Origin of the sequence: Secundilactobacillus collinoides DSM 20515 = JCM 1123 (assembly GCF_001435975.1) — a bacterium.
GTDB lineage: Bacteria > Bacillota > Bacilli > Lactobacillales > Lactobacillaceae > Secundilactobacillus > Secundilactobacillus collinoides.
The window spans coordinates 10,685-65,681 of sequence record NZ_AYYR01000112.1 but is presented as its reverse complement, the minus strand read 5'-3'; the positions used below and the strand labels follow the sequence as shown (position 1 = coordinate 65,681).

The window sequence follows — 54,997 nt, the reverse complement described above, 5'->3', positions numbered from 1 at the left end:
CACGCCAAGAGTAGTTGGGGGATCGCCCCCTGCGAGGGTAGGACGTTGCCACGCGAAGATGAACCGCTGACTGAGGTCAGCGGTTTTTTAATGCTCAAATTTCCAGAAGCGGTGACAGACACTCAATAGAAAGCCGAAACAGTGTGCAAATTATCAAAATGCCTAAAATGGTCATCACGAAGCAAACTAGTGACCACAATCAAAATGAAACGTTGCTGTTGATCCGCAAATAGAGACATTACTGGCGTCAAACAATCGTTTTGAACACTTTATTTATGTCAACGTCTTTCACTGGGTAATCTAACTTGGTATAATTGGAGTTGCCGTTTTAGCTCAGCAGGTAGAGCACTTCCATGGTAAGGAAGAGGTCATCGGTTCAAATCCGATAAACGGCTCTTCTAAATGGCGTTCAATGGGTCTGATACATACCTGAAGTGAATGACCAATTTCAGGTAAAAATATTGCTGTTTTAATTCAAAAAAGGGTAGTAAAACCCTACTCGCCGTAGTATACTTATTAAGTTGTCTGTTGCAAACAACCGTTTTCGGGAAGTAGCTCAGCTTGGTAGAGCACCTGGTTTGGGACCAGGGGGTCGCAGGTTCGAATCCTGTCTTCCCGATTGATTATTATGCCGGAGTGGCGGAACTGGCAGACGCGCTGGACTCAAAATCCAGTGTCCGTTGAGGACGTGTGGGTTCGAACCCCACCTCCGGTATCATACAAAAAACGATGAAGTCTACTGGACTTCATCGTTTTTTTGTTTCATGATTTCACTTGAGAAACATCTGGTAATAGGCGGCTGCGGCCAGCCCCTGAGCAGTATTGATCTTGCCCGTTTTTAGCCAGTCTAAGAATTGGTCAAAGGAAACAAGCTCAGCAGTGACAAACTCATCAGCATCGAAGTGGCGCTTTTTTTTCGTCGTCTGATCAAAACGAATCAGCATCAGCGCTGCTGTTTGGTCCATAAATCCCTCAGAAGAGGTCACAGTAGTCATTTGTGTTACAGATTCAGCAACAAAGCCCGTTTCCTCTTGGAATTCTCGTGCGGCAGCCTGTTCAGCGGTCTCCCCCGGATTGACAATGCCCGCTGGTAAGGAGACAGAGTCAGCGTTGATGCCCACCCGATATTCGCTTGTCAAAACGACGTGTTCATCGTGCGTCAGCGCCAGAATGGTCACCGTTGGATCCGTATGAATTAAATCACGTTCGACAGTCAGGGCATCCGGCGTTTTTATATGAAGCTGGTGAACGCTGAATACTGGTCCCTGATAAACTTTTGTGCGGTCAGTGATTTCACCTTGTTGATGCCACGTGCTAAACATAACAAAACCTCTTTTTCTTTTAGTTCTTAGGTGCATTGTAACACGCGTTGACAATTAACAGGAACCGGCGTTAAACTGACCTTAATAAACATTAAAAAATAATGAGAAAATATAAAAAATACGCTATAATTTTGGGAATTATGACAAAGAGGGGCGACGTGCATGGCATTTATTGGGGCATTGTGTTTAATACTTGTTTTAACAACACTGGCGGGACATTTTTGCAATCGAATGGGTATTCCAGCCGTAATCGGGCAGATTCTGGTTGGCATTGTGATTGGGCCGGCGATGCTAGGATTGATCCATAACACCAATTTAGTACAAACGTTTGCCAATATTGGCGTTATCATGTTGATGTTCATTGGGGGACTGGAAAGTAACCTTACGCTACTGAGACGATTCCTGAAACCAGCAATCATCGTGGCAATGTGCGGTGTTATCATGCCCGTGGTATTAATGGGCGCAACGGCCGCGTTGGCATTTCATTATGGGACGTTTGAGGCCATTTATATTGGTGTTATTTTTAGTGCGACCTCGGTGTCGATCTCAGTTGCCGTATTAAGAGACTATCACGCATTGGATACCTCTGAGGGGGCAACCATTCTGGGATCAGCCGTTGCTGACGATATTATTGGTGTGATTTTACTGTCAATTATGATTAGTTTGATGGGTACCCAGGGTAGTCGTACGCAAACAAATTCACTGGGATTGGGCTGGATTCTTTTGGAACAAATTGCCTTTTTTGGTGGTACCTACCTCGTTGTCCGCTGGATTGCACCTTACCTGATGGCTTTAAGTGAAAAACTTGTCATGAATGCCAGCGTGACAATAATGTCGATGGTCATTTGTCTAGGCATGGCCTACCTTGCTGATGTTGTTGGATTAAGTGGCGCGGTCGGTGCATTTTTTGCCGGTATCGCTGTCGCGCACACCCCTTATCGCGAAGTTGTCGAAGCGCACACCGAACCCATTGGGTACGCAGTTTTTATTCCACTATTTTTTGTCGGGATCGGTCTGAGTATGTCCTTTACTTATCTGACACAGGCTATTGGGCTCATTGTGACAATGACGGTGCTGGCCTGCATTAGTAAATTTATCGGGTGCGGTTTTGGGGCAGCACTGACCGGATTTAATCGTCAGAGTAGTTTTGTGATTGGCGCCGGGATGATTTCTCGCGGTGAAATGGGCATGATCACGGCACAAATTGGTTATCAGGCCGGTGTTTTATCGCGGGCCAGCTATTCGGAGTTCGTAGTCGTCATTATTTTAGCAACCATGGTGGCACCGTTGGCATTAAAACAGGCACTGAAATTATTACCTAAGGATAGTCGCCAAGGCGAACGGTCCTTTACTGTGGATGCCAGCAAGTAGGCTGGCATCAATGATTAGAAATAGACGCGTAAAATGAGCCAACTTGGCAAATTTTCGCGTTTTTTGTATCAGCCCACATTTTCGGTTGGGATTTTATGGCGTTAATGTTTGTTGGGAAGGTTAAAAAAATATAAACTCAACTCGCATTTTGAACTTACGTGGACGCTTTTATTGACACCAGCCCAAAATCCCTCTAAAATTGTCCAAGCTATTAAAAATGAAAGAGGCGGTTTTTTGACATCGCAGGAACAGGCAAAAGAACAGCGACGCGTTGATTCGGTGGTTCATCAAATTACTGCCAGAATTAAAGACGTGACGACCGATTACGCAAAGGCGCGCGCGGAAATGAAACTGGTGCAGGAAAACTATTCTGCCAACACTTCTGTGAACTACGTTGAGCTGGATGACCGAATTGATACGTCGGCCGATTTACAGCAACAGCGGGCCTTAGCGTCACGATTAATTGAAAATGAACAAATTATTAAGGGCCAGTTGGACACCTTTAAGGACCTTGAGGCATCACCTTATTTCGGGCGAATCGACATTACAGATCCCGGTGAAACTGGTTCAGAAAAGCTTTATATTGGGACCGCTTCGTTTACAAACGAGGATCAGGATTTTCTGGTCTACGACTGGCGGGCACCCATTTCATCAGTGTACTATAACGGAACCCTGGGGGATGTCGCCTACGATACCCCGGGGGGCCAGCAGTTGACGACGCTCAAGAAAAAGCGCCAGTTTCTGATTGCTAAGGGACAGATCGAAAGCATGTTTGATACCAATGAAACCGTTGGTGATGAGATGCTGCAACACGTGCTGGGCGAACAAAATGATGAAACGATGCAGAACATTGTGGCCACTATTCAGCGCGAACAAAATGACATCATTCGCGATACCCGAAGCGATTTGTTAGTGGTTCAAGGTGTCGCCGGTTCCGGCAAGACCTCAGCTATCCTGCAACGGATCGCGTTTCTGCTGTACCACAGTCGCAAGGAATTGGAAGCTGACCAAATCGTGCTGTTTTCACCTAATCGATTGTTCAGCCACTATATTTCAGACGTGCTGCCGAGCTTAGGTGAACGTAATATGCGGCAGGTTACACTGGCTGAATTTTTGACGCAGCGGCTGCAGGGGTTAGACGTTGAGACCTTATTTGACCGTTATGAAGATGAAGACACAGTGTCTCAAAAGGTTCGAGATACGCGCGATTTCAAAGAGTCTGCCAATTACATGCATCAGGTGGCGGAATATTGCCAGCATCTGACACCTGACCATTTTAAATTTAATCACATTTATTTTGACGGACAGATTTTCTTTAATAAATCAGAAATTGAATCGATTTATAACAATTTGCCTTCATTGCAGCCTGCGGACCGGTTTTTACGAACGAAGAATACGTTGATCAAACGATTAAAATATCGCATTGGTGAAGAAGCGAAATCAAAGTGGGTCAACGAAGAAATTGACCAGCTTTCAGATGAGCAGTATCACGATCTGTTAGGGTCGAAGCGACTTCATGAATTCCAAGAATTAGATGCTGAAGTAGCCTTTATTGCCCGCAAAATTGTGACGAAGCGGTTACGTGTGGTTTACGATGCCATCTATAATAACTATTTTTTGGACACGTATAGCCAGTACGCTGATTTTATGGATCAGGCCGACTTGCCGGCCGATGTTGATGCATCAATTTTTCGGGCTAGCCGAGATGATTTTCTTCAAGCCATTGAATACCACAAATGTCCTTTGGTGGATACCGCACCGTTGTTGTATCTGCGTGATATCTTGACGGGGGGCGGGCAGAATCATGCGATGAAACACCTCTTCGTGGATGAGATGCAGGATTATACGATTGCGCAGCTTCAGTATTTGCACCACGCCTTCCCAAAGGCCAATATGACGTTTTTGGGTGATAGTGAGCAGGCACTGTTTCGTGATGTTGAATCGCCGGAAGCGTTACTCAAAAAGCTGCGCGCTGCCTTTCACGTTCACCGGCCACGATTGTTGAAACTCAATCGGTCGTACCGGTCGACACTGCCCATCACGACGTTTGCCAAAGCACTGTTACCGGATGGTGATGAGATAGAAGCGTTCAACCGTCCCGGTGACCTGCCCAAAGTGATCATGCGCTACGATTTTGATAGTGCCGTCGACGCGTTGGAACATCAATTAAAGACACTACAGGCAACTAATGGCATGGTCGCTGTGTTAACAAAAAATTTGGCCCAAGCCCACGAGGTTTATCAAAAACTGCATCGCAATCACGTTGATGTCAGTCTGCTGACGGATGCTGACCGTTCCTTGCCGAAGGGCATTCTAGTGCTGCCAATTTACTTAGCAAAGGGACTGGAGTTTGATGCCGTTGTCGGCTGGGATGTTTCCGCAACTAACTTCGCTGATCAACGGATGACGGGGACGCTGTATACCATCATTACCCGGGCTATGCACCAACTCGTTTTGATCAGTATCGGGCCGGTCTCCCCACTGATTGCTTCCGAGAGAATGCCAAAAAATGTGATGGAAATCGAGCACGAGTTGACCTAGTGCACCGGTTCGATGCTGGGTGTTATTGTGACCGGGTGATTTTGACATCCCCGCGTGAAACCAGTAAAATAAGAGCTATTAATAAACTAAAAATTCGCTGGTGCATCATCACCTTCACAAACAGAGATATTGCCGCGGCTGAAAGCAATAACGAGGGTGACATTGGAGCCGGCTTAAACGGAATTTGGGGTGCCTCCTTATCGGCGACGAGTGGTGACTGATTGTCACAATTTAGGTGGTACCGCGGTTGACGTCCTATTGCAATAGCAATAGGGCGTTTTTTGAAAGGATGGAAAAAAATGAGCGACAAGAAAATTATTTTAACGGGTGATCGGCCAACAGGCAAGTTGCATATCGGGCATTATGTGGGGTCATTGAAGAACCGGGTCAAGCTGCAAAACTCCGGTGAATTTGAAACCTTTATCATGATTGCTGATATGCAGGCGCTGACAGATAACGCCCGTGATCCAGAAAAAATTCGCCACAGCCTGCTTCAAGTAGCATTGGACTACTTGGCCGTGGGAATTGATCCCGCTAAATCAAACATTCTCGTTCAGTCGCAGATTCCCGCACTGACAGAATTAACTGAATTTTATTTAAACTTGGTCACGGTTTCCCGACTGGAACGGAACCCAACCGTTAAAACTGAAATCAAACAAAAGAAGTTTGGCCAAAGCGTGCCCGCTGGTTTCTTCACATACCCAGTCAGCCAAGCTGCTGATATCACTGCATTTAAGGCAACGACTGTTCCAGTTGGCGAAGACCAAGAACCCATGCTTGAACAAACCCGTGAAATTGTACGGAGCTTCAACAACATCTACGGCGATATTTTGGTCGAACCCGAAGGCTACTTCCCTGAAGAAGGGCAGGGTCGAATTCCTGGTTTGGACGGCAACGCCAAGATGAGCAAATCGTTGGATAACGCCATTTACCTGTCTGATGATGCGGATACCATCCAAAAGAAGGTCATGTCGATGTACACTGACCCGACCCATATTCACGTGGAAGACCCGGGACACATTGAAGGTAACACTGTGTTTACTTATCTGGATATCTTTGGTGAAGATACTGATAAAATTGCTGATTTGAAGGCACAATATCAACATGGCGGTCTTGGAGATGTTAAAATTAAACGGTACCTTAACGACGTACTGCAGGCAACGTTGAAGCCGATTCGCGAACGTCGCGAAACCTTCGAAAAGGACCCAGCAGGCGTGTACCAAATTCTGAAAGATGGCAGTGCCCAAGCCAACGTTGTGGCCAATCAAACACTGACTGAAGTGCGGAATGCCATTGGGGTCAACTACTTCGACTAAGTAACGGAAGGGAAGTCCGCGTATGGATAACTTGGTGATTGTCGATTTAGGGTCAAATTCGGTTCGGATGACGATTAATGAGGTTCATCCGGACAAAACATTTCATGAACTGGTACGTTATAAGGAAGATTCCCGTTTGTCAGAAGGCATGGGGCCGGAAAAACGACTTCAGGATGCGGCTGTCAAACGGACCATTGAAGCCCTAAAAGAATTCCGGGCGCGGTATGAAAATCTGCCTAACCTCACTGTTAAGGCAATTACGACCGCTGCTGTCAGACAGGCCATTAACCAGGAAGAATTCTTGGAACGGGTCAAGCGTGAGGTCGGACTGACCTTTGACGTGTTATCTGGCGACGACGAGGCCTACTATGACTACCTCGGAGTGATGAATCGGCTGCGGGTCGAGGATGCACTGATGATCGATATCGGCGGAGCCAGCATGGAAATGGTCAATATTCGCTCAGGAAAAGAGAGCAATTTGATCAGTATTCCATTTGGCGCCGTGAACTTATCCGAACAGTTTCATTTAAATAATCAAATTAAGGCAGCAGATTTCTTCGATGCTAACGTGTTTTTGCGTCGACGTTTGAAAGATATCTGGTGGCTGGATGAAGCCCGGACAAAGCCCTTTATTCTGCTTGGCGGTGCCAACCGATCGCTGGCAAGAATGAGCCGCCGGCAGCAACAGGTGCTGCACGTGGAGGCCATTCACGGCTATCAGTTGAGTACGAACGAGGTCTTTCAACTCTACACGAGTTTGCTGCGAAAAAACTTGAATCAAAGAAGACAGATATCGGGCCTGGAACCAGACAGAGCAGACATCATTGTAGGTGGCATCATGCCGTTAGTACTCTTGTTGCAGATGCTGGATTCGGACCGGGTGATCTTCTCTGAAAGCGGCGTCCGTGAAGGGGTTATTCATGCGTGGTTAGAGAAGTAGAGAGTGAAGCAAGGCATTTCGGCACGGACGCCAAAAACACGATTGTCAAAAACAACCTAGACAAATATTCCCGAAAAATCTGGCTCTGACTTTTTTGGGTTAGAGCTGCTTCTGCAGGATCCCTTGACTTGCGAAATTCGTTTCGGCAATGAGGCCAGAATACACATTGAAAGCACTACAAAGGCGAGAACTTCGAAAAAAATCGGCGTTCGATTTCTTGGCTCAAATTAACGAAGTGGAGCCCATCGGCATTGCAGGCTGTAGTGTCGGTGTTAGTAAGCGAGGGCTTTTTCCTCGCTTACTAACACGGGAGACGTAGGAGATCCACTTTTGCTTGCAAAAGTTAGCTCCGGAGCCCCCCACTTCAGCCTGCAGGGCCGATCGGTGGAACGGAGTGACATTTTTAGATGATGTTATTCACCTGAACATGACGGCTTTCGTTTTGAAATAGGTTAAAAAAAAATCGTAATCCAAATCAATGATTTACAACTACTCGTGACTAGGCCAAGCACCAAAGCCAGTCTCGAATGAACAAGAAGGATCGAAGAACATGGCAAGTTCATTTTCACATTTCTATAAACGAGACACTGAGGAACGCCGACAAATCGTTGCTGACTGGGCCGGCTTATCGGCGGCTCAACGCACTGAATTGACTGCTCGCGCTGAACAGGGTGACGCCAAGGACCTGATTGAAAACTATTTGACGGCTTTTCAACTACCCGAGGGTGTTGCCGTTAATTTTAAAGTTAACGACCACGATTACGTGGTGCCGATGGTGACGGAAGAACCGTCTGTGGTGGCCGCGGCCAGCAATGGCGCCAAAACCATTGCGGATGCAGGTGGTATTCACGCCGAGGTCAAGTCGCGTCTGCTGATGGGTCAAATCGTGCTTAGCGATGTGAAGGTGTTTGCATCAATTGACGACTGGGTGGCACTGCACACGGACGAGCTGTTGGACGCTGCACGTAAAGCGCACCCGACAATTGTCTCACGGGGTGGCGGCCCACGGTCGTTACGCACTCGTGATTTGGGTGAGGGCTATGTTTCAATTGATCTGTATGCCGATGTGAAGGCAGCGATGGGCGCAAACATGCTCAATACGATGCTAGAAGCCATGGCCGAAGTGATTCAGACGAAACTGCACCACACCACGTTGTTTAGCATTTTGTCGAATACAGCTGATCAAAGTCTGGCAACAGCGACGTGCAGCATCCCAGTTGGTTTGTTGGACACTGCTGATCAATCGGGCGCTGACGTGGCTGACCGCATTGCTGCAGCCAGTCGCGTTGCCCAGTTGGATCCTTACCGGGCGGTGACCCATAACAAGGGCATCATGAACGGTGTCGATGCAGTGGTCATTGCCATGGGCAATGACTGGCGGGCAATCGAGGCAGCTGCGCACGCGTTTGCGGTGGTTGACGGTCAGTACCGGGGGCTCAGCACCTGGGAAGTGCAGGATGGTCAACTGGTTGGCGAGCTAACTTTACCACTGCCGGTCGGGACTGTTGGCGGGGCCACGAAGGTCTTGCCAGTGGTGAAAATCAATCAGCAAATTGCCGAGATCAAGCAGCCGGAAGATTTAATGAACTTGATTGCGGCTGTGGGGCTTGCACAAAACTTCGCTGCTGTCAGGGCACTAGTGACTGACGGCATTCAAAAGGGCCACATGAAAATGCAGTTGCGTTCGCTAGCCTTGAGTGCAGGAGCAACCGGCAACGAACTAAGACCGATGGTGGCTTATCTGAAGACCCTTAATGATCCGACTGCCGCTGCCGCGGAAACCAAATTAAAAGAACTCAGAACACAAATAAAGGATGACAACGATGCAAAACATTGAAATTAACGACCAGGTTCAATCCCTGCTAGATGCAACCAACGCTATTTTTCCAGGGAAGGTTGAACTCCAATTTATTGGCCAATTACAAGTCGGTTACGTGCGGCATGACCAAGCACAAACAGTGCAGGATAAAGACCACATCATGGTGCAGGTCAGTGATTTAACCGCACCAAACTACACAGCGTCTCATGAGCTATTACACCTGTTGATGACCTTACGTGGATTTCCACAGATTTATTTTGCCGTATCAAGAGGCAACGATACGTTAGATGAGCAGCTGATGATGCTGGCCACTGAATTGTACGATATCGTGTCTCATCAAGTCGTTGTATCTGAGCAGCGCAAACATGGGCTGATTGATGATACGATTGAAGCCGAATATCTGAAAGGTGTTCAAGCAACCATCAAGCCGGAGCCCAACCCCGTTGACGATGAAATGACATTGCGGTTAATGACCGTTTTAGACGCGTTGGTCTTCTTTGGTGACAACGCCGATATCAAGGCGCAGTTTGCGAAGGATTATCCAGTTACGCTGCCGGCCGCGCAGAAATTATATGACGTCATTACAGAAAAACCGGTTGATTCACCATTTACGCTTCGGCGCAACGTGGTGAAGTTATTCAAGGCTTTTGACGCGCAGTTGCAGACCTGGGGCTTCCCGCCGTTGAACAATCAAGAATTCACAACGTTGTCCAGTGTGTTGTCCGAACGTCAGCTGCGTTTGGAAGTACGGCAATTGTTTGAACTCTTCCATTCCGACATGGTTGATATTAAAACCCAACGGCGAGCATACGTCGGCATCAATCGGGCGGATGGCCAAAACTCGTTTGTTATTTCTGCACCTAAGCCAGAAGATGATACACCTGACTACTATAAAGATATTTATGGCATGACGGTTGCTGATCTGTTTAAAAAGATGGAAATGCCGTACATTATTCGTTAGGAGGAAATGCGTTAATGGATGTTGATGTTCAAGCACAATTTGATAATGCCCAACATATCGTTTTCTTAACGGGAGCCGGGGTCTCAACGCCCTCGGGGATCCCCGACTATCGGTCAAATAACGGGTTGTATACGGCCCACAAAAACGCTGAGTACTATCTCAGCCATACCTGTTTGGCTAAGGAACCCGATGTGTTCTATAAGTATGTGACGGAAAACCTCTACAAGCCAGACGCCAAGCCTAACGTGATCCACGAAAAACAAGCCGCCCTGACGCAGCAGGACCGGGCAACCGTCATTACCCAGAACATTGATAATTTATACCGGGTGGCTGACACGAAGCATCTGGTTGAATTTCACGGCAATTTGTACAGTGTGTACTGTCAAAAATGCGGCCAATCAGTGGACTGGCATGACTACCTGAAAGATCCGATCCATGCAGGCTGCGGCGGCACTTTGCGGCCCGACATCGTCTTGTATGAGGAGGGTTTGAACGAAGCTAACATTCAAAACTCGGTCGATGCACTCCAGCAGGCTGACCTGGTTGTCATCACTGGGACGTCCATGCGGGTGTATCCGTTTGCAGGATTGCTGGACTATCGTAATCCGAAAGCACCAGTGATCGTGGTGAATAATGAGAAATTATCGTTCGCTTTTCCATACGAAATGGTTCAGATGGACGCGGCTGATTTTTATGCGCAGCTGAATGTGTGATTCCACTGACCATCGTCTGTGTCTCCCTTTAGCAATTACGGTATAATTAATGGTGAGACAGACCGGAATTAAGTTGAAATGAGCGCAAGTTGGTCCGGTATGTGATTACTGGGCCAACTTTAGTTTTCTGGTCAGAAGACATCTTAACGGAGGTGCGCGTGATGTCTGAAGATGAAATTATAACTGAGTTAAAACGATTGCTTAGTCATATGCGGCTGATGTCCGTGTTTCAAGTTACAGCGGACACGTTCATGCTGTATGGGCTGATTGTGACGTTGCTGGCAAAATCTGGTACCGTGGCCTTTCTTGGTGCGGTATTGACTCAGTCCCATGCCATTGCAGTGGTGGTGCTATTGGGTCTGATCGACCTGTGTTTCACGGGCATCCGTTACAATGATCGTCGAACGGGCGCAGGGTTGATTGAAGAGCTTGGTGATTCGCTTTCCGATGAGGCTGAGGCAATCGTGGCGCAGTTCAAACGATACAAGTGAGGTAACGTAATGATAACGATTGGGTTAACGACCTGGAAGGAACACCCCGCCCTTATTAATGATGAGCAGCGGGATGTCAGTTTAACTGAATACGCGGCGGTTTTACCCACGGTCGAAGTCGACACACCGTTTTATGGGATTCCGCGTGCCAGCACCGTGACCAAGTGGCAGCAAATGGTACCGCCAGAATTCCAATTCATTTTGAAGGCCAATAAACTGATGACCAAACATGATTATGGAACGGATGAAGTGGACGATGACGCACGCAAAACGGCCTTTGCTGAATACAAAGAAATGATCAAACCACTTGTCCGCAAGCACCAATTGAAGACGATCCTGTTTCAGTTTCCGCCATTTTTTAGGCGGTCGGCGGAGAATCTTCAGTGGTTATTTGAAGTCCGCGACATGATGGGGGATCTGCCGATCGCGGTGGAGTTTCGCAACCCAAGCTGGTACGAAAAGAGCCTGATTCCCGACCTGATGGATTACCTCACCCGCCTGCAGATGACCCACGTCATTGCGGATGAACCACACCGATTAAACGACGGTGTGCCGTTTGTTCCCGAAACTACGACACCTTCATTAGCAGTCTTGCGGCTGCATGGACGCAATGAGAAGGGCTGGTTCAATCAGAGCAAAGACTGGCGCGGCCAGCGAACGTTATATCGCTACTCTGCGGATGAACTGAACCAGTTTGCGGACGTCATTAATCACCTGACGCCGAAAGTCAAAGAGGTCTGCGTTATTTTCAACAACAACTCGAATCGCGACGCAGCACCGAACGCTTTGGAATTGCAGCAATTGATGGGCATTTCTTGGGATGGACTGGGACCCCAGCAGTTGAGTTTGTTTTGATAACCGGGGCGATTTCGGGTGATCAATAAGGTTCAGTTTGCCGGGCTCTTCGTCCGCGTGTCAGGTGCGTTAAAGCGGGCAGGGGTGCTGTTAAATTGCCTTGCCGCTTCTTGTTGCCGCGTAAGGTTGCATTAACTAATAAGCAGCACAGGCTGCAGCCGAGTGTGCATTGCACCATGACCGATTATTTTCGCGATTTGCGTCATTTAATAGCCGTCACCAGAGCGTTTATCGACTTAAGCTTATAGACAATGCTAAAACGGCAAGAAAAATTGTCCTCAAAGGGGCCTTTTTCCCATAGTCTCGTTTGATAGGGCTGAAATTATGCTATACTATTGGAGACTTTGTTCATTAAACATTAAATAAAAAAAGCACCACTTTTCGAAAGGGGCCAAATTAAAACATGGCAGAAACTAAACCTACGTATTACATAACCACGCCGATTTACTATCCGTCTGGCAAGTTACACATTGGGAACTCATACACCACCATTGCGTGTGATACCTTAGCACGTTACAAGCGTTCAACAGGGTATGATGTTTTCTTCTTAACTGGGACTGATGAACACGGACAGAAAATTGAGGAAAAGGCTGAAAAATTAGGGACTGACCCTAAGAGCTATGTGGACGAGATGGCCGCTGGTATTAAGGATCTTTGGAAAACATTGGAAATTTCTAACACAAAGTTTATCCGAACTACTGACGACTACCACGAAGCTGCCGTTCAAAAAATCTTCCAGCAATTGCTCGATCAGGGCGATATTTACCTTGGTGAGTATGAAGGCTGGTATTCAGTTGACGACGAAGAATACTTCACTGAGACACAACTTGCTGAAGTTTACCATGATGACAACGGTAAGGTAATTGGTGGGAAGGCACCCAGTGGTCATGAAGTTGAACTCGTTAAAGAGAAATCGTACTTCTTCAAGATGAGTAAGTATGCGGACTGGCTGTTGAACTACTACAAGACCCATCCTGACTTTATTCAGCCAGAAGCGCGGATGAACGAAATGATCAACAACTTCATCAAGCCTGGTTTGGAAGACTTAGCGGTTTCCCGAACCACGTTTACTTGGGGTGTGCCGGTAAAGTCTGACCCAGAACACGTTGTCTACGTGTGGATCGATGCCCTGACCAACTATATCACGGCTTTGGGTTACGGCTCTGACGATGATGGACTGTTCAAAAAGTACTGGCCGGCTGATGTGCAGATGGTTGGGAAGGAAATCGTTCGTTTCCACACAATTTACTGGCCAATCATTTTACACGCACTCGGTCTTGAACTGCCAAAGCAAGTCTTTGGCCACGGCTGGTTGCTGATGAAGGACGGCAAGATGTCGAAGTCTAAGGGGAATGTGATTTACCCCGAAACGTTAGCCAACCGTTACGGCTTGGATTCTCTTCGCTACTACCTGATGCGCGCAATGCCATACGGTAATGACGGTTCCTTTACGCCGGAGGACTTTGTGGATCGGTTGAACTACGATCTCGCAAACGACCTGGGGAACTTGTTAAACCGAACTGTTGCCATGATCAACAAGTACGAAGATGGTGTGTTACCAACCTATGAAGCCGGTGTGACCGACTTTGATGCTGATTTAGAGGCCGTAGCAGAAACGACATTAAGCAACTTCCACGATTTAATGGACAAGCTGCACTTTGCGGATGCCTTAGCTGAAATCTGGAAGTTAATTGCCCGGACAAACAAGTACATTGACGAGACGGCACCTTGGGTCTTAGCAAAGAGTGATGACGCCGCCGACAAGGCAAAGCTGGACGCTGCGATGGCGCACCTCGCTGCTAGTTTGCGGATGATTGCTTACCTGATCAGCCCGGTCATGACCCACGCACCAAAGGAAATTTTGGCGCAGTTGGGAATTGCTTACGATGCTGAAACGAACCTGAATGACCTGAAGTTAGCAGATTTGCCAGCTGGTAAAAAGGTCGTCGCTAAGGGGACACCAATCTTCCCACGGCGCGATGCTGACGAAGAAATTCAGTTCATCGCTAACCAAATGACGAAGTCCGACAAGAAAAAGGGCCGGGCTGCCATGGAAGAAGCTAAGAAACAAGCGAACGTCACGGGCAGCGGCGTTTGGAATCCTGAAGAGACTGAATTACAATCGGCCAAGAAGGAAGTCCGTTTTGACGCTTTTGAAAAGATTGAGTTGAAGGTTGCTGAAATCATCGACGTGCAACGAGTTGCTGGCGCTGACAAACTGCTGCAATTCCGGTTAGATGCCGGTGATAGCGACGACCGTCAGATCCTGTCTGGCATTGCTGAATTCTACCCGGAGCCAAAGGATCTTCTCGGTAAGAAGGTCATCATTGTGGCCAACTTGAAGCCCCGCAAAATGCGTGGTCAAGTGAGCCAAGGGATGCTGTTATCTTCTGAAGACGCCAATGGCCGGGTTCAACTGGTGACCGTATCAGAAAGCATTCAAAACGGGTCAACCGTTGAATAATCGTGATTAAACGTCACAATCGTTACGAGACTAATAAAGATTCACTGTAACAAGTTCGCAGAAAGGAGGGACATGCCAAGGCCGCTTGATGACCGAGTATGGCCCTTTTTTCTTGCCGATGGATCGGAGGAGTATCATGCAAATATTTGATTCACACACGCATCTCAATAGTCCGGAGTTTATTAACGACGTGCCCAAATTTTTAAAGCAGGCGGCGGACCTGGATGTAGTAAAAATGGTCAATGATGGGTCAAACACTGAAATGAATCAACAGGCTATTGCGCTGGCGCACCAGTACCCGCAACTTTACGCCGCGGTTGGCTGGCACCCGGAAGATTCCAAGTTCTACGATCAGGATGCAGAAAAGGTCCTGGAACAGCAATTGACGGACGATAAAGTCGTTGCGCTGGGTGAAATTGGGCTGGATTACCACTGGGACAGCAGTCCAAAAGATGTGCAGCAACGCGTTTTTAAACGTCAAATTGAGATTGCTAAAGCAGTTAGGAAACCAATCGTTGTGCACAACCGTGACGCATTTGAGGATACCTATGACATCATTAAAAGCGTCGGTATCCAAGATATTGGCGGTGAAATGCACAGTTTTAACGGTGACCCCGAATGGCTGAAAAAATTTCTTGATTTAGGGATGACGATTTCATACAGTGGTGTTGCCAGTTTCAAAAATGCACACGACGTCCACGATTCAGTGCGGGCGACGCCGCTTGACCGGATGATGGTTGAAACGGATGCACCATATTTGACACCTGAACCGCACCGTGGCGAACAGAACCAGCCTGGTTTTACCCGCTATACGGTTGAAGCCATCGCCAAAGAACGCGACACCACCCCAGAGACTATCGCGGCAGCTACTTGGACCAACGCCCACCGTTTCTTCGGGATTAAGGAGAGCTAGTGAAAAAAATAGAGGAAGTCATTGTCGTTGAAGGCAAGGATGATACGAAGGCGATTAACCGGGCCGTGAATGCCGACACCATTGAAACACGCGGATCAGCTGTTCCGGAAGAGATCCTTGACCTTATTGAAGAGGTTGCCAAGCAACGCGGTATCATTATTTTTACGGACCCGGATTTTTCCGGTGAAAAGATTCGTAAGATCGTTTCGGAAGTGGTGCCTAACGCGAAACACGCGTTTCTGCCAAAAAAAGAGGGCATCCCTGAAAAAACAGGGGGGTCTCTCGGCGTTGAACACGCGACACCGGAAGCCATTCGTGAAGCACTGGCTAACGTTTACACCGAAACAGACGCGGCACCGCAGACCATTACCCGTGCCGACCTTGTCAAAGCGCGGTTGATCGGCGTGCCTGAATCAAAAGCGCGGCGTGAAGCGTTAGGTGAGGCGCTGCGCATCGGCTACGTCAACGGCAAACAACTTTTGAAGCGCCTGCAAATGTTCCAAATTACCGACACTGCATTCTGGCAGGCGGTCGGTCAGCTTGATCAGGGGGAGGAATAATATGAAAACACCACTCATTGCCAGTCCAGCTCGAACCCAAGCTATTATTAACCGCTACCGGTTACCTATTAAAAAGAGTTTGGGTCAAAATTTTTTAACTGACATTAACATTCTGGAACACATTGTTCAGGCCGCTGATTTGACCGAAAAGGACAACGTGATTGAAATCGGGCCCGGCATCGGTGCTCTGACTGAATTTTTAGCGCAGAGTGCGCATCAAGTGATGGCCTTTGAAATCGATGACCAACTCATTCCAGTATTGGATGATACGTTATCGCCCTATGAGAATGTCACAATCGTCAATCAGGACATTTTAAAGGCCAATTTGCCACAGTTGATCAAAGACAACTTTGACGCTGATCGACCGTTAAAACTGGTGGCGAACCTACCGTACTACATCACAACGCCAATTTTGCTGTCGGTGCTGCAATCTAGCATGCACTTTGATAACATCACGGTGATGATGCAAAAGGAGGTTGCCGACAGGTTAGTGGCCGTTCCAGGTACAAAAGCATACGGTTCCTTGTCGATTGCGGTTCAGTACCGGTCAATACCCGAGGTGGCCTTCACGGTACCGCGGACAGCGTTTATCCCGCAACCGAACGTTGATTCCGCCATTATCACAATGACGGATAGGGCTGACTTTGATCCGGCACCGTTCGATGAAAAAGTGTTCTTCAAATTTGTGAAGGGCTGTTTTATGCATCGGCGTAAGAGTTTTTGGAATAACTTACTGTCAATTTTTGGGAAGGACGCAGACGTGAAAGTACAACTGACCGATGTGTTAGAAAAAGTACACGTTTCACCTCAAATTCGTTCTGAGAAATTGCCCATTGAGACGTTCATTATGCTGACAAATACCTTACACGACGAGGGTTTACTATAGGTTAGTAAAAAAACTTGTTGAAAATAAATGATTGTGGTAAAATATTGACTTTTTTGTGAAACGGGCGTAAAATGTTTCACGAGGGGTGAGATCATGCCAACAAGTTTAGCAGACATTAAGGACCGACTCGATCATCGTATCGGGGAGGAACTTATGGTTATTTCCCAGGCGGGCCGTAAGAAGACCACGGAACGTCATGGTACGTTGAAGGAAACCTATCCAGCCGTCTTTGTCGTTGATCTGGATCAGGACGAAAACTCCTTCGAACGTGTTTCGTACAGCTATACGGATATTCTTACAAAGAACATCCAAGTCGATTTCGACAAAGCTGCCAACGAATAAGGCAAATAAAAAGGTGATTCTACTGTAATGTGGATCACCTTTTTATTTTGCTTTTTTTAAAATATGGCGCTACCGCATTCTGTTGGATTTTTGTTGTCGTTTAGTACCTATACGCTGAGGCTGCCACCTTATTAGGTTGTCGAATTCAGTAAATAAAGCATCGTGAAGAATCGGCAATGAATCGTTTTGTAATAGCCTACCATCAAGGTTATTCCTAAATTATCGCTGAAGTTGCCAGCAAGTTTTGTCATTTAACGCCGGTTTCGAGTATAATATCAGTAATTACTATGAAGGTGTCCCAGTACGACACATGACAATAAGGGGCGACCTTTTCGAGAATTTAGGTGAGAGCACTCATGAAAATAGTGGAAAAAGCAGCAGCCAAGGTCAACCTTGGGCTGGATACCACGTTTCGCCATGATGATGGCATGCCAGAATGGAATATGGTGATGACTTCAATCGATTTGGCTGATTATGTGGAGGTCCTTGATACCGGCAGTCAGAACATTAAAGTGACGTCTGATTCGGGATTTCTTCCAAGCGACCAGCGCAACCTGGCGTATCAGGCAGCGACACTGCTGCAACGAACGTGTCACGTGAAGCGTGGCGCGGCAATTAGAATCAAGAAAAATATTCCCGTCGCGGCGGGATTAGGGGGTGGCTCATCAGATGCGGCAGCAGTGCTGCGCGCGTTAAACAAACTATGGGCACTTGGGCTATCGCGCCAACAGTTGGCAACAATTGGTCTGCGAGTTGATTCAGACGTTCCGTACTGCGTGTACAGTCAAACGGCTCACGTGACCGGATATGGTGAACAGATTCGTGTTTTAGAGCCGACTTTGGACCCGATGTGGTTAGTGTTGGCTAAACCCAACGTCAGCGTTTCGACCCCAAGTATTCTGCGTCAAATCGAGTACGAATCGCTGGAACACCCCGACATTGAAGGGCTACTAAATGCCATTGATGCGGGCAGCTACCAACAACTGGTGGCGACTGTGGGCAACGCCCTTGAACCAATTTCGGCAGGGCGTTACCCGGAGATCAGACAAATCAAATCCCGGATGAAGGCTTATGGTGCGCCGTGTGCGCTTATGAGCGGAACCGGTCCGACAGTATTTTCAATTTTTAACAAACAATCACGAGCAAACCGCGTCTTTAATAGTATTCGGGGTTTTTGTTCCGAGGCGTACTTGGTTCGCTCGTTATAAGGAAGTGCAAGATGACAGCAAAATGGTTAAAAGTGACGGCAGCAGCAGTTGCCGGTAGTGCAGTCAGCATGATCGGAGCAAGTTGGTTGGCCTATGAGCAGGCAACCCATGTGACCAATCGGCAAAAGGAAAAATGCAAGGAACTCGCAATTGCAGAAAACACGCCGGAAGATAATGTGTGGTATGTGAAGCAACCGCTCGTTGAATGGCGGTTGAATTCCGCGGATGGTCTTTTGTTACGGGCAAGCTTTATTCCCGCAAAATCCGATCACCGCAAGATTGTGATCCTCGCACACGGAATCAACCACGCTCGGGAACAAATGATTCCGTATGCGCGTTGGTTCCACGAACATGATTACCATGTTTTAATGCCAGATGCCCGGGCACAGGGTGAATCAGGCGGTCACACTATCGGGTTTGGTTGGACAGACCGGCTAGATTATCAAGCTTGGATCAATCAAGTCATCACGACCCTTGGTAACGATGTTGAAATTGTTTTGATGGGTATCAGCATGGGGGCTGCGACTGTGATGGCCGCGACTGGAGAAGGGTTACCAGACAATGTCAAAGCAGTCGTTGCTGACTCTGGTTTCCAATCGGTCTATCAAATGGCAAAACACATCGTTCGAACACAGTATCATCTGCCAACATTCCCATTGGTTCAAATTGCTGACCGGATTTCCCAACTCAAAACAGGGACTCGGTGGGTGGAAGAAAACATTGGCGAACAACTGCAGAAATCGGATATTCCTGTTTTACTCATTCACGGCGAGAAGGATGAGGTCGTCCCGGTTAAAGATGTTGATGTTTTATATCGCGCTTTGCAGGGACCGAAACAACGTTACGTTGATCCAACGGCAAATCACGTCCAGGCCTATAGCAATGATAGTGATCGCTATTGGCAGACGGTCAGCGATTTCTTGGATGAACATGTGTAAGAAAAAGAAAACTGGTGTGGTAATGTTTCCACGATCCACGTGCTAATGTGGAAGCAACTTTTGCAACTTATCCTTAAGTAGGATTCTTTGAGTTATCTGGTTTATGCGGGTTTGCGATGTGGCCTTTTCGCTAGGTATATTTGCTTTTGCAATGTTTGCAACGTGGTTTTAAGCTACTGTGCTGAAACGCGTTCCGCAAGGCAGAGGGCTGCTGCGGAAGCAACTCTGGGCACAAAATCCAGGCCCGGGCTTTTCTGCCCAGAGTTGCTTCTGCTCCGCCCTCTAATCGCCTTGTTCCACGCTCTTTAGAAAACCCTTGACAATTTTCACACTTGCTTTAAAATAAAATAGTAATCATTACGATTAAACAATTAAATAGCATTTCGGCGCTATTTTTTTATTGCTTAATTTTAACTGAAGGGGGCCATCTGGAAATGGCTGATACCATTTTGAAACTGAACGACTTATCGTTTTCGTTTCCTGATAAACCAGTGTTTTCACACTTGAACTATAACCTGACAACCGGCACCTTTTTAAGTATTGTTGGTGAAAACGGCGTGGGCAAGACCACGCTGATGCGCATGGTGCTGCAGGAACTTAAACCGACATCCGGCAGCGTTGAATTCCTGCCCAACCGACAGGCGGTTAATGTAGGGTATGTGCCGCAGTTTCGCAACATCGACATGGAATACCCGCTCTCCATTGAAGACTTTGTCAGTCTGAATCAAGCTGGTTTTAAATTACCGTGGCGTTCTCGTGAAGAGAAGCGCCGGGTCCGTCAGATTCTTGCCGAAACAGGTCTTGTAGATGTTTGTAAGCGACCGTTGGGAGAGGCTTCTGGCGGTGAAAAGCAAAAGGCTTACCTTGCCCAGGCGTTATTAGATGAACCCAACTTGCTGATTCTTGATGAGTCGACGGCAAGTCTGGATCCAATTGCGAAAAATGAACTGCTGACACTGGTCAAACAGATCAACCAGGAACAGAAACTCACGGTGATCTTCATCACTCATGATATTCCACTGGCACGCCAGTATGCTGATAGTTACTTGTTTTTAAAACCCAACCACTACGAGTCGGGATTAATTACGGATTTAACAGATGAAAAGGTGGGGAAAATGAACAATGTTTAGTTACCCGTTTATGCAAAACGCCTACATGGCAGGGACGTTAATTGCAATTATTTCCGGTATCATGGGCGTTTTCGTGATTGCCAGAAACATGTCTTTCCTAACCCATACACTATCCGAGATTGGCTTTGCCGGTGCTGCGTTTGGTATCTTCATGGGCTGGCAGGCACTGAATGGCATGCTGCTGTTCACAACGATCAGTTCGATTGGCGTCGGTGAACTGGGCGCTAAGTCTTCTCGTCGTGAGAATTCGATAACAGCTATCTCTGCGTTGGCAATTGGGCTGGGCATTTTGTTCTTGTCGCTGGCGAACAGCAATGCCAGTTATGCGACCGGAATTTTGTTTGGGAGTGTTATCGGTATCAGTCGCCAAAATGTGATTCAGATGTCGTTACTTTCGGCGGGGGTGCTGATTTGTCTGCTGGTGATCTACCGCTTCTTGAAATTTGATTCATTTGACCCAATTGGTGCCCGTGTAGAAGGATTATGGACACGCACGCTATCCGTTATCTTTTTAGTTCTGCTGGCCTTTTCAGTCAGTGTCGCAGCACAAATCGTCGGCTCACTGCTGATTTTTATTTTGCTGACGTTGCCAGCTGCTGCAGCAAAATATTTTGTCCACTCGGTAGGCGCAATGGCGGGTCTGGCTGTGGTATTTGCGCTGCTGGGGGTCTGGTTAGGACTGTACCTCAGTTACGTGACCAATTGGCCGGTTAGTTTCTTTATCAGCGTTATCGAAGTGATCTGCTACTTCAGCGCACTGATGTACAACCGGGTCCGAAGTTAATGGCCTGATAAAATCTCCTAGGACTGAACGCATTTTGCGCTGAGTCCTTTTTGTTTCTCACATAATGTGCATCAAGGTATGATAGTTGTGTTTAGCGGACAGGCTGGTTAATTGGGGCGGCGATCATTGGAAAAATCGGCCTGCGGAACTGATTCTTAGCTGAACGCCGCCGTTCTTTCAACTGGTTTTGGGAGTGTTATGGCACCCGTGACCGGCTTCATGGACAGTGTGAGGTGACTTGCAGAATAATCAAAAAGTGAGGTTCACAGCGCCAACTTGACACCAATACGGCACCTAAAGCCGGATTTAGAAAAAAATCCGGTGATAAAATCATGAGATTAGCGGATTAGTAGCGTAAAACACGAACGTTTATGCTAAAATGGATAAGAGTTTAAATCCAACGTATTGTATTATGGGAGGAAACAAAGTGAAAGTCAGAAGAAGCGACCGGCTAATTGATATGACCCGGTACCTATTAGAACGGCCACATCAGTTAGTTTCGTTGACCTTTTTTTCGGAACGTTATGAGTCAGCTAAGTCTTCAATCAGTGAAGATTTAACCATTTTAAAACGGACATTCCGCACGCGCGGGACAGGGTTATTAGAAACTGTTCCTGGTGCTGCGGGTGGCGCACGGTTCATTCCGTACATCACCAAGAATGAAGCCAACCAGTTTGTCAATGAGATGATCACCGCCTTATCTGAGGAGAGTCGTTTCCTGCCAGGCGGCTATGTGTACATGTCTGACCTGCTGGGTCGGCCAAATGTTTTAAGACAGGTCGGTCGCATTGTCGCTACCCAGTATCTCCACGAAACGGTGGATGCTGTTATGACGGTAGCCACCAAGGGGATTCCAATTGCCCAGGGCGTTGCAGAATCGTTGAACGTACCGTTTGTGATCGTCCGGCACGATTCACAAATTACCGAAGGCTCGACCGTGAGTGTCAACTATGTCTCAGGGTCCAGCCAACGCATTGAAAAGATGGCCTTGTCGACTCGGAGTCTAAAACCGGGTTCACGGGTCTTGATCGTAGATGACTTTATGAAGGGCGGCGGCACCATCGGTGGGATGCAGTCCCTTGTTAAAGAATTCAACTCCACAGTTGTTGGGGTTGCCGTCTTTGCTGAAGGAGCCTTTGAAGGTAAATCAAAGGTGCCGGATTATACGTCAATATTGAAGATTGACGCTACAACTGACCACGTTGAAGTCACCCCAGGGAACTTTGGTGATCAGATTTTCACGACTGACCGCATGAGTGAATTAAAAAAATAAGGAGACTTAATTGGTAAAATGAGCACGAGAAATACAATTATTTTAGCTGCTGGTAAGGGTACCCGGATGAAGTCCAAACTGTACAAAGTTCTTCACAAAGTTTGTGGTCGTTCCATGGTGGATCACGTGTTGACCCAGGTTGAAAAAACCAACATGGATCGAATCGTGACCGTTGTCGGTTATGGTGCCGAAAAAGTCGAAGACACGTTGCATGACCGCACCGAGTATGTTTTACAAAAAGAACAGCTTGGAACAGGCCATGCCGTTTTACAGACAGAACCGTTGCTGAAGAATCAGGATGGCACCACGTTAGTTGTCAGTGGCGACACGCCGCTTTTTCAAGCCCAGACCTTTGAAAATCTCTTTAAATATCACGAAGCAAAAAAAGCGATGGCCACGGTCTTGACGTCTAAGGCGCCAGACCCGACTGGTTACGGTCGAATCGTGCGCAACGAGGTTGGCATCGTTGAAAAAATCGTTGAACAAAAGGACGCCAGTGAAAAGGAACAAGAAATTGACGAGATCAACACTGGTGTTTACGTTTTTGATAACAAGGCACTGTTCGCAGCCTTGCACGAAATTAAAAATGATAACGCTCAGGGTGAATACTACCTCACCGATGTGATCGAAATTTTGAAGAACCGGGGCGACATTGTGGCCGCATACCGGATGAACGATTTTGAGGAATCGATGGGCGTTAACGACCGGGTGGCATTGTCCAAGGCTACCAAGGTCATGCAGCGTCGAATCAACGAAGCACACATGCGCAATGGCGTGACGTTGATCAACCCTGAGGACACCTATATCGACGTGGACGTTAAAATTGGTGCTGACACGATTATCGAACCCGGCGTTTTGCTGAAGGGCAAGACGGTGATTGGGGATGACTGTTTTATCGGCGCCCACTCAGAAATCCATGATTCGACCATTCATAACAACGTGACCGTCACCTCTTCTTACATTGAGGATTCCGAAATGGACGAGGGCAGCAACATTGGCCCAATGAGCCACTTGCGCCCTGAATCAAAGATTGGACCGAAAGTGCACCTTGGCAACTTTGTTGAAGTAAAGAAGGCCACGATTGACGAGGGCACCAAGGTCGGCCACTTGACCTATGTTGGCAACGCCCACCTGGGTAAACGGATCAACGTTGGCTGCGGGGTGGTCTTTGTAAACTACGACGGGGCCCACAAGCACGATACTACTGTTGGGGATGACGCCTTTATCGGCAGTAATTCCAATTTGGTGGCACCACTCACCGTTGCAGACCATTCCTTTATCGCTGCTGGTTCAACGATCACGGACGAGGTCGAACAGTATGATATGGCCATCGCACGTGCCCGTCAAACGAACAAACCGGGCTACTTTAAGAAGCTGCCGTACGACCCAGAAAACGAATAAGTAATAAAAACTTGCCATGACGATTGTAAATAGCATAAAATGAAGTTAGAAATAAGCCATTTGGAGGATCCCATGTCAGAAAAATATAATGACCCAAAGTTGAAAATCTTTGCGTTAAATTCCAATAAGCCGCTCGCCCAACGCATTGCCGATGAAGTTGGCGTGGACTTAGGAAAAACATCAGTTGACCGGTTTAGTGATGGTGAAATTCGGATTAACATTGAGGAAAGTATTCGTGGTTGTCACGTCTATGTCATCCAATCCACATCAGCTCCCGTTAACGATAATTTAATGGAACTGCTGATTATGGTTGATGCGTTGCGTCGGGCAAGTGCGGAAACCATTAATGTGGTCATTCCGTACTACGGTTACGCACGTCAGGACAGAAAGGCACGCTCACGCGAACCAATTACTGCAAAATTGGTCGCAAATATGTTGGAAACAGCCGGCATTACGCGAGTCGTCGCACTGGACTTGCACGCTGCGCAGATTCAAGGATTTTTCGATGTGCCTGTTGACCATTTGATGGGTGCACCGCTATTGGCGGATTACTTCATTAACCATGGCATAGATAAAGATGCCGTTGTGGTTTCTCCTGACCATGGTGGTGTGACGCGGGCCCGGGCCTTAGCTGAATTCTTGAAGGCACCGATTGCAATCATTGATAAGCGGCGTCCAAGAGCAAACGTGGCCGAGATTATGAACATTATTGGTGATGTAAAGGGCAAACGTTGCATCATGATCGATGACATGATCGACACTGCCGGCACCATTACGTTAGGTGCGCAGGCCTTGATGGATGCGGGTGCTTCTGAAGTGTATGCAAGCTGTACCCACCCAGTTCTATCAGGTCCAGCAATCGAAAGAATCGCTAACTCACCAATCAAACAATTGGTGGTCACCGACTCTATTCAGTTACCAAAAGAAAAACAAATCGATAAGCTAAAACAGATCTCTGTAGGACCGCTGATTGGCGATGCCATCAAGCGCATCTATGAGAATAAGCCAGTGAGCCCATTGTTTCATAATAGGTTTCATGGAGCAGAGTAGAGTGTGGAAGAAGGCGCTTTGAGGGCGGAGCATAAGCAACTCTGTCCCGAAAATCCCGGGCTTGGATTTTTGGGACAGAGTTGCTTATGCAGTAGCCCTCAGCCTTCTGGAACACGTTTCGGCTAGATAAAAGAGAACCATAATATAAGGAAAAGCGGCATGCGTCAGCATGCTGCTTTTTAGGTTCTTGACCCAGAGTGTGGAAGAAGGGCGTTTAGGGTGCTTATGTGGTAGCACCCTGCCACTTCTGGAACACGGTTCGGCTAGATAAAAGAGAATCACAATATAAGGAAAAACGGCATGCATCAGCATGCTACTTTTTAGGTTCTTGACCCAGAGTGTGGAAGAAGGGCGTTTAGGTTGCGTTAGCACCCTACCACTTCTGGAACACGTTTCGGCTAGTTAAAAGAGAACCACAATATAAGGAAAAGCGGCATGCGTCAGCATGTCGCTTTTTATGTGTTTGAATCGAATCTAGAAGTTGACTTTACGCTCTAAGTAGATCCAAAATCGTACTACCCAAAGATCCAAACGCATACTTATCCTCGAGCCGAAACGCCTTGTTCCACGCCCTGCCTTGTGCTACACTTTTACCATTCAATCAAAGAACGGATGAGCATAAATTGTCAAAACTCAAACAAAATAGATGGGCCTTAACGACCTTAGCTGCCATTCTCGTCATTGGACTGGTAGCCGTACCCTTTACATCACTGGTTAAAGTAGCCAATTTTTGGTTTATGATTGGGCTTGTTTTCCTCATTGGTGCAGCCTTTTTCATCATTGAAAAAGGACACATGTTTGCTGGTTGGCGTCGACGCCGACACAAGAACGAAGATCCGCTGCCAGAAGAAAAAATTTCAGTTCGTAACGTTGCAACAGTTAAAAATGGGCCAATTGTCGTGAATAAATACGCGCGCTTCTGTCTCATTGTCAGTATTACGTTGATTGTGCTGGGGATTGTTGTCACCCTATAAAGCGAGCGTTCTGGTCTCAGTTTCTTAGATTTCGTTTGTTTATAAGAAATAGTGTGTTTATAAGAAATCGTGACAATTAAAAGCCTGAATGGCTGTCTTTTAGACGCATTTCATTCAGTTGCTAAGAGCATGTGTTTTTGAATTTCTGGTGGTTTGACCTAATTGTAGACAAGAGACCCCAACTAAAACCCTGCATGGGTTTTAGTTGGGGTCTCTTTATAGTCAGAAGCAGCCGTTTGATAAATCGGCACCACTCAAGTAAAAGTATCGGGCCGGTTTGTGGATAATATGGATATTGTCACAGGGCTTTTGGCTTAAGTGTGATTACAGCGCGAATTTCTCAATGGCAAAGGCCACGCCGTCTTCATCGTTTGTCTTTGTAATAAACTGGGCGTTAGCTTTTACATCATCAATTGCGTTGCCCATAGCCACACCGGTTCCGGCGTATTTTACCATGGTCAGGTCATTGCCTTGGTCACCGATGGCCATTACTTCATCTTGCGCGATGCCGAGCTTTTCAGCTAATTCTTTGATGGCGTTGCCCTTGCTGGCTTTTTTGTTCATGGCTTCAAAGAAGTAGGGTTCACTTTGAACAACGTAGAATCGGTCCTTATAAGATTGCGGGAAGTCAGCAACGAACTTAGAAAGAATTTCTGGCGTATCAACAAACATCCCCTTAGCAATGGTCAGTTCGTCAGTGATTTCTTCAGGCGTCCGATAACGAATCGGCATGCGCACTAGGAAACTTTCGGCAATGGTGTAGCCGCTGATGTCGCGGTTAGCCGTGTAGATGAAGTTTTTGGTTTCCATATGGAAATGAACGTTCATTTTACGCGCAAGACTTTCAAGATCGATGTAGTCCTCGGTACTGATGTTGTGATTGACAAGAATGTTACCGGATACCGACTGCGCTAAACTCCCATTGAAGGTCACGACGTATTGGTCATCGCCCTCAATGTGCAACGGTTCCAGGTATTGGTGCACGCCGGTAAGCGGGCGTCCGGTACATAATACAATTTTGATGCCTGCTTCACGGGCTTTTGTGATGGTGTCAATCGTGGTTTGGTGCAGTGCTTTTTGTGAATCAACCAAGGTGCCGTCAATGTCGATTGCAATCAATTTAATAGTCATGAAATTCTCCTTTATGATCAGATCAAAGTGTCGTTGTGGATGTGTTGTTGAAAAGCTTGATAAATCGGATTAAACAGGTCCGTATCAGCGGCATTATTTTGCAGCATTTCACGTGGGAAGAAGAAACGCTGATCACCAGAAAATTTACCGGTGATCGCATTAACTAGGGCGCTTACTGACGACAGTTCGACTAGATTGCCATCCTCTTGCATGAGTTCAATTTGCGTGAGCGGCTTTTTCATCTTTGGATCATAGGCGTCGTAGGGCAGGTCATAGCTGTTGTTCGTTGCCGTGTAATACTTGGCATTAAAGCCGGCCTTTTCAATGAGGTCGCGAAGGGCTGGCAGTTCGTGTTCTGTTTGCTTTGTGTAGATGACGGATTTCAGCGGTTTACGGTCCAAAAAGCGGTGTGACAAGTCGCTTAAAATGGAATCGTTTGATTGACGCCAGTGTGCAAAGTAGGTGGTTAAGGTACCGTCGTCGAGCAGCAGATAATCGTCTAAATTAAACTGGTGTTTAAAAAACGGAAATAGTAAGTATGGGGCCGCAATTTCATTGGCATTGTCGGCAGTTGCATAGTACTCGCGTGCGCGCAGCAGCAGGTGATTCAGAATCACTTCCATTGACCGGGAAGTTGGGTGAAAGTAAATTTGTTGATACATTTGGAAACGACTCATGATGTAGTCTTCTACCGCGTGCATGCCGCTGATCTGAAAGGCGATGCCATCACGATAAGGGCGCATGACCCGCAGAATCCGGGTGAGGTCAAACGTGCCATACTTGGTGCCGGTGTGGTAGGCGTCCCGCAATAGGTAGTCCATCCGGTCGGCATCGATTTGGCTGGAGATCATTTGGACGACTTGGGGATTCGGGTAAGTCTTTTTGATGACGGAGGCCACTTGTTCAGGAAATTCTGGACTAACAGCGCGAAGTACCTGATTGACTTCGGTTTCGGGTGAAGTCAGAATTTCAGCTGTGATGGCTTCATGGTCGGTGCCGAAGATGTGCTCAAATGTATGGCTATAGGGGCCGTGGCCAATGTCGTGCAATAACGCCGCGCAGAGGGCGACCAGCCGTTCTTTATCATCATCCCACAACCCGTCGCCCTCGGTTTGGGTCGGGTAGTTGCGCTTAAAATTATCGCAGATTTGTCGGGTGATTTCGTAAACGCCCAGTGAATGGGTAAAACGGGTGTGTTCGGCACCGTGGAACACCATTGAAGCGGTACCCAGCTGCTTGATTCGGCGCAGACGCTGAAACTCGCGGGTGTTGATCAAGTCTAAAATGACCTGGTGCTGGACGTAAATATAGTTATGAACTGGATCCCGAAAAACTTTTTCTCGGGGGAGCCGTTCGTCTCGATAGGCCAATACAAGGCCTCCTTTGTTGAAAATGATTAAATGCCGACTTGGCGCTTGTTTATTTTTGCTAGTTCCTTGGTGTACTGCGTTTGAAAGTCAGACGTTGTCAAGCGTTGTGGCAAGGATGTCGTGTCAATGTCAAAGTGATCTTGTTGCAGAGCGTTGACCATCGCGCTTTTGACTTCAGCGACAGTCAGTGGCTGGTGCATGGCATCAGCAACATTGATCATTGATGCTGGGTCAACGTCTGGAAAATCCCAGTCGTTTGGCTGATCTGCTAGTCCGGTCTCGTAGAAATCGCGTACCATGCGACCCCGGAACTGTTGGTCGCCAGTGACACTGATGTACGCCATAACGACCAGTGCGTTAGCGTTTCGACGCTGTGAAATACCGGCAATCTTTTTCCCGTCAACACTGAGATCATAGTCGCCGGGACAGTAGGATCGGGTGATTTCATAGCTCTCAATAGTGAGGGTTGGAAAAGTGAGGTGAATCAGGGACTTCATGAGTTCATACCCCTCATCGACGGAAAATCGCTTCGTCGTTTGCGGTACAAACAGTGAGACGTTTAAGATCCCACCGTCACTAACTACGGCAAGGCCGCCGGAATTTCGCAAAAAATGATCGTAACCGCTTTGCGTGACCTTTGCTAAACCCGCCGGAAGATCGAATAAATGCCGGTCTTTCAAGCCTAAAATGAGGGTCGGCGGCAACGTCCAAAAATGGATCAAGGGGACGTTAATATCTGACGTGACGTTTAGCAAGGTGTTTGTTAGCCCAAATGACGCCAACTTCTGCTCAGTGGTCAAGGGTGTATCTAAAAGTTGAATCGTTGAAAATGGTAATTGTGCTTTCATGATGGATACCTCGTCTCGAAGAATACCAAACTACTACCATTATAGCGGAATCAGGCAACCGCGTCACTGGTGGACTGGACCAAATTTCCACCACCCAGCAGGACGGTAAAAGAACGGCGCCAAATTTGTTTAGGGCAGCGGGTGGCTGTCACCAGGACATATTTGCATGGCACTAACAGTGAGCGGCGCCATCTGGAGGTGAGTGTTGCAATTCAGTCCATAATTCCTATCGGCGAAATTGCACGCGATTATTTAAGCGGCAGCGACTAAAGCTGACGCAAATTATTTAGTCAGTCTGAAATCTTTTAACTGTTGCCGTCAAAATTCGCTTGAGACGAGGTTATAGGATGTCTGCAAAAACAAACGCGCATTTACGCAATCTCAAATTCGTGCGAAAATCATAAAAAAACGTTATAATGAAGTAATGTTGTGAATGAAGGGAAGGGTTAGTATGGATGATTTGTCAACCAGTATCCCAGTTGGCATTCACTTGGAGACCCACACGGTTCAAAACGGTGAATCGTCAGACTATGTCATTGACGTTGCGGGTCAAATTGTGCAGATCGGTGACACAATATATTTACGATACGCCGAACCTCAAGAAGATGGCCAGGGCGCAGATGTCCCTGTAACCATTAAATTTATGGGTGATGGTGACGTATCGTTGACGCGACGCGGCGAGAATCGCGTTCGCTTGCATTTTAGTGCCGGTAAACGTATCTCGGCGCAATATCGCACACCGTATGGGATCATCCCAATTGAAACGGTTACGCCACAGTTGAAGGCTGACTTCACGCAGCGCCCATTTGGCGGCAATGCGTCAATCGACTATCAGTTGTACGCTGGCCAAGAATTATTAGGAAATTACGAGATTAGATTGCAATTTACCGTTTAGTCTAGTATAGTTGTTCGTAGACTGTGGAAGGGACGTGCGCCAGTTTGGAATTAAAAGTCTTAGAAGGCCAAAACAAAAGCGAATTATCGATGATTGAAGTAGCTCACGCTATTCTCGCACAACGCGGGGATGTTATGCCGTTTGCAGATTTAGCTAACGAGGTTCAAAAGTACCTCGGCGATTCTGATAAAGAAATTCGGGAACGACTTTCTCAATTTTACACGGACTTGAACATTGATGGTAGTTTCATTTCGTTAGGTGATAACCTCTGGGGTTTACGGACCTGGTATCCATTTGAATCGATCGATGAAGCAACGATCGGTGCTGAGGATGACGAGGATCACCCAAAGGCAAAGAAACGCCGGAAGGTTAACGCCTTCTTGGCAGATTCTTCAGACGATGATGACGTGATCGATTACGACGACGATGATCCTGAAGATCAAGACGATGTCGATGTTGATGACGAAGATCTCGACTCTGATTACGATGACGATGAAGACGATAGCGAAGCAGACGAGGACACCAAGGAACTTGGCAAGTACAAGTCAGACTTAGCTGATATCGATGACGGTAGTGACGACGGTGATGATTCCGAAGATAGTATGCCAGACGGTATCGAAGGTCAGTTGTCTGAATTTGATGAAGACGATGACGACTTCAATGATGAAGATGACGATGAAGAAAATAAGTAATTCGAACTTTTGCCTTGACGAATTTCTGGAAAACAGGTAATATATCGTTTGGGCGCTTCACAAGGAATTGTGGAGCCATTGTTCGGAATAATAGAAGCTCCCTATTCAACCAACGACGAATAGGGAGTTTTTTCGTTATTGAAAACACCCAGTACCCCAAATTAATCTTACGAGGAGTTATACAATGACCAAATATATTTTTGTAACCGGCGGCGTGGTTTCTTCACTTGGTAAGGGAATCGTGGCAGCTTCACTTGGACGTTTGCTGAAAAACCGTGGGTTAAACGTGACAATCCAAAAATTCGATCCGTATATCAACGTTGACCCCGGCACGATGAGCCCATATCAACACGGGGAAGTTTTCGTTACCAACGATGGGACCGAAACTGATTTGGATTTAGGCCATTATGAACGGTTTATTGACAATGATTTGAACAAATATTCTAACGTCACGACCGGTAAGATTTATTCGGAAGTATTGGAAAAAGAGCGCCACGGCGATTACCTAGGCGCCACCGTCCAAGTTATTCCTCACATTACTGGCATGATCAAGGAAAAAATCATGCGGGCCGGTAAGACTTTAAATGCCGACTTTGTGATCACTGAAATTGGCGGGACTGTTGGCGATATTGAATCACAACCATTCCTCGAAGCCATTCGTCAAATGAAGGCTGAAGTGGGCGACGAAAATGTGGTTTACATCCATACCACCCTGGTGCCTTATTTGCACGCAGCTGGCGAAATGAAAACTAAGCCAACACAACACTCTGTTCGTGAACTGCGTGGCTTAGGAATCCAACCAAACATCTTGGTTGTTCGGACAGAAGCACCAATCACGGATGCCATGCGAAAGAAAATTGCCCTGTTCTGTGATGTGACGCCAAACGCCGTTATTGAATCACGTGATGTCGACACCATTTATGAGATTCCATTGCGTTTAAAGGCACAGGGTATGGATTCGCTCGTGTTGGATCATCTGCACGTCACTGCACCGGAGGCCGATATGACCGAATGGCAACAGCTTGTTAACAAGGTCAACAATTTGAAAAAGACCATCAATATTTCATTGGTTGGTAAGTATGTCAGTCTGCAAGACGCCTACATTTCGGTTGCTGAAGCTTTGAAACACGCTGGTTATCCGGTTGATGCAGATATCAATCTAAGTATGATTGATTCTGAGAAGGTCAACGAAGACAACGTTGCTGAAATCTTGAAGGATGCTGATGGTATCCTCGTTCCCGGTGGCTTCGGTGACCGTGGGATCGAAGGGATGATCACAGCCATTAAGTACGCTCGTGAAAACGATGTGCCATTCTTGGGTATCTGCCTTGGGATGCAGATGGCAAGTGTTGAATTTGCCCGCGATGTCCTTGGGTACAAAGATGCCAACTCTACAGAAATGAATCCGAACACGAAACATAATGTGATTGATTTAATGGCTGACCAGGCTGATATTTCTGACATGGGTGGGACTCAACGCTTAGGCGCCTATCCATGCAAGCTGAAGACAGGCACTGTGACTGCTGAAGCCTACGAGAACCAAGATGTTATTCAGGAACGTCACCGTCACCGTTATGAATTCAACAACGCTTACCGTGAAGAAATGGAAGCTAAAGGTTTAGTCTTTGCTGGGACGTCTCCTGACAATCACTTGGTCGAAGTTATCGAAATTCCTGACAAGAAGTTCTTCGTGGGTGCCCAATATCACCCAGAATTCTTGTCACGGCCAAACCGACCTGAAGGCTTGTTCAAAGCCTTTGTGGCAGCAGCAAACGATGTTCATGACGCCAAATAATTAAGGCACTTTGAGACTGGAACAGAGGGCTATATTTTCCGATAAACATGCCTGCACCTGTTGGTTTGTGATTTTGGTTTATCTAGCCTAAACGTATAAAACACGGTGTGTCCGGCAATAAAAAAGGCGCCAACTAAAAACCCAATTTGGACTTTTAGTTGGCGTCTTTTATTTACTGGTCTTTAACCGCATTTTGTCACAGCCTTTTTTGCGGAGTGTTATTTATCTCAATAACAACTTGCGCATAATTGAACCTAAATTAAAAGAATTCGATTAAAAATACTGCCAATTTCTAACAATAGGTAGCTTTTAAATATTACAAATTAACGAGATGGCGTTAAACTATTGTAATTTTGCCGGACATTATTTATCATTAAATAATGATTACTCGAAGTATGATTTTGAATAGTGAAGGAAACTTACGTAATGAAAAAAATGATAATCCACGGTGGCAATCGCCTGTCCGGCAGTGTGACCATCGGCGGTGCTAAAAACAGTACAGTTGCTTTAATTCCGGCGGCTATTTTAGCTGATACGCCAGTGAAGTTTGACATGGTTCCCGACATTTTAGATGTACACAATTTAATGCTGATTTTAAAATCAATGAACGTCCATTCGGATTTTGCGGATGGCGTCTTAAAAATTGACCCAACAGAAATTATTGAAGCACCAATGCCAAGTCAGGCAATCAAGAGCTTGCGGGCTTCATACTACTTTATGGGGGCTTTACTCGGCCGTTTTGGCCGGGCAACCGTGACGTTCCCAGGAGGAGACAACATCGGCCCACGACCAATTGACCAGCACATTAAGGCCTTCAAAGCGTTGGGTGCAGAAGTTGTTGAAAATGAGGGCACCGTTCACATTACTACTAGTGGTGATGGTCTGCATGGTGCTCGAATCTTTTTAGATCTCGTTTCAGTTGGTGCTACTATCAACACGATTCTTGCAGCTGTTAAGGCTCAGGGGTCAACCGTGATTGAAAATGCCGCTAAAGAACCTGAAATTATTGATATTGCAACTTTCTTGAATAACATGGGCGCCCATATTCGTGGTGCTGGGACTGATGTGATCCGAATCGAGGGTGTCTCGACTTTGAAGGCGACCAATGTGCATACAATCATTCCTGACCGAATCGAAGCTGGAACGTTCCTATCCCTTGCTGCTGCAATGGGTGACGGGATTCGAATCAAGAATATTATCCCTGAACACTTGGAGTCGTTTACGGCGAAATTGGTGGAAATGGGTGTGCAACTGCAGGTTGATGAAGATGAAGCATACGTGGCTAAATCCGATGACCTTAACGCTATTCAGGTTAAAACGATGCCATTCCCAGGGTTTGCAACCGATCTGCAACAACCCATTACACCTTTGTTACTGAAGGCACAGGGAAGCAGTATTATTGTTGACACGATCTACCCGCAGCGGGTCAAACACATTTCCCAGTTACAAAAAATGGGGGCAAAAGTGCGTAGCGAAAACGATATGATTATCGTTGAGCACACTGACGCACTTACCGGGGCAACCGTTGAAGCGGGGGAAATCCGTGCTGGTGCCTCGTTAATGATTGCAGCGCTAATGGCTGAAGGAGAAACACAGATTCTTAACGCGGATAATATTTTGCGTGGTTACGGCAGTATCGTTGAAAAATTAACAGCTCTAAACGCGGATGTTTCGATTGAGGATACCGCCGAGATTGCTGAGTAAAATTCAGTTTAGCATTGAAAACCCTATGTGTTCATGATATAGTGTTAGGGTTGACGACATAAATCAATCTCTGGTTCAGTGAATGATCCAGGGCAAAGGAGCGTATTATTATGAAGCAAGGTATTCATCCAGATTACCACGAAGTAGTCTTCCAAGACTCAAGTACTGGTTTCAAGTTCTTATCAGGTTCAACTGCAACTTCAGACGAAACTGTTGAATGGGAAGATGGCAACACTTATCCATTGATTCGTGTTGAAATTTCTTCTGATTCTCACCCATTCTACACCGGTAAGCAAAAGTTCAACAAAGCCGATGGTGCTGTGGATCGTTTCAACAAGAAGTACGGTTTATCAAACAACTAAACGTGCGATTAAAAAAGCCACGCTCTTCGGAGGGTGGTTTTTTATTTGAACTAACCCATTTATTTCCAGAGTTAAACATTAATGCAATCCACTTTTAAATCACACAAAAACCGTGTAGACTATACCTATCATAGAAATGGGATTCGTAAAATGGGAAAGTGATGGGGTGCAAACATGGATCAAGAACCAAAGAAACAACCAAAAAAACGAGGGCGACGGTGGCTATACCGGACGTTGTTTGCGGTCCTAATTGTCATTTCATTGGGGCTAATTTTTAACGAACAAATTAAGAATTGGATGGTGACGTCTTACCAGCCAAAGGTCACTGCCAAGTCCGTTAAGAAAAATGAAAAGAAAAAAGCCAATTTTGACTTTAGAAGTGCAAAATCACTGAACTTTCAAACCGTTGCTAAGGCGCGGATGAACTCAAAGAAGATTCATGTTGTTGGTGAGATACTGGTGCCCAAGTCGGGGATTCATTTGACAATCGGTAAGGGCGTTTCAAACACGACCTTGGCACTTGCTGCTGGTACGTTGCGCGCCAATCAGAAGATGGGGCACGGTAACTATCCGTTAGCTGGGCATCATATGATCAAGAAGAATGTGCTGTTCAGCCCGCTTTACTACAAAACGAAGGTCGGCGACAATATCTACCTGACCAACATGAAGAAAATATACCGATACAAAGTGTATAGACGTACGTTCATCGCGGCCACGCGGGTGGATGTAGTGAATCAGACCAAAGCAAATATTGTTACACTGGTGACCTGTGATGCTACGGGTGCTGGTCGGCTGATGATTCGTGGTAAGCTCACAAAAACGATGACGTATGCGAAGGCACCTAAAGCCATCCAAAAAGGCTTTGCTGCGAAGTTTAACAACCATAATGTTTTTGAAGGTTATTAAAAAGGGTGACCAGGCCATATACTCCCCGGACGTTTTTTCCAGATCAGGTGTCTAAGAAAGACTTATGAAAATCAATTGCTTAACTAAGCACAGCCCAAACAAGGACTAAAGTCGGTTTTGCTCCCAAATGTAAGGCACCCTAGACTAAAATTCCGAATTGGAATTTTGGTTTAGGGTGCCTTATTTAGTCGCAAGCAGTCATTTGTGACAGGTTTAGACTATACAAGCTGGGAGGTGCTTAGATCCTTTTTTTTGACTATTTAGAGTGATTAGATAATCTTAACTCCGGCTCAGAATCATACAGCGTGCGTTTGAAATGCTGTGAGCCACTTGGGAAGCGTACTGGCAAGTGCTTGGTAAGTTGATTCGAATCGGTGGGTATACCATGGATCGGGAATCTCTTCGCCAGTATGGTCGGGCAGAATATCCATGCAAAGATGAATTTTGTCTCGGTCGGCTTGTGATGGTGCCATTCGTTGCAAATTAAACATGTTTTGCGAATCCATAGTGATAATGTAGTCAGCCCAATCAAAGCCAGCCGCTGAAATGGGTTCAGAGTGCATGCCGGCATACGATAGGCCGTGGGCTTTCATTGTTTTACGAGCCCCAGGATGCGGTGGGTTGCCCTGTTCTTCGCTGCTTGTTGCGCGAGACTCAATGCTGAATTGGTCGTTTAGTCCGCGGTCGGCAACGAGTTTTTTAAAGAGCGCTTCTGCCATTGGGGAACGACAAATGTTTCCCAGACAAACAAATAAAACGTTGGTCATTGTGATTTTCCTTTCGCGATGCTGATATTAACAACATAGTAGGGAATGTCGGGAGATTCGTCAAGTGAACTGCTGGCCTGTACTTTGGATAGCTGATTCGTCACAGTGAGACTATTGTGCACACTTCAGATTGGGCGAGCACAATTAGAGTAACTCCTAACTGCGAATGTTTTACTGGATGATATTAGACTTTTTATACCACCAATGACGATTTTTTGGGTTTATTTAGTGCTCCCCAATTATCTAGTCGAAACGAGTTACAGAAAGCAGAGACCGGCCATGTAAGGGCAGATAGCGACAAATCCAAATTCGGGATTTCCCGCTATCTGCCCTTACATTCTGGTCTCTAACCGCTTTCTTCCACTCTCTGAGTTATTTCAAATTCTGCAAAGACCCGATTTCATTTTGTGCTTCCCAATTACATAGTCGAAACGAGTTACAGAAAGCGAGACCGGCCATGTAAGGGCAGATAGCGACAAATCCAAATTCGGGATTTCCCGCTATCTGCCCTTACATTCTGGTCTCTAACCGCTTTCTTCCACTCTCTTGCATTTACCTAATTCTTTTCCCACCATTTCGTAGTACAATTAAGATGTTTAATACGTTAGAGAGTGTGAGTAAAAGTGATGCGAGGTAATTTTATTTACATTAATTGGGAGCAGGTCAACAATCTGGTGATTTCTTACGGGATTACGGCTGCTGATTTCGTGAACGGAATCCCCAATGTACCACAGAGAATTGTACTGATCGATGGTGTGAATGAGGGCACTCAGGTGAACGGGCATACCCGTTTTCAAACGGTGACTGGTCAAAATAGCGTCCGGGAGTTCTTAATTGGGAAAGCGAACGGACCTAAGATGTGGCTGGACTACCATGAGGCTGACGACTTGGATCTTTTGATGCCAAGTGAGATTGCAGAGTTGCTCTACATGGCCCATATGATGACGCATTTTCATTTGCCGTTGTATTCAAAATTGCGCAATGACTATGCTTTTTTGACGACGCCCGAAGATTTCCAGAAGATTTATTATCGGAATCTGCGGACTTTTAACCATATCCTTGATATTTCATTGAAGCGCCATTTGCGGTTGCTTCATAGCAGTCGATGGGTCGTTTTCAACCGGCCTTTTTCTGTGAGTGATGTGCCAAGTGATGTCTTTAACCAGCTGATGGCAGTATTTAGTGAGGGTGTCATCTTTGCTTTTGACCAAACCATTGAGCGTAAACGACATTATTTGATTCCATTACTAGTTCAGGAACACCCGGAACGTCAAAATTGGTGGCATGAACAAGAAGATGTTTACGCCACTGCCCGCCGCGTAGCCACGTTGATTTACGATGTTGACCAAAAGCATTGGGAACTCGATATCATAGATAAGCAGCCGTTTATCGAAAATGAGGCTGATTTATAGCAATCATTAGATGGAAAAAACGCGAAAATTTGATGTCGGAATGAATCAATGTCCTGGACGACCGTCTCTTTCTGAACAAACCAGATGACTGAGACGTGGTATAATAGTTGGCGCAGTGTTAATGAACGAGATTGATGAAATCAAAATTAGGAGTTTATCATAATGAAAATGCAACTTTCTGAGATTGCTAAGACTGTTTCAGCACAAAACGATATTTCGGCTTGGCAAACAGTTGAAATCTCAAGTGTGGCTTTTGATAGCCGGGAACTTAAACCTGGGGCGCTATTTGTGCCGCTAGTGGGTGAACGTGACGGTCATACGTTTATCGACAAGGCAATCGAAAATGGTGCGGCGGCTACATTCTGGCAAGCAGATCATGGTGATGTGCCAACTGATATCCCAGTGATTGTCGTGGATGATGCGCTTAAGGCATTACAGGCTTTGAGTAAGCACTATCTCTTAAAAATTAATCCGCGAGTGGTTGCCATTACTGGTTCGAACGGGAAAACGACTACCAAGGATATGGTGGCTTCAATCTTAGCAACGCAGTTTAACGTCACCAAAACACAAGACAATTTCAACAACGAAATTGGTGTACCAATCACAATTCTGTCAATGGAACCGAACACCGAAATGCTGGTTGTTGAAATGGGTATGGATCGGCCAGGTCAACTTGATTTTCTGAGCCGGTTAGTGGCTCCTGATATTGCCATTATTACCATGATCGGTGAAGCACACATTGAATTCTTTGGAACTCGTGACAAGATTGCGGATGCTAAGATGGAAATCGTCAACGGATTAAAGGACGATGGCTTGTTTATTTATGACGGTGATGAGCCGTTATTGCAGGAACGCGCCCAAACTGTTTCGCAACGGCAATTGACCTTTGGCCATTCCGCTGAGGATGACGTCAACGAGACCGCGATGACGCCAACACCCGTGAACACCACGTTTACAACGAATTTATGGCCGGACACAACTTTTGATGTACCAATGATTGGTGACTACAATGTTAACAACGCCCTGGCGGCACTTTGCGTAGCCAAGACGTACCGCATCGCACCGGAAAAGGCCACGGCCGCTTTGCTGAACCTTGATTTGACCCGTAACCGGGCCGAATGGGTGACGGGCAGTCAGGGTGAAAAAATTTTGAGTGACGTTTATAATTCGAATCCGACCGCTGTTAAAGAGGTTATGGCTGCTTTTACAAAGACCCCTGTTGACGGTCGGCGGCTGGTCGTGTTGGGTGACATGCTTGAGCTGGGTGAGCAGTCCGACGCTTTGCATGCAGGGTTAAGCAGTGCCTTTGACCCAACGCTTGTAGCCGGGGTGTATCTCGTCGGACCGCACATGCACGCCCTCTATGACCAATTGGAAAAGAACTTTGATGCCGAACAGTTACACTTTTATCAAGTTGACGAACTCGGCACCTTGTCGGCGGATCTCTTAGCAACGTTAACTGCTAAGGACGCCATTTTAATTAAGGGGAGCCACGGTATCCATTTGGAGACCGTTCTGGCAAGCCTCAGAACAGCTGACTAAATGCGACGGCAACTAATTGAAAAAGATTAGTTGCTTATTTTAATCGGGTGATGTATTATATTTTAGTTATGTTTTTTTGCAAGAGACGCTGCAACAACGAGGACGGTACGCATCAGAAGACGGATTTCTTATAGTGCCGTGCCTTGTTACACCTATTAGGAGGAAAATTATTTGAAGTTTTCAGAACTTGGGTTATCAAAAAGTTTGTTGAAAGCTGTTGAAAGAAACGGCTATGAAGAAGCAACCCCAATTCAAGCAGAAACCATCCCCATGGTGCTTGATGGTAAGGATGTGATTGGGCAGGCCCAAACCGGTACCGGTAAAACTGCCGCCTTTGCACTGCCGATTTTACAACACATTGACCGCGACAACCCCAATGTCCAAGCCTTAGTTGTTTCACCTACACGTGAATTAGCTATCCAAACTCAGGAACAAATTTATCAACTCGGTAAAGAAGAACACGCCAAGGTTCAAGTTGTTTATGGTGGTGCCGATATTCGTCGCCAAATCAACAGTTTGAAGAACCATCCACAAGTTATCGTTGGGACACCTGGTCGTTTATTGGACCACATGAACCGTCACACGATTAAACTGGATCACGTTCAAACCCTTGTGTTGGATGAAGCCGACGAAATGTTAAACATGGGTTTCTTAGATGATATTGAATCAATCATTAAGGCATTGCCTGAACAACGACAAACGCTGTTGTTCTCAGCCACAATGCCGCCTGAAATCAAACGGGTCGGTGTGCAATTCATGCACGACCCACAGCACGTTAAGATCAAGGCCAAGGAATTAACGACTGACTTAATTGATCAGTACTATGTTCGCGCTAAAGATTACGAAAAGTTTGACGTTATGACCCGGTTGTTTGACGTCCAATCACCTGATCTGACCATTGTCTTTACTCGGACAAAGCGCCGGGTAGATGAAATCTCGCGTGGCCTTGAAGCCCGTGGGTACAACGCAGCCGGAATTCATGGTGATTTAACCCAAAAGCGCCGGATGCAGGTTTTGAACCAGTTTAAGCATGGGCAACTTGATATTTTAGTTGCCACTGACGTTGCTGCTCGTGGGATCGACGTTGCTGACGTTACCCACGTTTACAACTACGATATTCCACAGGATCCGGACAGTTATGTTCACCGTGTGGGTCGTACCGGTCGTGCCGGACACCATGGTGTCTCCTTGACCTTCGTGACCCCTAACGAAATGGATTACCTGCGTGAAATCGAAAAATTGACCAAGGTGCGAATGCTGCCATTGAAGCCGCCTTCGGAAGAAGAAGCCTTCGTGGGTCAGTTGAGCAATGCTCAGGAAACGGTTAAGAACTTGGTTGACAAAACCGACACTGAAAAGTATGAAAAAATTGCTTCTCAGTTGTTGGATCAATACGAAGCCGTTGACTTAGTCGCTGCTTTACTGAATGACTTGACCAAGGATGATTCCAGTCAAGTGCCAGTTAAGATCACACCAGAACGGCCATTACCTCGTCACAAACATGGCGGCAACGGTGGTAATTATCACCGTGGTGGCGGTCGTGGCGGTAACAACCACGGTCGTTCAGGCAACCGTCGTTACAATGGCAAGAACAGTGACAGTCATCACCGTTACTCAAGTAACAAAGACCGTCACAGCGACCACCATAACGATCGTCGTAATAACAACAAATCAAATGGTAGCAGCAAACACGGATTTACCATTCGGAAGAACAAGGACTAGACCCTGGTTCTTTGCTGCAGAAGCTCAGACTTATGGTCTGGGCTTTTTTTGTTGTCTCGGGGAAGGGCACAATAATAAATTCGAAAAATTTTATTTGATCGGAGATTGACTGAAACATCGATTACTAAAGCAAAACAACGTTGAAAAGGTTTCTGCACAACGTTTAGATTAAAAATAAATTGCGCTTATCGACGGGATTCAGAACTGTAAAAACGAATCACACAATGACATTTCTGTGTCACACCAGTTTTCCAGTAAAATGTCAGTCGAGCCCACCAAAATTCGTGCTTAACAGAACGTTGTCTCAAAAATCAACCTTGTCTCATTAGCGTCACATTGTTCACTGGGTGGGCGAAAGTTCGTCATGTTAGGCTGAAAAAGATTCATGTTAACTTTCCGCTCCCGGGAAGTTGTCCAAATTAATGTATGGTAAAATAAAAACATTATTGAAAAGGTCAACAAATTATAGCAAAGTGAGGTGAACCCATCGTGATATACGGAATTGGCGTGGATATTGAAGAGATCGGTCGATTGCGGGCCGTGGCGGATCAAGATTCTTTTATTAATAAAGTTTTGACGCCGGCCGAGGCAGCTGTCTATCAAACGCTCTCAGATAAGCGGGCAGCCGAATTTTTGGCTGGTCGCTGGTCAGCAAAGGAAGCGTTCAGCAAGGCTTTTGGTACGGGTATCGGCAAGGCGGTCTCGTTTCAGGACCTTGAGATTCTGGATGATGCGTCTGGGAAACCCGCTTTTCACCGCCAGCCTTTTAACGGTAAGGCCTTTGTGTCAATTTCACACACTAGCGAACTTGTAATGACCGAAGTTCTTTTAGAAGGAGATCTTGATTAATGACAATTGGTATCCATCGTCCAACCCGGTTGGTTATCGACCGGCAAGCACTCTATGACAATATTGCGACGGAAAAGGCCCGCTTAAAACCGAACACCGACCTGTTTATGGTGGTTAAGGCTAATGGTTACGGTCACGGGATCTTGCAGGTTGCACAAACGGCGGTTGAAGCAGGAGCAACCGGCTTTTGCGTGGCCATTTTAGATGAGGCGCTTCAGTTACGGCACGCCGGGTTTAACCAACCGATTTTAGTTCTGGGGATCACAGCACCTAAATATGCCGCTTTAATGGCTGAATATCACGTTTCAGCAACGGTTGGCACACTTGATTGGTTGCAGGCCGCAAAACGTGTATTGACGGCTAGTGATGAAAAACAACCGCTTTCAGTTCACCTTGGTCTTGACACTGGGATGGGGCGGATCGGTTTCCAGCAACCAGCTGATTTAAAAGTTGCGGTTGACACGTTGGCGCAAAGTGAACAAATTAGTTTTGACGGGATCTTTACGCACTTTTCAACCGCCGACGCAGCCGATACAGATTACTTTCATCAACAAGTTGACCGCTGGCAAGCGTTCATGGCCGTTTTGGATAAGAAACCGCGCTATGTTCACGTTTCTAATTCAGCGACTAGTTTGTGGCATGACGCGTGCAATGGTAATATGATCCGGTTTGGTGTGGCGGCTTACGGTCTCAATCCTTCTGGCACAGAGCTGAAGGAACCATTTACGTTGAAACCAGCCATGAGTTTAACCAGTGAACTGGTCTTTGTTAAACAGCTCAAAGCCGGTCGGTCTGTCAGCTACGGGGCGACCTATACGGCAAAACAGGATGAGTGGGTCGGTACCCTGCCGATTGGTTACGCTGACGGATACGAACGGCGTTTACAAGGGTTCCATGTTTTGGTTGATGGTCAAATTTGTGAAATTATCGGGCGGATCTGCATGGATCAATTAATGATTCGGTTGCCGCATGAATTTGCCGAGGGGACAACTGTCACCCTTGTTGGTAAAGACCATGGTGCCGAAATCACATTGCAGGACGTTGCCGATTATTGCGGCACTATTCACTATGAAATCGCGTGCGGATTTACTGAAAGAATCCAAAGAGTTTACAAGAATTCAGACAATTAGTGTGAATTTAGCTTAGTATTGCTGTAAAGTTATCGTGTTTCATGGTAAAATGTTTGAAATAGTAACAGTCTAATAGAGGTCTAATCATGAAGCACTACATTGTACATCCAGCAGCAACGATGGCCGGGCACCAAGTGTTACGGTCTGTCAGTCATCATCAACATCAACAGCTCATTGCGTCATTGTCAGCAGTCATCAGCGTTCAGTTGTGGCCGCACCAGATTGCGACGATTGAGGCACTGATTGCTGGCTACCAGGAAATGGGCACGCTTAATGAGGAGATCGTTCGGGAATACTTACCCTGTGAAAACGAAGTCGCTCAGCTGTACCCAGCCGATTGACTATCAACGCGTTAGGCGGTTATGAGGGGATGGTAGAAGATGGCAACAAACAGCGATATTAAGCGTGGGGATATTTTCTACGCGGATTTATCACCGGTGGTTGGTTCAGAGCAGGGCGGGATTCGGCCCGTGTTAATTGTCCAAAATAACATCGGGAACCATTACAGTCCAACAGTGATTGTAGCGGCGATAACCGCGCGGATTTCAAAGCCCAAAATGCCGACTCATATCGGCATTAAGGCTCACCACACGGGAATCGAAAAAGATTCAGTAATTTTATTAGAACAGATCAGAACGATTGATAAGCAACGCTTGAAGGACCACGTCGCACATTTGGACGATGCTACAATGGTGCAGGTAGATAAGGCATTAGAAGTCAGCATCGGCCTGAATAAAAAGGCGGAACCTAAGAAACGCAAGCGTGCTTAGTACATATCTTAGAGAGTGGAAAAAAGCGGTTAAGGAGTTGAACTTAGGTTCAGCTCCTTAACCGCTTTTTGGCGCTCGTTTCGGCAATGTGGGCATTGCTGAGAAAACGTCTCTGGGTCTGCAAAATTGTTTAGAGAGTAGCGCAACCGGTTAAAGATTTCAGATCGTTTCAGCAATGTAAGGTTGGTGTATTTGAAACCAATAATAGCAGAACTAAGTTATTGGACCACGATTTACCGGCAATACAAACAGCACGTGCAGGACTCGTCAGGGTTCCACACGTGCTGTTTTTTATTACGCATTATAAAATTACATTTCTTTTCGGAGATCTTCAATCTCAGGGACACGGAATTCTTTGCGTTCCAATGCCTTTACGATACGATCCAACTTATCTTTATCCACATCTTCAGGAAGTGTAAACATGATTCGGTGAACAAGCTCGCCTTCTTGTGCATCAAGACTGATGACACTGGCAATGTTTGTATACTTGGTAATGATTTTAGCAACGCTAGCCAAGTCGCCGCGGTCGCCAGGAGAAACAACGGTCAGGACGTACGAACCAATGTTGACGTTCCAAGATTGTGACAGCATATCCATCAACCGGGTATGTGTCAAGATGCCATAGAATTTGTTGTTGGCATCCAAAACGGCGATGTAGGGTAAATCTTTAATGGAGAAGAACACGTTGAAGAAGGCCGCGTTAACGGTGATGAACTTCGTTGCGTTTTTCAGTAGGGTGGTCACGGGCAATTGCATATCGCCGCCCCGTGATTTATGCCGATAAATGTGCATTTTATAAATGTTACCGCGGAAAATCGTACCTGTTTCGTCCAAAATGGGCACACAACGGTAACCTGAATCTTCTAAAACCTTTAGCGCTTCTTCCAAAGTCACGTTTTCTTGTACGGTAACAAGGCGTTCTTTTGGTTTGACCAAGGATTTCAACAGCATAGGGTGTAACCTCCTAAAAATTAGAACTCTCTAATAAACTAACAATATCATAACACAAAACAAGGGGGTTCGTGAGACAAGGTGGCTTTTTAAGAAGAACTTTTCATTTCTTCAAATAAATTGCCAGTGGTGCTAAAAAATCCTGTCGCTAGCGAAAAAAGGACAGGATTTTTAAACATGTTAATAGATAATAACGGGGGTCTTCAGCGGCACGTTTGCATATACCTTAGCCATCACTGATGGCGGGGTGTTCACACAACCATGAGAACCGTGACTAACGTACCAAGTCCCACCGTATTGCGGTTGCCAAGGTGAATCGTGAATCCCAACACCCGTTGCATCCACCGGCATCCAGTAACTGACTGGCGATGCATAGTCGCTGCCATCGTCATTTTGGCCGCGCAACGTTGCGTTACGTTGCTTGCTCCAAACAACGTACACACCAGATGGGGTCGTCCCTCTCGGCGGTTTTCCCGTGACCACGTCCGTTGAAATAATGACGTTACCATTCTTGTGAACCCACATGTGCTGGCTTGACTTTGAAACTTCAACGTAGGTTGTGCCGATATCTTGTCCATTCTTGTGATAGCCCGTTCCTTGAAGGACGGGGGTTCGCGTGACCGGTTTGCCTGCTAAAACAAATTTACTAAGCCTTGGGGTTTCGGCAGTGACCTTGATGTGCCAACCATAAAGCCCGGCAGGAACGTTCACGTAGGCACCACTATAAGTTTTAAAATGGCGTGTCTTATGAATCGTGCCATACTTGTAGCTTAGTTTGGTCAGGTATGATTCAACGGCCTTTTTGCTGACCGATATGCGTGCATTTTTCGTGGTCAGCCAGCTGGCAATTTCTGATTCAGGAATTGTGACTGAGTGATTGGCGAGCGTGTAAGTGATCTTATTTGTACTAAGTTTGATAGCTGTTTGTCTGGCTTTTTTTAGTGATGCATTGCTTTGCAAAATCGTTGGCTTGATATAGGCAGTTTTCAAGTCGATCTGACTTTGATGATTTGCGACAGCATTTGTGACACTTTGTTTGACACTGTCCCGATTGACCTGCTGGCCATAGACCTGTCTCTTAATGACAAATGATTGGTTGTTATAAACAAGTTTGGCGTTCCGGGTAGGGGTTCGCTTTGCGTTGTTGGCAAGGCGCACAACCCGATTTGATACGGCGCTCAACTTAGCTTTGTTGATGGCCTTAAGTCCCAAACGATGACTATTTGCGGATGCACGCGTCATGTGGGCAGGCCATGCATAGGCATTTTGATTGCTGATGAGTTGTTTGATTTGGTTTGCGGTGTATGGTGTGATGCCAATTTCTTTTGCCGTGAACGTTGTCAAGATCTTTGACTGATCAGTCACCGTGTACACCTGATGACTAAGTTTTACATTAATCGTCTCTGCGGCTGCGCCAGCTGTTTGGCCACCCACATTGATGCCGTCTATTTCGGTGTTGTTTAAAAAATGTGTCTGGAAATGATTGGCCCGTGCCACGTAGCCTAACCCCGCAATTGCGATCACTGCAATTCCAGTGAAGAGCCATCGCTTCGTGTGTTTCATGGTGTTCTCCTCCTTTAATCATAGTAAAAGAGTACAGCAAAAGACATCAAAACACAATTGTTTTCATACCATAAACTTGATATTATCAATAATCAACATGTGTGCAACAAATCGTGACTATAATGGACTTTAAACGGTCTTTTAGGGGGATATATATGACAACGATTAGTCTAAAAAACGAATATAAACCATTGAACATTACTAATACAAAAAAACGACAATGCGGACTGCTATTTGCAGCAATCACATTGTCGTTCAAGAGTGGGACGAAATTAACCTTGAAGTGCGGCTAACCCGTCTTTGGTAACTTGTTTTAATGTTTTAGCAGAGTTGGCCATCTTGGCCTTTTCATCATCGCTTAATGGGATTTCAACGACACCGGCTAAACCAGAAGCGTTGATAATGGCTGGCGTCCCGATAAAGATGTCATCCAAACCGTATTCACCCTCCAATGAAGCCCCAACAGGGAGAATCGCATTTTCGTCACGGAAAATGGCTCGCGTGATCCGCATCAGTGAAGTTGCAACACCATAGTAAGTTGCGCCTTTCCGGTTGATGATTTCGTAGGCTTTATTTCTGACCTTATCTTCAATATCGGCCAATTCATCATCGGTTACACCTTTGTTGTGAGCGTAGGTCTTTAGCGGTACACCGCCAACGGTTGCTTCATCATAGGCAGCAAATTCAGTATCACCATGTTCGCCCAAGATGTAGGCTTCGATGCTGCGTGGGTCGAGTTCCAATTTATTACCTAAGGCCACTCGTAATCGAGACGAGTCGAGTGAGGTCCCAGAGCCAATCACTTTGTTCTTAGGGAAGCCAGAGAACTTCCAAGTTGCGTACGTCAAAATATCAACTGGATTGGCGGCGACCACGAAGATGCCGTCAAAGCCGGAGTCTACAATTGGTTGAACGATCGAAGACAAAATTTTAAGGTTTTTATTCACTAAATCTAACCGAGTTTCGCCAGGCTTTTGCGGCGCACCCGCTGTGATGACAACTAGGTCAGCATCCTTTGCATCGCTATAATCACCAGAGTAAATTTGTTTTGGTGCGGTGAAAACTTGGGCATCCTCTAAGTCAAGGGCGTCCCCAACGGTTCGTTCCTTGATGACATCAACGATCACGAGTTCTTCAGCTAAGCCTTGCTGCATCATAGCAAACGCATAAGCAGAACCAACGGCACCGTCACCGACTAAAACAACTTTTTGATGATGTTTGGACATATCATCCACCTCAATTCTAGATTTATTGCATTAGCAATTGAAGATATAATATCACAAATGAAAGCGCTTTATCCACTAAAAACGCTTGAATTTAAAGGGTTTTTAACTTCTTTTTGGTTAGCAAAGATTGTGAAATAGTTGCAATCTTAATTATGAAGTCACTGAAATGACGGTATACCGGTCTTTAATGACATATTGGTTGATTTTGACTAGTAATTTTTTCTCGAAACAGGGTAAAATTTACTAACTTAATTCTGGAATTTTTTTGGCAATCAATATAGATTGGGTTGCTTACTTCGATTTGTTTAGATTGAGGTGTTATGCCCTTTTTAAAAAAATTGCACTCTTTTGAGTTGATCAGTCTGGGTTAAGATCACCATTGCACTTCGTTGGTGTATTTGTCAGATTGACACGCAGTGCGTCAGCATCAGCTTCATAGCAGGCAAGTCAGGAATGCGGATTTCCTGTGAGTGCACTGCAGTTTTGGAAAATTGCTTAGGGCTTTGCGGTGCTGTTACTGTGTAATCAATAACCAACGCATCATGAGGTGTGTGAACTGAACGTGTTAGTGACGGTTTGTTGCATGGCTTTTAACGTGCTTCAATAAGTTTCAAGAGATTCGTGGATCAACCGATGAGGAGTCATTTAGTCGTCAACTGCGTTTCTGTTCTCTTTTTGCGCTTGCGTTTTTTGCTATGAGGGTTTATATGACAGGGCTAATGGAGAAGCAACTCTGGGCAAAAAGTCAGGCCTGAATTTTTTCTGGATTATTTGATTTTGTAAAGGTTGCAACGTGCTTGTTTTTTTACATAGAAGAGACGTGTTTCGCAAGACAAGGGGACTGCATAAGGGACTTCGCTTCTTAACCGGCTTGCACCACTCTCTAGCCCCCATTCATGCATTTCTTCTTCGCGTATGCTATACTATTTTGGTTAAACAGAAGAATACTAAAGTGTAAGAAAACGTTATGCTGAACGGTCAAGACTACCGTCCAGCTATTTTGCATGTTTTAATCAAATTAGATTGTTTTAATAAGGAGCGAAACGCAACATGAAAATGATTGTTGGACTTGGAAATATTGGACCGCAGTATCAAGGCACACGCCACAACACCGGTTTTATGGTCGTTGAACGGTTTGCCGCGAAGGCGGGCTTGAACTTTTCCACGCGCAAAATGGAAGCCAAACTCGCTAGCGGAATCGTAAATGGTGAAAAGATCCTGCTGGTAGAACCGGAAACGTTTATGAATGAATCTGGTCGAGCTGTCGGTGCGCTGGCCCATTTTTATAAAATCGAAACGTCAGATATTATCATCGTTCAAGATGATATGGACATGACGATTGGCCGTATTCGGTTACGGGCGAAAGGATCTGCTGGGGGCCATAATGGCATTAAGAGTATTATTGCCAGTCTTGGGACCAGTGAATTCGATCGAATTAAGGTCGGTATTGCGCATCCATCCAAGGCCAACGTCGTTAATTACGTCTTAGGTAAATTTACGCCGGATCAGCAAATCGATTTTGACAACGCTGCGGACCACGCTGTTGCGGCGCTTTTTGACTGGATCGACAATGTTTCGATGACAGATCTTATGAATCGCTATAATTAATATGATAGAAATAAAACAACCGTGGGCGTTCTCACGTAGTTTTGACATAACACGGTTCGCAGCAAGAAAGGGGGAATTATCGTGCAATTAACTGAATTTATCGAGAAAATGCCAGAGTATCAGCAATTGGCATCGCAACTGGCACCTAATACTCGACAGCTTGTTACGGGGATTACGGGGTCCGCTCGCGCGCTCTTGATTCAGACCCTATTGCATGCCCAGGGCAAACCCATGATCTTCGTCACTGATACAATGTATCACGCCGATCAGCTGGTAGCCGAACTTAGCAGCAGTTTAACGGATGATGAATTGTTCGAATTTCCGGTGGAAGAATTATTAGCAGCTGAGATTGCCACGAGTTCACCAGATTTTTTAGCCCAAAGAATTTTAGCACTAAGCGCCCTTCGAGCCGATAAACCGGTCGTGGTGGTTACCTCGGTTGCTGGACTTCGGCGGCAATTACCAGAACCAACGGCGTTCGATACAGCGCGATTTACGCTGAAAACAGGTGATGATATTGATCCGGAAGGGGTTATCGCGCACCTGCAACGGATGGGATACCACCGTCAAAAGTTGGTGGATGCGCCCGGCGATTTTGCCGTTCGTGGGTCGATCATTGACATTTATCCGCTGGATACTGAATATCCAGTACGGGTAGATCTATTTGATACCGAAATTGATTCTCTGCGATACTTTGACGCCAGCACGCAACGCAGCGTGAACAACATCGATACCGTGACGATTTTGCCTGTCACGGATCTGCTCTTAAACTCGGAGCAGCGGGAGGCAGCGGCTAAACGCTTGACCGCTGCGCTGCAAGCGCAAATGAAGAAACTTGATGAAGCGGATGCTGACCAGTTGAACAACTTTGTCACCCCCTTAGTAGATGATCTGAAAAAGGGTGGTGTTTCAGCAGAATTACGCCTGTTTGGCGACTACCTCTTTGGTGATGTGTCGCTGCTGGATTATCTGGGCGATGACGGTATGGTATTAGTGGACGATTATCCGCGCGTCCGAGAATCAAATAAACAGCTGGAACTTGATGAAGCAAACTGGGCGGTTGATAAACTTAAAGATCACCAGATATTTGCGGACCAACAGTTTGGGCTGCCATTTGCGACTGTCCTAAAAAAGGATAAGCATGCCGAACTGTTTTTTGCGCTTTTTCAAAAGGGCATGGGCAACATGCGTTTCAGTCAGTTGGTTGAGATTCAAACAAGAAGCATGCAGCAATTCTTTGGCCAGCTGCCATTACTTAAACAGGAAATCGAACGCTGGCAGTCTTTGAAGCAAACGGTTGTGCTTTTGATCAACGATGAGGAACGTCTCAACAAAGTCTCAGCCACACTTGATGATTTTAAGATCAAAACGGTGATGACGAAGGCGAGTGATCTGCAGCCGGGACTGGTTCAGTTGGCGCCCGGTCAGTTCCAGAATGGTTTCGAATTACCCGAGGCCAAACTGGTTGTCATCACAGAAGCTGAAATGTTCAAACAGGTCACTAAACATCACCGTAGACGGCAAACTCTGGCCAATGCTGAGCGCTTAAAGAGTTATACCGATTTGAAACCGGGTGATTACGTGGTTCACGTGAACCATGGGATCGGCCGGTTTGAAGGGATGCAAACACTTGAAGTAGACGGTGTGCATCAGGATTATATGACCATTTCGTACCAGAACGGCGCGAAGCTGTTTATCCCTGTAAGCCAGTTGAATCTGATTCAAAAATACGTTTCTTCGGAAGATAAAACGCCGCGAATCAACAAGCTTGGCGGTTCTGATTGGGCAAAGACCAAGAAGAAGGTTGCTGCGAAAATCGAGGACATCGCGGATGAGCTGGTTGAACTATACGCCCAGCGTGAATCTGAAAAAGGATACGCCTTCCCGCATGATGATTCATATCAGCAGCAGTTTGATGATGATTTTCCTTATTCGGAAACCCCCGATCAATTGCGCAGCATTGATGAAATTAAGCATGATATGGAAAAGGGCAAACCCATGGATAGACTGTTAGTCGGTGACGTGGGTTACGGGAAGACTGAAGTGGCGCTTCGGGCAGCCTTTAAGGCGATCGAAGCGGGCAAACAAGTGGCCTTCTTAGTACCAACAACTATCCTTGCACAGCAGCATTACGACACGATGACGACCCGGTTTGAAGGATTTCCGGTCACGGTTGCTATCCTGTCACGGTTCCAGACTACAAAGGAAGTCCACGAGACTGTGGCGGGACTAAAGGATGGGTCGATTGACATCGTTGTTGGGACCCACCGTCTATTATCGAAGGACATCGGGTTTAAAGACTTAGGCCTGCTGCTCGTTGATGAGGAGCAACGGTTTGGTGTGAAGCATAAGGAACGTTTGAAACAATTAAAATCAAACGTGGATGTTTTGACGTTGACGGCGACTCCGATTCCACGGACGTTACACATGTCCATGCTGGGTGTGCGCGACTTATCCGTGATCGAAACGCCGCCAGCCAACCGGTTCCCGATTCAAACGTATGTAATGGAACAAAATGCCGGCGCGATTCAAGACGGCATTCGACGTGAAATGCAACGAGGCGGGCAGGTCTTCTTCCTGCATAACCGCGTTGGTGACATCGAAGAGACGGTTAGTCAGATCAAGGCGATGGTACCGGAGGCTGAAGTTGCTTACATCCATGGGCAGATGACTGAAGCTCAGTTGGAGGGAATCCTCTACGACTTCATTCGCGGTGATTACGATGTGCTGGTTACAACGACCATTATTGAGACTGGAATCGACATTCCCAACGTGAACACAATGTTTGTGGAAAACGCGGATCATATGGGATTGCCCCAGCTATATCAGCTGCGGGGCCGAATCGGTCGAAGCAACCGCGTGGCCTACGCCTACTTCATGTACCAGCCGAACAAGGTGCTGACTGAAGTGAGTGAAAAACGGTTGGAAGCCATCAAAGATTTTACCGAACTAGGTTCAGGATTTAAGATTGCCATGCGTGATCTGTCCATTCGTGGTGCTGGGAATCTGCTGGGTAAACAACAACACGGGTTCATTGACTCTGTGGGGTACGATTTGTACTCACAGATGTTAGGGGACGCAGTGGCCAAGAAACAGGGCAAAGAGCAACGGACGAAAACGGATGCGACTGTGGAACTTGGTTTGGAAGCCTACCTGCCGGATACCTATATTGAAGACCAACAGCAAAAAATTGAAATGTACAAACGTATTCGTCAAATCGAAACAAAGGATGACCTGACTGAAGTTCAGGATGATTTGATTGACCGATTTGGTGAATATCCAGCCGAAGTTGCGAACCTGTTGGCGGTTAGCCAGCTGAAGGTTCAGGCAGATGAAGCCCTGATCGACAAAATGCACCGTAAGAAAGATATTATTACGGTGACGTTTAGTGTGAAGGGCACGGATGAATTTAGCGGCGAGTCTGTGTTCAAAGCGCTCGCTAAGACCAAGCTGAAGGCAACGGTGAACTTGCAAGATGAGCACCTGATCGTGGGCTTAGTCATTCAACCGAAGATGGCTGCACCCGATTGGCTGAATGAGGTGACATCGTTTGTCAAAGCGTTAAGTGAAATGGCAGCGTCCAGTGTCGCTGAATAGGTGAGTTATGAAAGAGAAAAATATGCGGACAATCATGCAGGGGGCAATTCTATTGTCCGTTGCTTCGCTGATAGCTAAAATATTAAGTGCTGTTTACCGTGTTCCATTTCAGAACATGGTCGGGAACACCGGATTTTATGTCTACCAGCAAATTTATCCCATATATGGCATTGGTATGACCTTTGCGCTAAGCGGTTTGCCGATGTTTATTTCTAAATTGGTAGCCGAATCAAAGAGTCAAGCAGAAAAACTAGCCGTGCTGCATCAGGTATTCGTGCTGATGGTCGGCTTTTCGCTGATTGTTTTCTTTGGTCTGCAGGGGTTCGCTGGCCAAATTGCGTTTGCAATGGGGGACGGGCGTTTGCGACCCATCATTCAGGCGGTCAGCTGGATGTTCCTATTCTCACCGTTTCTCTCTGTCAGCAGAGGGTATTTTCAGGGGGAATACGATATGCGGCCCTCTGCCAGTTCCCAGCTGGTCGAACAAACGATTCGAGTCGCTGTGATTCTGATGGTGGCCTACTGGGCGATGCGCCATCACTGGGACGTTTACCGAATGGGTACCTGGGCGATGAGCAGTGCGGCGATTGCAGCGGTGTTTGCCTCCACGGTCATGGTGTGGTTCGTGAGCCGGTACCAAGTTACTTTTTGGCGACGTCCACTTGCTCAACCGGCCTACCAGTATGGCACATTGGCCAAACGGCTCCTAATTGAAGGCGGTACGATCAGTTTATTTGCTTCCATGATGGTGCTGATGCAGCTGGTTGATTCATTTACGGTCAAACGCGGTCTGGTGATGCACGGCTTATTTGATGAGCAGGCCAAGGCGCTCAAAGGTATTTATGACCGGGGCCAGCCCCTGGTACAATTGGGACTAGTGGTGGCGACATCATTTGCATCGTCACTGTTGCCGTCCTTGACTGAAGCACTTAGTCATAATCGCCAACAGCAGTTTCGCCGGTTGGCTAAACAAATGGTTCGAATCAGTTTGGTTATCGCGGCGGCTGCCACGGCCGGCTTGATTGCGTTGATGCCGGAAATCAACTTTTTTCTGTTCGGTGACCGGCAGGGAAACACGATGCTCTCTGTGTACATGCTGAGTATCGTGTTTGCCACACTGATCATGATTTATAATAGTATTTTACAAAGCCTGAACGCGTTTCGGGGCACCCTAGTAGGGCTTGCTGTCGGGGTACTCGTGAAGCTGGTGATTACAGAACGAAGCGTCGTGTTTATGGGTGCCGCCGGTGCCAGTTGGGCAACGGTCATTGCTCTAGCAGTAATGACGTACATGCTGACGCGTGAATTAAGATCATTGCACCTTGAAGTTTATCAGGGAAATTTAGTTGGTAAACTTGTTGGGTTATGTATACTGATGGTTGTCGGACTTAGAATTTTAATTGGGTTATTACATGCATTTTTTGGTCCAGCCCTGATGATGTCACGGTTGGGCGCATTACTGATCAGCGGCATTGGTGTCGCGACGGGCGTCATTTTCTTCGTCAGCATGGCACTTCGCTGGCGGTTATTGACCCTGCGCGAGTGGCTGATGCTGCCAATGGCGGATAAGTGGCTGCGATTCTTTTCAAAATAACGGAGGAACAACATGCGATTAGATAAATTTTTAAAGGTATCACGAATTATTAAGCGACGGACGGTAGCAAAAGAAATTGCTGATGAGGGCCGGATCACGGTGAACGGCCGGGTGGCAAAATCATCAACGGATGTGGTGCCGGATGACGAACTGGTCATTAAATTCGGTAATAAGACGCTGACGGTTCAGGTCATGCAGCTGCTGGATACAACGAAGAAGCAGGAAGCTGAGAATATGTATAAGATTGTCAGTGAGGAGTATGAGAAGGATTTTAGGGAGTAGAGAGTGGAGCAAGGCGGTTAGAGGGCGGA

46 protein-coding genes, 3 tRNA genes and 1 pseudogene are annotated in these 54,997 nt (G+C 46.4%); 42 read left to right on the top strand and 8 right to left on the bottom strand.

What is annotated here, in order from left to right:
- The first annotated feature begins 322 nt into the window (after positions 1-322).
- From FC82_RS14590 to FC82_RS14580, 3 genes are all read left to right on the top strand, one after another.
- Positions 323-395: transfer RNA gene (locus FC82_RS14590), tRNA-Thr, on the top strand.
- A gap of 150 nt (positions 396-545) precedes the next feature.
- A tRNA-Pro gene (locus FC82_RS14585) sits at positions 546-619 on the top strand.
- A gap of 11 nt (positions 620-630) precedes the next feature.
- A tRNA-Leu gene (locus tag FC82_RS14580) sits at positions 631-715 on the top strand.
- 55 nt (positions 716-770) lie between these two features.
- Here FC82_RS14580 and FC82_RS14575 read toward each other — a convergent pair.
- Positions 771-1,322 (bottom strand): NUDIX hydrolase, encoded by a 552-nt coding sequence (locus FC82_RS14575; protein WP_054760713.1) that lies wholly within the window; start codon positions 1,320-1,322, stop codon positions 771-773.
- Positions 1,323-1,484: 162 nt separating this feature from the next.
- On the opposite strand from FC82_RS14575, the gene FC82_RS14570 reads away from it, so the two are divergent.
- From FC82_RS14570 to FC82_RS14460, 22 genes and pseudogenes are all read left to right on the top strand, one after another.
- Positions 1,485-2,693, top strand: a complete 1,209-nt coding sequence (locus FC82_RS14570) for a cation:proton antiporter (RefSeq protein WP_056997367.1) — start codon at positions 1,485-1,487, stop codon at positions 2,691-2,693.
- 234 nt (positions 2,694-2,927) lie between these two features.
- On the top strand, positions 2,928-5,234 hold the full coding sequence (gene helD, locus FC82_RS14565) for an RNA polymerase recycling motor HelD (RefSeq protein ID WP_056997366.1): 2,307 nt from the start codon (positions 2,928-2,930) through the stop codon (positions 5,232-5,234).
- Positions 5,235-5,533: 299 nt separating this feature from the next.
- Positions 5,534-6,550 carry a tryptophan--tRNA ligase gene (gene trpS, locus FC82_RS14555; protein WP_056997365.1) on the top strand — a complete coding sequence of 339 codons (1,017 nt, stop codon included), beginning with the start codon at positions 5,534-5,536 and terminating at the stop codon, positions 6,548-6,550.
- 22 nt (positions 6,551-6,572) lie between these two features.
- Positions 6,573-7,490: a Ppx/GppA family phosphatase gene (locus tag FC82_RS14550; RefSeq protein WP_054760709.1), complete on the top strand. Its 918-nt coding sequence runs from the start codon at positions 6,573-6,575 to the stop codon at positions 7,488-7,490.
- Between the two features lie 547 nt (positions 7,491-8,037).
- Positions 8,038-9,327, top strand: a pseudogene (locus FC82_RS14545) (hydroxymethylglutaryl-CoA reductase, degradative); the annotation flags it as partial.
- Positions 9,305-10,270 carry a hypothetical protein gene (locus FC82_RS14540; protein ID WP_054760705.1) on the top strand — a complete coding sequence of 322 codons (966 nt, stop codon included), beginning with the start codon at positions 9,305-9,307 and terminating at the stop codon, positions 10,268-10,270. The pseudogene FC82_RS14545 and the gene FC82_RS14540, both read left to right, overlap by 23 nt.
- A 14-nt stretch (positions 10,271-10,284) precedes the next feature.
- On the top strand, positions 10,285-10,983 hold the full coding sequence (locus tag FC82_RS14535; protein ID WP_056997364.1) for an NAD-dependent protein deacylase: 699 nt from the start codon (positions 10,285-10,287) through the stop codon (positions 10,981-10,983).
- A 161-nt stretch (positions 10,984-11,144) separates the two neighbouring features.
- Positions 11,145-11,474 carry a hypothetical protein gene (locus FC82_RS14530; protein WP_054760704.1) on the top strand — a complete coding sequence of 110 codons (330 nt, stop codon included), beginning with the start codon at positions 11,145-11,147 and terminating at the stop codon, positions 11,472-11,474.
- A gap of 9 nt (positions 11,475-11,483) precedes the next feature.
- On the top strand, positions 11,484-12,329 hold the full coding sequence (locus FC82_RS14525; protein ID WP_054760702.1) for a DUF72 domain-containing protein: 846 nt from the start codon (positions 11,484-11,486) through the stop codon (positions 12,327-12,329).
- Positions 12,330-12,732: 403 nt separating this feature from the next.
- Positions 12,733-14,793, top strand: a complete 2,061-nt coding sequence (gene metG, locus FC82_RS14520; RefSeq protein WP_056997363.1) for a methionine--tRNA ligase — start codon at positions 12,733-12,735, stop codon at positions 14,791-14,793.
- Positions 14,794-14,929: 136 nt separating this feature from the next.
- Positions 14,930-15,706: a TatD family hydrolase gene (locus tag FC82_RS14515; RefSeq protein WP_054760700.1), complete on the top strand. Its 777-nt coding sequence runs from the start codon at positions 14,930-14,932 to the stop codon at positions 15,704-15,706.
- A complete protein-coding gene (rnmV, locus tag FC82_RS14510; protein ID WP_054760698.1) occupies positions 15,706-16,266 on the top strand; it encodes a ribonuclease M5 in 561 nt (186 codons plus the stop codon). Before FC82_RS14515 ends, rnmV begins: the two co-directional genes overlap by 1 nt.
- A 1-nt stretch (position 16,267) precedes the next feature.
- Complete coding sequence (gene rsmA, locus FC82_RS14505) at positions 16,268-17,152, top strand: 16S rRNA (adenine(1518)-N(6)/adenine(1519)-N(6))-dimethyltransferase RsmA (protein WP_056997362.1); 885 nt, start codon at positions 16,268-16,270, stop codon at positions 17,150-17,152.
- Positions 17,153-17,245: 93 nt separating this feature from the next.
- Positions 17,246-17,494, top strand: coding sequence for a Veg family protein (locus FC82_RS14500; protein ID WP_054760696.1), 249 nt, complete (start codon positions 17,246-17,248; stop codon positions 17,492-17,494).
- A gap of 356 nt (positions 17,495-17,850) precedes the next feature.
- Positions 17,851-18,702: a 4-(cytidine 5'-diphospho)-2-C-methyl-D-erythritol kinase gene (ispE, locus tag FC82_RS14495; protein WP_056997361.1), complete on the top strand. Its 852-nt coding sequence runs from the start codon at positions 17,851-17,853 to the stop codon at positions 18,700-18,702.
- Between the two features lie 11 nt (positions 18,703-18,713).
- Positions 18,714-19,640, top strand: coding sequence for an alpha/beta hydrolase (locus tag FC82_RS14490; protein WP_054760694.1), 927 nt, complete (start codon positions 18,714-18,716; stop codon positions 19,638-19,640).
- A gap of 434 nt (positions 19,641-20,074) precedes the next feature.
- Positions 20,075-20,770 carry a metal ABC transporter ATP-binding protein gene (locus tag FC82_RS14485; RefSeq protein WP_056997360.1) on the top strand — a complete coding sequence of 232 codons (696 nt, stop codon included), beginning with the start codon at positions 20,075-20,077 and terminating at the stop codon, positions 20,768-20,770.
- Positions 20,763-21,554, top strand: a complete 792-nt coding sequence (locus tag FC82_RS14480; protein WP_054760692.1) for a metal ABC transporter permease — start codon at positions 20,763-20,765, stop codon at positions 21,552-21,554. The genes FC82_RS14485 and FC82_RS14480 overlap by 8 nt, the downstream gene beginning before the upstream one ends.
- A gap of 427 nt (positions 21,555-21,981) precedes the next feature.
- On the top strand, positions 21,982-22,827 hold the full coding sequence (gene purR, locus FC82_RS14475) for a pur operon repressor (RefSeq protein WP_054760690.1): 846 nt from the start codon (positions 21,982-21,984) through the stop codon (positions 22,825-22,827).
- Between the two features lie 18 nt (positions 22,828-22,845).
- Complete coding sequence (gene glmU, locus FC82_RS14470; protein WP_056997359.1) at positions 22,846-24,228, top strand: bifunctional UDP-N-acetylglucosamine diphosphorylase/glucosamine-1-phosphate N-acetyltransferase GlmU; 1,383 nt, start codon at positions 22,846-22,848, stop codon at positions 24,226-24,228.
- Between the two features lie 72 nt (positions 24,229-24,300).
- Entirely contained in the window at positions 24,301-25,278 is a 978-nt protein-coding gene (locus FC82_RS14465) for a ribose-phosphate diphosphokinase (protein WP_054760688.1), read from the top strand.
- Between the two features lie 623 nt (positions 25,279-25,901).
- The gene (locus FC82_RS14460) at positions 25,902-26,252 is read left to right on the top strand and encodes a DUF3899 domain-containing protein (protein ID WP_056997358.1); all 351 of its coding nucleotides are present in this window, start codon (positions 25,902-25,904) and stop codon (positions 26,250-26,252) included.
- Between the two features lie 324 nt (positions 26,253-26,576).
- Here FC82_RS14460 and yidA read toward each other — a convergent pair whose 3' ends face one another.
- The 3 genes from yidA to FC82_RS14445 are packed head-to-tail and all read right to left on the bottom strand — an operon-like array spanning position 26,577 to position 29,601.
- Positions 26,577-27,383, bottom strand: coding sequence for a sugar-phosphatase (yidA, locus tag FC82_RS14455; RefSeq protein WP_056997357.1), 807 nt, complete (start codon positions 27,381-27,383; stop codon positions 26,577-26,579).
- Between the two features lie 17 nt (positions 27,384-27,400).
- A complete protein-coding gene (locus FC82_RS14450) occupies positions 27,401-28,753 on the bottom strand; it encodes an HD domain-containing protein (protein ID WP_056997356.1) in 1,353 nt (450 codons plus the stop codon).
- A 26-nt stretch (positions 28,754-28,779) separates the two neighbouring features.
- Positions 28,780-29,601: a lipoate--protein ligase family protein gene (locus FC82_RS14445; protein WP_054760684.1), complete on the bottom strand. Its 822-nt coding sequence runs from the start codon at positions 29,599-29,601 to the stop codon at positions 28,780-28,782.
- A 451-nt stretch (positions 29,602-30,052) separates the two neighbouring features.
- Here FC82_RS14445 and FC82_RS14440 point away from each other — a divergent pair, with 451 nt between their 5' ends.
- The 6 genes from FC82_RS14440 (at position 30,053) to FC82_RS14415 (ending at position 35,955) form a co-directional block, all read left to right on the top strand.
- Entirely contained in the window at positions 30,053-30,496 is a 444-nt protein-coding gene (locus FC82_RS14440; RefSeq protein ID WP_054760682.1) for a YwiB family protein, read from the top strand.
- Between the two features lie 44 nt (positions 30,497-30,540).
- On the top strand, positions 30,541-31,188 hold the full coding sequence (gene rpoE, locus FC82_RS14435) for a DNA-directed RNA polymerase subunit delta (protein ID WP_054760680.1): 648 nt from the start codon (positions 30,541-30,543) through the stop codon (positions 31,186-31,188).
- A gap of 184 nt (positions 31,189-31,372) precedes the next feature.
- Complete coding sequence (locus FC82_RS14430) at positions 31,373-32,983, top strand: CTP synthase (RefSeq protein ID WP_056997355.1); 1,611 nt, start codon at positions 31,373-31,375, stop codon at positions 32,981-32,983.
- Between the two features lie 426 nt (positions 32,984-33,409).
- The gene (locus tag FC82_RS14425) at positions 33,410-34,687 is read left to right on the top strand and encodes a UDP-N-acetylglucosamine 1-carboxyvinyltransferase (RefSeq protein WP_056997354.1); all 1,278 of its coding nucleotides are present in this window, start codon (positions 33,410-33,412) and stop codon (positions 34,685-34,687) included.
- A 110-nt stretch (positions 34,688-34,797) separates the two neighbouring features.
- The gene (locus tag FC82_RS14420) at positions 34,798-35,049 is read left to right on the top strand and encodes a type B 50S ribosomal protein L31 (protein ID WP_054760679.1); all 252 of its coding nucleotides are present in this window, start codon (positions 34,798-34,800) and stop codon (positions 35,047-35,049) included.
- 174 nt (positions 35,050-35,223) lie between these two features.
- Positions 35,224-35,955 carry a class A sortase gene (locus FC82_RS14415; RefSeq protein ID WP_056997353.1) on the top strand — a complete coding sequence of 244 codons (732 nt, stop codon included), beginning with the start codon at positions 35,224-35,226 and terminating at the stop codon, positions 35,953-35,955.
- A gap of 296 nt (positions 35,956-36,251) precedes the next feature.
- On the opposite strand, the gene FC82_RS14410 is transcribed toward FC82_RS14415, so the two are convergent.
- Positions 36,252-36,722, bottom strand: a complete 471-nt coding sequence (locus tag FC82_RS14410) for a low molecular weight protein-tyrosine-phosphatase (protein ID WP_056997352.1) — start codon at positions 36,720-36,722, stop codon at positions 36,252-36,254.
- Between the two features lie 626 nt (positions 36,723-37,348).
- Between FC82_RS14410 and FC82_RS14405 the strand changes: the two genes are divergently transcribed.
- The 7 genes from FC82_RS14405 to FC82_RS14375 all read left to right on the top strand — a co-directional run bounded on the left by FC82_RS14405 (position 37,349) and on the right by FC82_RS14375 (position 44,147).
- On the top strand, positions 37,349-38,134 hold the full coding sequence (locus FC82_RS14405; protein WP_056997351.1) for a hypothetical protein: 786 nt from the start codon (positions 37,349-37,351) through the stop codon (positions 38,132-38,134).
- Positions 38,135-38,296: 162 nt separating this feature from the next.
- A complete protein-coding gene (locus FC82_RS14400) occupies positions 38,297-39,676 on the top strand; it encodes a UDP-N-acetylmuramoyl-tripeptide--D-alanyl-D-alanine ligase (RefSeq protein WP_056997350.1) in 1,380 nt (459 codons plus the stop codon).
- A gap of 171 nt (positions 39,677-39,847) precedes the next feature.
- Complete coding sequence (cshA, locus tag FC82_RS14395; protein ID WP_054760673.1) at positions 39,848-41,398, top strand: degradosome RNA helicase CshA; 1,551 nt, start codon at positions 39,848-39,850, stop codon at positions 41,396-41,398.
- Positions 41,399-41,887: 489 nt separating this feature from the next.
- A complete protein-coding gene (gene acpS / locus FC82_RS14390; RefSeq protein ID WP_054760671.1) occupies positions 41,888-42,247 on the top strand; it encodes a holo-ACP synthase in 360 nt (119 codons plus the stop codon).
- The gene (gene alr, locus FC82_RS14385; protein ID WP_054760670.1) at positions 42,247-43,377 is read left to right on the top strand and encodes an alanine racemase; all 1,131 of its coding nucleotides are present in this window, start codon (positions 42,247-42,249) and stop codon (positions 43,375-43,377) included. The genes acpS and alr overlap by 1 nt, the downstream gene beginning before the upstream one ends.
- 86 nt (positions 43,378-43,463) lie before the next feature.
- Positions 43,464-43,718, top strand: coding sequence for a hypothetical protein (locus FC82_RS14380; RefSeq protein WP_054760668.1), 255 nt, complete (start codon positions 43,464-43,466; stop codon positions 43,716-43,718).
- 39 nt (positions 43,719-43,757) lie between these two features.
- Positions 43,758-44,147 (top strand): type II toxin-antitoxin system PemK/MazF family toxin, encoded by a 390-nt coding sequence (locus tag FC82_RS14375; protein WP_054711186.1) that lies wholly within the window; start codon positions 43,758-43,760, stop codon positions 44,145-44,147.
- Positions 44,148-44,456: 309 nt separating this feature from the next.
- On the opposite strand, the gene cbpA is transcribed toward FC82_RS14375, so the two are convergent.
- From cbpA to FC82_RS14360, 3 genes are all read right to left on the bottom strand, one after another.
- Entirely contained in the window at positions 44,457-45,098 is a 642-nt protein-coding gene (gene cbpA, locus FC82_RS14370) for a cyclic di-AMP binding protein CbpA (protein ID WP_054760666.1), read from the bottom strand.
- Positions 45,099-45,278: 180 nt separating this feature from the next.
- Entirely contained in the window at positions 45,279-46,661 is a 1,383-nt protein-coding gene (locus FC82_RS14365) for a L,D-transpeptidase family protein (RefSeq protein WP_056997349.1), read from the bottom strand.
- Positions 46,662-46,933: 272 nt separating this feature from the next.
- A complete protein-coding gene (locus FC82_RS14360) occupies positions 46,934-47,887 on the bottom strand; it encodes an L-lactate dehydrogenase (RefSeq protein WP_054760660.1) in 954 nt (317 codons plus the stop codon).
- 1,050 nt (positions 47,888-48,937) lie between these two features.
- On the opposite strand from FC82_RS14360, the gene pth reads away from it, so the two are divergent.
- From pth to FC82_RS14340, 4 genes are all read left to right on the top strand, one after another.
- Complete coding sequence (gene pth / locus FC82_RS14355) at positions 48,938-49,495, top strand: aminoacyl-tRNA hydrolase (protein ID WP_054760657.1); 558 nt, start codon at positions 48,938-48,940, stop codon at positions 49,493-49,495.
- 81 nt (positions 49,496-49,576) lie between these two features.
- Positions 49,577-53,092, top strand: coding sequence for a transcription-repair coupling factor (mfd, locus tag FC82_RS14350; RefSeq protein ID WP_412778476.1), 3,516 nt, complete (start codon positions 49,577-49,579; stop codon positions 53,090-53,092).
- A gap of 7 nt (positions 53,093-53,099) precedes the next feature.
- Positions 53,100-54,686 carry a putative polysaccharide biosynthesis protein gene (locus FC82_RS14345; protein ID WP_056997348.1) on the top strand — a complete coding sequence of 529 codons (1,587 nt, stop codon included), beginning with the start codon at positions 53,100-53,102 and terminating at the stop codon, positions 54,684-54,686.
- A gap of 12 nt (positions 54,687-54,698) precedes the next feature.
- On the top strand, positions 54,699-54,968 hold the full coding sequence (locus tag FC82_RS14340) for an RNA-binding S4 domain-containing protein (protein WP_054760656.1): 270 nt from the start codon (positions 54,699-54,701) through the stop codon (positions 54,966-54,968).
- The last annotated feature ends 29 nt before the right edge of the window (positions 54,969-54,997 follow it).

What these genes read in the sequence shown, in the direction of transcription:
- FC82_RS14575 (WP_054760713.1), bottom strand. Translation starts at nt 1,322, where the DNA reads ATGTTTAGCACGTGGCATCAACAAGGTGAAATCACTGACCGCACAAAA.
- FC82_RS14570 (WP_056997367.1), top strand. Translation starts at nt 1,485, where the DNA reads ATGGCATTTATTGGGGCATTGTGTTTAATACTTGTTTTAACAACACTG.
- trpS (WP_056997365.1), top strand. Translation starts at nt 5,534, where the DNA reads ATGAGCGACAAGAAAATTATTTTAACGGGTGATCGGCCAACAGGCAAG.
- FC82_RS14550 (WP_054760709.1), top strand. Translation starts at nt 6,573, where the DNA reads ATGGATAACTTGGTGATTGTCGATTTAGGGTCAAATTCGGTTCGGATG.
- FC82_RS14540 (WP_054760705.1), top strand. Translation starts at nt 9,305, where the DNA reads ATGACAACGATGCAAAACATTGAAATTAACGACCAGGTTCAATCCCTG.
- FC82_RS14535 (WP_056997364.1), top strand. Translation starts at nt 10,285, where the DNA reads ATGGATGTTGATGTTCAAGCACAATTTGATAATGCCCAACATATCGTT.
- FC82_RS14530 (WP_054760704.1), top strand. Translation starts at nt 11,145, where the DNA reads ATGTCTGAAGATGAAATTATAACTGAGTTAAAACGATTGCTTAGTCAT.
- FC82_RS14525 (WP_054760702.1), top strand. Translation starts at nt 11,484, where the DNA reads ATGATAACGATTGGGTTAACGACCTGGAAGGAACACCCCGCCCTTATT.
- metG (WP_056997363.1), top strand. Translation starts at nt 12,733, where the DNA reads ATGGCAGAAACTAAACCTACGTATTACATAACCACGCCGATTTACTAT.
- FC82_RS14515 (WP_054760700.1), top strand. Translation starts at nt 14,930, where the DNA reads ATGCAAATATTTGATTCACACACGCATCTCAATAGTCCGGAGTTTATT.
- rsmA (WP_056997362.1), top strand. Translation starts at nt 16,268, where the DNA reads ATGAAAACACCACTCATTGCCAGTCCAGCTCGAACCCAAGCTATTATT.
- FC82_RS14500 (WP_054760696.1), top strand. Translation starts at nt 17,246, where the DNA reads ATGCCAACAAGTTTAGCAGACATTAAGGACCGACTCGATCATCGTATC.
- ispE (WP_056997361.1), top strand. Translation starts at nt 17,851, where the DNA reads ATGAAAATAGTGGAAAAAGCAGCAGCCAAGGTCAACCTTGGGCTGGAT.
- FC82_RS14490 (WP_054760694.1), top strand. Translation starts at nt 18,714, where the DNA reads ATGACAGCAAAATGGTTAAAAGTGACGGCAGCAGCAGTTGCCGGTAGT.
- FC82_RS14485 (WP_056997360.1), top strand. Translation starts at nt 20,075, where the DNA reads ATGGCTGATACCATTTTGAAACTGAACGACTTATCGTTTTCGTTTCCT.
- FC82_RS14480 (WP_054760692.1), top strand. Translation starts at nt 20,763, where the DNA reads ATGTTTAGTTACCCGTTTATGCAAAACGCCTACATGGCAGGGACGTTA.
- glmU (WP_056997359.1), top strand. Translation starts at nt 22,846, where the DNA reads ATGAGCACGAGAAATACAATTATTTTAGCTGCTGGTAAGGGTACCCGG.
- FC82_RS14465 (WP_054760688.1), top strand. Translation starts at nt 24,301, where the DNA reads ATGTCAGAAAAATATAATGACCCAAAGTTGAAAATCTTTGCGTTAAAT.
- yidA (WP_056997357.1), bottom strand. Translation starts at nt 27,383, where the DNA reads ATGACTATTAAATTGATTGCAATCGACATTGACGGCACCTTGGTTGAT.
- FC82_RS14445 (WP_054760684.1), bottom strand. Translation starts at nt 29,601, where the DNA reads ATGAAAGCACAATTACCATTTTCAACGATTCAACTTTTAGATACACCC.
- FC82_RS14440 (WP_054760682.1), top strand. Translation starts at nt 30,053, where the DNA reads ATGGATGATTTGTCAACCAGTATCCCAGTTGGCATTCACTTGGAGACC.
- FC82_RS14430 (WP_056997355.1), top strand. Translation starts at nt 31,373, where the DNA reads ATGACCAAATATATTTTTGTAACCGGCGGCGTGGTTTCTTCACTTGGT.
- FC82_RS14425 (WP_056997354.1), top strand. Translation starts at nt 33,410, where the DNA reads ATGAAAAAAATGATAATCCACGGTGGCAATCGCCTGTCCGGCAGTGTG.
- FC82_RS14420 (WP_054760679.1), top strand. Translation starts at nt 34,798, where the DNA reads ATGAAGCAAGGTATTCATCCAGATTACCACGAAGTAGTCTTCCAAGAC.
- FC82_RS14415 (WP_056997353.1), top strand. Translation starts at nt 35,224, where the DNA reads ATGGATCAAGAACCAAAGAAACAACCAAAAAAACGAGGGCGACGGTGG.
- FC82_RS14410 (WP_056997352.1), bottom strand. Translation starts at nt 36,722, where the DNA reads ATGACCAACGTTTTATTTGTTTGTCTGGGAAACATTTGTCGTTCCCCA.
- FC82_RS14405 (WP_056997351.1), top strand. Translation starts at nt 37,349, where the DNA reads ATGCGAGGTAATTTTATTTACATTAATTGGGAGCAGGTCAACAATCTG.
- FC82_RS14400 (WP_056997350.1), top strand. Translation starts at nt 38,297, where the DNA reads ATGAAAATGCAACTTTCTGAGATTGCTAAGACTGTTTCAGCACAAAAC.
- alr (WP_054760670.1), top strand. Translation starts at nt 42,247, where the DNA reads ATGACAATTGGTATCCATCGTCCAACCCGGTTGGTTATCGACCGGCAA.
- FC82_RS14380 (WP_054760668.1), top strand. Translation starts at nt 43,464, where the DNA reads ATGAAGCACTACATTGTACATCCAGCAGCAACGATGGCCGGGCACCAA.
- FC82_RS14375 (WP_054711186.1), top strand. Translation starts at nt 43,758, where the DNA reads ATGGCAACAAACAGCGATATTAAGCGTGGGGATATTTTCTACGCGGAT.
- cbpA (WP_054760666.1), bottom strand. Translation starts at nt 45,098, where the DNA reads ATGCTGTTGAAATCCTTGGTCAAACCAAAAGAACGCCTTGTTACCGTA.
- FC82_RS14365 (WP_056997349.1), bottom strand. Translation starts at nt 46,661, where the DNA reads ATGAAACACACGAAGCGATGGCTCTTCACTGGAATTGCAGTGATCGCA.
- FC82_RS14360 (WP_054760660.1), bottom strand. Translation starts at nt 47,887, where the DNA reads ATGTCCAAACATCATCAAAAAGTTGTTTTAGTCGGTGACGGTGCCGTT.
- pth (WP_054760657.1), top strand. Translation starts at nt 48,938, where the DNA reads ATGAAAATGATTGTTGGACTTGGAAATATTGGACCGCAGTATCAAGGC.
- FC82_RS14345 (WP_056997348.1), top strand. Translation starts at nt 53,100, where the DNA reads ATGAAAGAGAAAAATATGCGGACAATCATGCAGGGGGCAATTCTATTG.
- FC82_RS14340 (WP_054760656.1), top strand. Translation starts at nt 54,699, where the DNA reads ATGCGATTAGATAAATTTTTAAAGGTATCACGAATTATTAAGCGACGG.